Origin of the sequence: Pseudomonas gingeri (assembly GCF_013385425.1) — a bacterium.
GTDB classification, from domain to species: Bacteria; Pseudomonadota; Gammaproteobacteria; order Pseudomonadales; family Pseudomonadaceae; genus Aquipseudomonas; species Aquipseudomonas gingeri_D.
The window spans coordinates 1-57,671 of the sequence record NZ_JACAQA010000031.1; the positions used below are offsets into that span (position 1 = coordinate 1).

Consider the following 57,671-nt stretch of genomic DNA (forward strand, 5'->3'; position numbering starts at 1 on the left):
GCTTATTTTCACTTTTCTGTCACAAAGGTCAAAAGCACCGCAAAAACGACTATGGGAGCCTGCGGCTCCCATAGTCTTGGTTTCTATCTATAAAGCAGCATTACTCGGCCTTGAGGGTAATCCGCGCAAACGCTTTCTTACCGGCCTGGCAAACATGGGTAGCACCGAGCTTGTATATAAAGGCGCGATCGACAACCTCACCATCTATACGCACGCCACCGGAACCCAGCAGATCACGAGCGACCGCCGAGTTCTTCACCAGACCGGCCTTATTGAGGACGGCAGCAATCGGCATGTCTTCAGCCGCACTGATTTCAACTTCAGGCAGATCATCCGGCAACTCGCCTTCCTTCATGCGATTACCTGCCGCACGATGAGCATTGGCCGCAGCCTCCTCACCATGGAAACGCGCGACGATCTCTTCAGCCAGCTTGATCTTGACATCACGCGGGTTGGCACCCGCCTCGACATCCTTGCGCAGCTGATTGATCTCATCCATCGAGCGGAAGCTCAACAACTCGAAGTAACGCCACATCAGCGCATCCGGGATCGATACCAGCTTGCCGTACATGACACCCGGTGCTTCCTGGATCCCGACATAGTTCCCCAAAGACTTGGACATCTTCTTCACGCCATCCAGCCCTTCGAGCAATGGCATGGTGAGAATGCACTGGGCCTCCTGACCGTAGGCGCGTTGCAGCTCACGCCCCATCAGCAGGTTGAACTTCTGGTCGGTACCGCCCAACTCGACATCCGCGCGCAGCGCAACGGAGTCATAGCCCTGTACCAGCGGGTAGAGGAACTCATGGATGGCGATTGGCTGGTTGTTGGTATAGCGCTTGTCGAAGTCGTCGCGCTCGAGCATGCGCGCCACGGTGTACTGCGACGTCAGGCGAATGAAATCCGCCGGCCCCATCTGATCCATCCAGGTGGAGTTGAACGCCACCTCGGTCTTGGCCGGATCAAGGATCTTGAATACCTGGGCCTTGTAGGTCTCGGCATTCTCGAGAACCTGTTCACGGGTCAACGGTGGACGCGTGGCGCTCTTGCCGCTCGGATCACCGATCAAGCCGGTGAAGTCGCCGATCAGAAAGATCACCTGATGCCCCAGATCCTGGAACTGGCGCAGCTTGTTAATAAGGACTGTGTGCCCCAGGTGCAGATCCGGTGCCGTCGGGTCGAAGCCGGCCTTGATACGCAGCGGCTGGCCACGCTTGAGCTTCTCGACCAATTCGGACTCGACCAACACCTCTTCCGCACCACGCTTGATCAGCGCGAGCTGCTCTTCAACCGACTTCATAACCAACCTGCAAGGCTCAGATTCAAAGGGGACCAACCATACAAGATCGCCGCCCAAATACAAGTTTTGCCCGGCATACGGGCACGAAACGCCCGTCCGCACATGACAGACTTGCTTCAGGGATGATTTGGTTATATTTTATACAGTTATTTCATCTTCATCATGTCATTCATCTTTTCCAATTCATCTTCTTCAAAGTCAAATTACCTATGACCACAGAGCCGACTAAAGCGCCCCCGCTTTATCCGAAGACCCACCTGCTGGCCGCAAGTGGGATCGCCGCCCTTCTCAGCCTGGCGCTACTGGTATTTCCTTCCAGTGACGTAGAAGCCAAGAAGACAACGCTGAACCTGGAGCTGGAAACCCCAGCCGATCAACTGACACAAGACAAAGACGCCGTCGAACTCGATCAAGCCACAAATGAAGGCAATCCATCGCCTTTCGCCCAGATCGACAACAGCGCCGAAGACACCCAGGAAACCGCCAAGACCGCCCCGGCCCCGGCCCCCGAGGAAAAAAAGCTCCCCGGCCATAGGGAGGTCACCGTAGCCCGCGGCGACACGCTTTCCACGCTGTTCGAAAAGGTCGGGCTGCCTGCTGCTTCAGTACATGAGGTCTTGGCCAGCGATAAACAAGCCAAGCTGTTTTCCCAGCTCAAGCATGGCCAGGTCCTGCAGTTCGAACTGACTCCCGACGGCCAGTTGACCAACCTGCACAGCCAGGTCAGCGACCTTGAGACCATCACCCTGACCAAGGGCGCGAAAGGCTTCACCTTCAAGCGCGTGATCGCCCAGCCGGTGGTTCGTTCAGCCTACGTGCACGGTGTGATCAACAGCTCGCTGTCGCTCTCTGCCCAACGTGCCGGCATGCCCCACAGCCTGACCCGCGAAATGGCCCATGTATTCGGCTATGACATCGACTTCGCCCAGGACATCCGCCCCGGCGACGAATTCGAAGTGATCTATGAACAGAAAGTGCTCAACGGCAAGACCATCGGCACCGGCAGCATTCTCTCCGCGCGCTTTACCAGCCGCGGCAAGACCTTCACCGCCGTGCGTTATACCAACAAACAAGGCATCAGCAACTACTACACTGCTGACGGCAACAGCATGCGCAAGGCCTTTATCCGCACCCCCGTGGACTTCGCCCGCATCAGCTCGCGCTTCTCCATGGGCCGCAAGCACCCGATCCTGAACAAGATCCGCGCCCACAAAGGCGTCGACTATGCCGCCCCACGCGGTACGCCGATCAAGGCCACTGGCGACGGCAAGGTGATACTGGCCGGCCGTCGCGGCGGTTACGGCAACACCGTGATCATCCAGCACGGCAATACCTACCGGACCCTGTACGGTCATATGCAGGGTTTTGCCAAGGGCATCCAGACCGGCAGCAACGTCAAGCAGGGCCAGGTGATCGGCTATATCGGCACCACCGGCCTGTCGACCGGCCCGCATCTGCATTACGAGTTCCAGGTCAATGGCGTGCACGTCGACCCGCTGGGCCAGAAACTGCCCATGGCCGATCCGATCGCCAAGTCCGAACGCGCCCGCTTCCTGCAACAGAGCCAGCCGTTGATGGCGCGCATGAACCAGGAAAAACCCAGCAAAGTCGCCTCGGCCAAACGGTAAACCACAATGCTCTACATAGGTGTGATGTCCGGAACCAGTCTCGATGGGCTGGACATTGCCCTGGTAGCGCTCGACGGTTCCATCCGGCTGCTGGCCAGCCACTACATTCCCATGCCCGAGGCCTTGCGCGTCGAGTTGCTTGGCCTGTGCGCCAGCGGCCCAGACGAAATTGCCCGCTGCGCCATCGCCGAGCAGAACTGGGTGACCCTCGCCGCCCAGGGCATCAATACCCTGCTGGAGCAACAAGGGCTCGCGCCGGGCGCCATTCGCGCCATCGGCAGTCACGGCCAGACTATCCGCCACGAACCGGCACGCGGCTTTACCGTGCAGATCGGCAACCCGGCCTTATTGGCGGAGCTGACCGGTATTACCGTCGTCGGCGACTTCCGCCGCCGCGATGTGGCCGCCGGCGGTCAGGGCGCGCCACTGGTTCCCGCCTTCCATGAAGCACTTTTCGAAGAACGCGCAGGCCATAGCGCGGTACTGAATATCGGCGGTTTCAGCAATCTGAGCCTGATCGAGCCCAACAAGGCGGTCTCCGGTTTCGACTGCGGCCCTGGCAACGTGCTGCTCGACGCCTGGATTCAGGATCAACGCAACGAACCCTATGACCGTAACGGCCAATGGGCGGCCAGCGGCCAGGTGGAGCCCGCCCTGCTGCAGGCACTGCTCAGCGACCCGTTCTTTCAGGCCAAGGGGCCGAAAAGCACCGGCCGCGAGGTGTTCAACCTGCCCTGGCTGAAACAGCACCTGAGTCACCTGCCGCCCCTCGCGGCCGAAGACATCCAGGCCACCTTGCTCGAACTCAGCGCACGGACCATCGTCGAGTCACTGACTGGCGCCCAGGAGAACACGGAAGAATTGCTGGTGTGTGGCGGCGGCGCCCATAACGCGGCACTTATGGCTCGACTCAGCCAATTGCTGCCGGCCACTCGGGTTGCCAGCACCGCCACCCACGGCGTGGACCCCGACTGGGTCGAAGCCATGGCCTTCGCCTGGCTGGCCCGGTGCTGCCTTGACGGCATCGCCGCCAATCGCCCCAGCGTCACCGGTGCCCGCGGCCTGCGGGTACTGGGCGCGATCTACCCGGCCTGACACACAGCAAAACGCCGCGAAATTCGCGGCGTTTAGGGTAAAGCACAAGCAATGATCAGATCGAGAACGACGACCCGCAACCACAGGTGGTGGTGGCATTCGGGTTCTTGATCACAAACCGCGAGCCTTCCAGGCCTTCCTGGTAATCCACCTCTGCGCCTGCCAGGTACTGGAAGCTCATCGGATCGACCACCAGGCTGACGCCTTCGCGCTCGACGATGGTGTCGTCATCGGCCACTTCTTCATCGAAGGTGAAACCGTACTGAAACCCAGAACAACCGCCGCCCGTAACGAATACGCGCAGCTTCAAGCGATCATTGCCCTCTTCATCGACCAGGCTCTTCACCTTGTGCGCGGCACCGTGGGTGAATTGCAAAGCCGTGGGGGTGAAGGATTCGACGCTCATGCTGACTATCTCCCGGCGTTACGCCGCCATAATGCGTGATGACGGGCATTATCCGCTTCTCCTAGAAAAGCGGTCAACTATTGTTATGGTATATCAATCAACCCGGGCGACCTCACAGAATGCAAGAAGGCCCGTTAAACGGGCCTTCTTGGTGAACGCGAGCGACGCCTTACGGCAGCATGCCGGCATGGGACAGGCCCAGACGCTCGTCCAGACCGAACAGGATGTTCAGGTTCTGCACCGCCTGGCCCGAAGCGCCCTTGACCAGGTTGTCGATCACCGACAACACCACCACCAGGTCACCATCCTGCGGACGGTGCACGGCAATCCGGCAGACGTTGGCGCCACGCACGCTACGGGTTTCCGGATGGCTACCAGCTGGCATCACGTCGACGAACGGCTCGTTGGCATAACGCTCCTCGAACAGCGCCTGCAGATCCACCGAGCGGTCGACCACGGTCGCGTATAGCGTGGAGTGGATACCCCGGATCATCGGCGTGAGGTGCGGCACGAAGGTCAGACCCACATCATGGCCGGCAGCGCGGCGCAGTCCCTGACGAATTTCCGGCAGGTGACGGTGCCCCTTGACCGCATAGGCCTTCATGCTTTCGGAGGTTTCCGAGTACAGCGAACCGACACTGGCACCGCGACCGGCACCGCTGACACCCGACTTGCAGTCAGCGATCAACCGCGTGGTATCCGCCAGTCCCGCCTCAAGCAGCGGCAGGAAACCCAACTGGGTCGCGGTCGGATAGCAACCCGGCACGGCAATCAGACGGGCTTGCTTGATCTTCTCTCGGTTCACTTCCGGCAGACCGTAGACCGCCTCTTCCAGCAACGCCGGGGCACCATGGGGTTGGCCGTACCACTTGGCCCACTCTTCGGCGTCCTGCAGACGGAAGTCGGCGGACAGATCGATCACCTTGGTGCCGGCGGACAACAGCTCACCGGCCAGGGCATGGGCCACACCATGGGGCGTGGCGAAGAACACCACGTCGCAGGCAGCAAGGGCATTGATGTCCGGAACGCTGAACGCCAGGCCGTCGTAGTGGCCACGCAGGTTCGGGTACATATCGGCCACGGCGAGGCCCGCCTCGGATCGCGAAGTGATGACTGCCACTTCTGCCTGCGGATGCTGTGCCAACAGACGCAGCAATTCGACACCGGTGTAACCCGTGCCGCCGACGATACCGACCTTGACCATGACCTACCCTCAACGAAACCACTGGAAAGCCCACGATAATAGGGGCCGCGCGCGCCTGCGACAACCGTCAAGGTGACGTGCGGACGCTCAAGCCTCTACTATTCGACCTACCGTGAACCTGGGAATAACTAAAAATGCTCTATCTGTGGGTCAAAGCCTTTCATATCGTCAGTGTCGTCTGCTGGTTTGCCGGCCTGTTCTATCTACCACGCCTGTTTGTCTACCACGCCCAGAGCGAGGACAGCGTCAGCAAGGAACGCTTCAGCGTCATGGAGCGCAAACTGTATCGCGGGATCATGGGCCCGGCGATGATCGCCACGCTGATCTTCGGCGGCTGGCTGATCGCTCTCAACCCGAGCCTCTTCAGCCAGGGCGGCTGGATCCACGCCAAACTGACCCTGGTGGTGGTGCTGATCGGCTACCACCATATGTGCGGCGCCCAGGTGAAACGTTTTGCCCGTGGCGAAAACACCCGCAGTCATGTCTTTTATCGCTGGTTCAATGAAGTGCCGGTTCTGCTATTGCTGGCTATTGTCATTCTGGTCGTTGTCCGACCGTTCTAGCTACACGTCACTCATCCCTGATCGGAGCACTCTCCATGTCGCTGCCCGCCCTGCTCGAACAACGCCTGCGCTTGCCCGTGGTGGCCGCGCCGATGTTCCTGATTTCCAACCCGCAACTGGTGCTCGCCTGCTGCCGCAATGGGGTGGTGGGCAGTTTCCCGGCCCTGAACCAGCGCGAAAGCAGCGGCTTCAAGGCCTGGCTGGAGGAAATCGAAGCGGGCCTGGCGACCCTGGATAATCCGGCGCCATACGCCGTCAACCTGATCGTGCACAACAGCAACCCACGGCTACAGGCGGATCTGCAGATCTGCATCGAACACAAGGTGCCGATCGTCATCACCAGCCTGGGCGCGGTCAAGGAACTGGTGGACGCCGTACACAGCTACGGTGGCCTGGTGTTCCACGATGTGACTACCCGCCGCCATGCCGAAAAAGCCGCCGAGGCCGGTGTCGACGGACTGATTGCCGTGGCGGCCGGTGCCGGTGGCCATGCCGGCACCTGGAGTCCGTTTGCCCTGATCGCCGAAATCCGCCAGTTCTTCGACAAAACCCTGCTGCTGGCCGGTTGTTTGAACCATGGTCACGAGATTCTCGCCGCGCAGTTGCTTGGCGCGGATCTGGCCTACTTCGGCACGCGATTTATCGGCACTACGGAAAGTCATGCATCCGACGCATATAAAGAGATGCTGCTCACATCCCAGGCAGTCGATATCGTGCACACTGCGGCGGTATCCGGGGTGCCCGCGAGCTTTATGCGCCAGAGCCTGGAAAACGCCGGCTTCGACCTCACCGCGCTGCAAGGCAAGGGCGAAGTCAACTTCGGCTCCAAGCTCAAGCCCATCAGCGACGAGGCCAAGGCCTGGAAAACCGTCTGGTCGGCCGGCCAGGGGGTGGGGGGTATCGATGATTTGCCCAGTGTCGACCAGTTGGTCGCCCGGCTCGAGGCCGAGTACCGCAAGGCCCAGGCGCTGGCAGCAGAGTTGCCCCGGCACTGGCCACGCCCGTAATATCTGTGTTGCAGGCTTGGCCTGCAACGCCAATGACTTGTGACAAGGACGCCCTTCATGAGCGACAACCGCTTCAAAATCGTGTTCGACGGCGCCTTGCAGGCCGGCGTGGACAAAACCACCGCCCAGTTCAACCTGGCCGCGCTGTTCAAGACCGACGTCGCTTCGGTGGAACGTTTGTTCAGCGGCCAGCCGGTCGCCCTTAAGCGCGACCTTTCGGCCGCTGAGGCCGAGTCCTACCTGCAAGCCTTGCGCAAAACCGGTATCGAGGCGCGTCTGGAGGCCGAACCACCTACCGTTGAACTGAGCCTGGCGGATATCGATGACCTGCCGGCCAGCACACCGCCACCGGACACCACGACTTACCAATCCCCCTATGCCCCGCCACAAGCCCGGGTCGGCGACAACCTCCCGGCCTTCGGCCAACTCAAGGCCTTCACCACAAACGGGCGTATCGGTCGGCTGCGCTACCTGGCCTGGAGTGCCGTCCTGATGTTCGCAGCCCTCCCGATCGCCGGCGCCATCTTCGCCGTCGTCATGGGTACCGCGACAGCCTCGCCGAATACGGCGATCACCATCGGCGTTGTCTTCGGTGGCGCGGCCATCATCGCCTTAGTGGTCTTTTCCATCCAGATCGCCGTGCAGCGCCTGCACGATATCGGCTGGTCCGGCTGGCTCTGGCTGTTGACCCTGGTCCCCTTCGTGGGCAGCGTATTCCCTTTCGTGTTGATGCTCTGCCCCGGCAATAGCGGCGCCAACCAGTACGGCGCACCGCCACCGCCTAACAGTACCGCAGTCAAGGTCCTGGCCGTGTTCCCGTTCATTGGCGGGATCATCTTTGGCGTCGTTGCCGCGACCGGCGGCCTGGTCAACCTTGAGAAAGACTACAACAAGGAATCGGCCAGCTATTCCGAAAGCAGCGATGCCGCCGCCACCGATGAGGCCGATGATGCAGCAGCCGAATCCGCTCCGCCCGCTGTAGACTATGACAAAGATGAAAAAGAATAACGGTTTCTGAGCCTGCGACCCTCTGTCCCAAGGCTCGCCGCCGTTGTGATGGAGAACTGCATGACCCGTTACGCCCTGATCACCGGCGCCTCCAGCGGCATCGGCCTGGCACTGGCCGAAGCCCTCGCGCGCCGCGGCCGCAGCCTGATTCTGGTGGCCCGCCAGCGTGATCAGCTGGAAACCATTGCCCTCGAACTGACCCAACGCTTCGGCGTCGAGGTGCTGTTTCGTGCCTGCGACCTGAGCGAGCCGCTGCGCCTTTCCGGTTTTCTGCTGGAACTGGAAGAAGGTGAGCGGCAGATCGACCTGCTGGTCAACTGCGCCGGCCTTGGCACCTGCGGTCCGTTCCTGGCCCAGGATTGGGGGACGGAGCAGGATCTGATCGAGGTCAACATCCTCGCCCTGACCCGACTTTGTCATACCCTGGGTAATCTCATGGCAATACAGGGTGGCGGGCAGATCCTCAACGTCGCCTCCGTCGCGGCGTTTCATCCCGCGCCCTGGATGAGCAGCTATTACGCGAGCAAGGCCTACGTACTGCACTTCTCCGAAGGTCTGCGCGAAGAGCTGAAGAAAACCGGCATCAAGGTGTCGGTACTCTGCCCGGGCCTGACCCGGACCGCGTTCTTTCGCACAGCACAGTTGGCCGTCGAAAAGCTTTCGAACAGCAAGCTGATGATGAGCCCCGAAGAAGTGGCGTTGTACGCCGTGCGCGCGCTGGACAAGAACCGCGCAGTGATCATTCCCGGCTGGCGTAACCGCTGGCTGGCCCGAGCTCCGCGCCTGATGCCGCGCTGGGCGATGCGCAAGCTCGCCGGTGTCGTGACCAAGGCCTATTGTCCGCGCTGAAACTTGAACTCACGGCCCTGTCCGTACAGACTCTGGCCCGACCCACTCAATGGAGAAACAGCTGTGGATACTCTGTTCACCAAGATCATCAACAGAGAAATACCCGCGAAGATCATTTACGAGGATGACCAGGTCCTGGCCTTCCACGATATCGCCCCACAGGCGCCGGTGCATTTCCTGGTCATTCCGAAAAAGCCGGTACGCACGCTCAATGACCTGACCGAAGAGGACAAGGCCCTCGCCGGGCATATCCTCTTCACCGCCCAGCGCCTGGCCCTGGAACTGGGTTGCGAGAAAGGCTTTCGTGTGGTGATGAACTGCAATGAAGAAGGTGGGCAGACCGTCTATCACATTCATATGCATGTGCTGGGTCAGCGCCAGATGCATTGGCCGCCGGGCTGATACCTCCCAAAGAACACACCGTTCTGTAGGAGCCTGGCTTGCCAGCGAAGGGGGCCTTGAGGGCGCTAAAAGCTTCGCGGGCAAGCCCTGCTCCTACAGGGTTAGCGGTGTCTGCAAGATTGTGTATAGCTGTAACATTCCCCGCCCACTGACCCAACTCAAACCTTCCGCTCTCGATTGCGGTAAACTGCAGGCCGAGATTTTTCCCGGAGGTCAGCATGACTACCCAACGTCACTACTCGCCGATTGACCGTCTTCTGCTGCAAGCCGATACCGCCATGCGCACCCTGCTGCCGTTCAGCGGCCAGCCTTACCGTCCGTCGCCGGCCATCGTGCAGCCCGACGCGTCGCTGAGCGAGGACGACAGCCGTCACGTCGCCGGCCTGATGCGCATCAACCATACCGGGGAAGTCTGTGCCCAGGCGCTTTATCAAGGCCAGGCCCTGACCGCCAAGCTGCCCCACGTCCGCGCCGCCATGGAAAAGGCCGCTGAAGAAGAAGTCGATCACCTGGCCTGGTGCGAACAACGCATCCGCCAGCTGGGCAGTCATCCCAGCGTGCTCAACCCGCTGTTCTATGGCTTGTCCTTCGGCATCGGCGCCGCCGCCGGGCTGATCAGCGACAAAGTCAGCCTGGGTTTTGTCGCCGCCACCGAAGACCAGGTGTGCAAGCACCTGAACGAACACCTGGAACAGTTGCCGGCCGAGGACGAAAAGTCCCGGGCGATCCTCGAGCAGATGCGCATCGACGAAGAACATCACGCCGAATCCGCACTGAACGCTGGCGGTTTCCGCTTCCCGGCCCCGGTGAAGTTCGGCATGAGCCTGCTGGCCAAGGTCATGACCAAGAGCACCTACCGCATCTGACCCACAGCGACTCCGCCACGGAGCCGACAAAAAGAAGGGCGCCACAGGGGCGCCCTTCTTTATTTGGCCGAAAAACCTACGTCGGCATATTTCGCGCGTAGAAGATTTCCAGCATTTCGTGTTTCACCCGTTCAGTCACCTGGCTGCGCTGTTCCGCCGAGAGGTTGCTGGTGGCGTCACCGAACAGGTAGTTGTCCAGTTCAAAGTCCTTGAGCAGCATCTTGGTGTGGAACAGGTTTTCCTGGTACACGTTCACATCCGTCATCTGATAGCTCTTGCGGCTGTCTTCCGAGAGATAGTTCTGGATCGAGTTGATCTCGTGGTCGATGAAGTGTTTCCGGCCTTCGACATCACGGGTGAAACCGCGCACGCGATAATCGACGGTGACGATATCCGAGTCGAACTGGTGAATCAGGTAGTTGAGGGCTTTGAGCGGTGAGATGACGCCGCAGGTCGACACATCAATGTCCACACGGAATGTCGCGATACCGTCGACCGGATGGATTTCCGGGTAGGTATGCACCGTGATATGGCTCTTGTCGAGGTGAGCCAGGATGGTCTCGGGCAACGGGCCCGGGGATTCTTCGATCTGGCTGTCGGTTGGCGTCACCGGCTGCTCGGAGATCAGGATAGTGACACTGGCACCTTGAGGGTCGTAGTCCTGACGCGCGATGTTCAGGATATTGGCACCAATGATATCCACCACTTCCGTGAGGATCTGCGTCAGGCGTTCCGCGTCGTATTCCTGGTTGATGTACTCGACGTAGGCCTGCTGGTCCTGCGGGGTTTCCGCATAGCAGATGTCATAGATGTTGAAGCTCAAGGTCTTGGTCAGGTTGTTGAACCCGTGGAGCTTGAGTTTGCTTTTCACCGTTGGAAACTCTCTATGTCGATGCGGCACCGCCGCGTGATCAAGCATGCCCGTCAGTTGTGAACGACACAGCTGCGTAGGACGGTTAACACCTCTTCGCGATGGCGACTCTGGTTGCTGTTCGGATCCGCGGCCGCAGGCGTGCTGCTGGCCGGGCGCCCTGAAAAAAGTGGCGCGCTATGCAGACCTGAACGAGTGCTCGCCAGAGTCTGCATGGACTTTATGATAGTTGAATGTCGACTCAGCCGAGTTCGATGATCTCGTAGTCGTGAGTGATGGCAACGCCAGCAGCACCGAGCATGATCGAAGCCGAGCAGTATTTCTCCGCCGACAGCTCGATCGCCCGCTTGACCTGGGCTTCCTTCAGGCCACGGCCCTTGACCACGAAATGCAGGTGGATCTTGGTGAATACCTTGGGATCTTCAGTCGCGCGCTCGGCTTCGAGAAAGGCTTCGCAGCTTTCAACCGGCTGACGGGCTTTCTTCAAGATGCTGACCACATCGAAGTTGCTGCAACCGCCCAGGCCCAATAACAGCATTTCCATGGGACGAACGCCCAGGTTGCGACCACCGCTTTCCGGCGGACCGTCCATGACCACCACATGCCCGCTACCGGACTCTCCGAGGAACATGGCTTCGCCAGCCCATTGGATGCGTGCCTTCATCACCTAGACTCCACTGCTGAAAAAAGGGAGCCAGCTTAGCACAGCCCCCCGCTCCGACAGGAAGCCGACAACGGGCGACGACCGGTTAGTCAGCCACCTAAATTCCCCATTTCCCACACAATGCCTCTGTTATGCTGGCGCCAAATCGCTGGCGTTCTGCCAGCGTTGCAGCTATGCCTAAAAAAACAAACCACACCGCGCAGTCTTTTCGGGATACCACCATGGTTGCTCTGGCTTCCGCTTCCTCCCCCAAGATCAAGAACCTCGACAAACTGCTGATGCATTGTCAGCGCCGCCGCTACCAGGCCAAGAGCAATATCATTTGTGCCGGTGATCGTTCGCAAACCCTGTCGTTCATCATCAAGGGCTCGGTCACGATCCTGATCGAAGATGACGACGGACGGGAAATGATCATCGCCTACCTCAATGCCGGCGATTTTTTCGGTGAACTGGGTTTGTTCGAGCAGGCCGGCCATGAACAGGAGCGCAGCGCCTGGGTGCGGGCCAAGGTCGAATGCGAAGTGGCGGAGATCAGCTACTGCAAATTCCGCGAACTGGCCCAGCAGGACCCGGATATTCTCTATGCCCTCAGCGGCCAGATTGCCCAACGCCTGCGCAACACCACGCGCAAGGTCGGTGACCTGGCGTTCTTCGACGTCACCGGTCGTGTTGCCCGTTGCCTGCTCGAACTGTGCAAGCAACCCGATGCCATGACCCACCCCGATGGCATGCAGATCAAGATCACCCGTCAGGAAATCGGCCGGATCGTCGGCTGTTCGCGGGAGATGGTCGGACGGGTGCTCAAGGATCTGGAAGAGCAAAACCTGGTGCACGTCAAAGGCAAGACCATGGTGGTATTCGGCACCCGTTAAGGCTGGAAGATATCCTGCAACATCTGTTGGTACAGCTCGCTGAGCCGCTCAAGGAATAGCGGCGCGGCATACACCTCATGCAAGGCGACATGGCTTTGCGCCCTGACCCGGGCATCCAGCTGACAGGCCTGGTTGAAGCGATTGACCGCCGCCACCATCGAATCGCGCTCGTTATCCATCAGCATCGCCCCATGCACCAACCCCACCGGCCGAGTGCCACCCTGGCTCTGGCGCCAGCGCTGGGCGGTGCCGACCATCTTGCGGCCATTGAGGTTGACGTTGAAGCGGCCGTCGCAAAACGCACCGTCGATTTCGCCCAGGGATGACACGCCCCCCAGCTCATCGAGGGCATCGCAGATCGGCTGGCACAGGCGCCGATAACCGGTTTCGATACGATTCTGGTCACCTTCGTGACGGGGCGGAGCATACACCAGGGCAATATTGACCGTGGCGCCGGACTGCGGCACCGGCTCGCCGCCGGTTTCACGCAGCAATACCGGCCAGCCGGTGGCCGCCAGGTCATCGCACGCCGCGTCGAACCCCGGCAAACGATTCAAGCGCCGTGGCATCACCAGGGCACGGTCGCTGGGTTGCCAGAACAACAACCCCCAATCCTGCTCACCGGCACAGACCGAGGCCAGCAAATCCTGCTCGGCGCGCAGTCCGGCTTCTACGGTGAGGGCAACAGCCAGGGGCATCGAGGTCATCCTGATAGCAAGTCCCGGTCAGTCGAGGGTCGAACCGCTGATGGCCGGTGCACCACGCTCGGGGAAAAACAGCCGCTGCAGTTCATCGCCCGGGCTGTCCGCGCGCATGAAGGCCTCGCCTACCAGGAACGAATAGACCTCGCTGATTTCCATCAGCTCGACATCCGCCCGGTTGAGAATACCGCTCTCGGTAATCACCAAACGATCCCGAGGGATGATCGGCAACAGGTCGAGGGTGGTTTCCAGGCTGACCTCAAAGGTGTGCAGGTTGCGGTTGTTGATCCCGATCAGCGGCGTGTCGAGGACCTTCAAGGCCCGCTCCAGTTCGGCGGCGTCATGGGATTCCACCAGCACATCGAGACCGACGCCCTTGGCTACCGCGGCCAGTTCGGCCATCAGCCCGTCGTCCAGCGCCGCGACGATCAGCAGGATGCAATCGGCGCCAAGGGCACGGGCTTCGACGATCTGATACGGGTCGACCATGAAATCCTTGCGGATCACCGGCAACTTGCACGCCGCGCGCGCCTGTTGCAGGTAAAGGTCGGAACCCTGGAAATAGTCGACGTCGGTCAACACCGACAGGCAGGTCGCCCCGCCCTTTTCGTAGCTGCGGGCGATATCGGCCGGAATGAAGTTCTCGCGGATCACACCCTTGCTCGGCGAAGCCTTCTTGATTTCGGCAATCACCGCCGGCTGCTTCTGCTTCGCACGCCCGATCAGCGCCTGGGCGAAACCACGCGGCGCATCGGCGGCCCGTGCCAGCGTCTCAAGCTCGGCCAGACTCACACGGGCGCGGCGCTCAGCCACTTCCTCGGCCTTGCGGGCGAGGATCTTCTCCAGAACGGTTGGCACACTCATCCTTCATTCTCCTGCTTGAATACGGCGGTGAACGCGCCCAGCTCTTCGAGTTTTTCCCGGGCAAGGCCGGTGTGCAGTGCATCGTGAGCCAAGGCTACGCCTTCTTTGAGGCTGCTGGCATGATCGGCGGCATACAGCGCGGCGCCGGCATTGAGCACGATCATTTCGGCGGCCTTCTGGCCGTTCTCGGTCTTGCGACGACCCAGGGCATCGCGGATCAGTTCCAGGGATGCCGCCGGACTCTCGACCACCAAGCCAAATAGACTCTGGCTTTTTATACCCAAGTCTTCCGGCTGAACCCAGTATTCAGTTATTGCACCATCTTTCAGCTCCGCCACAAAGGTCGGCGCGGCAAGGCTGAATTCGTCCAGGCCATCCTGGGAATGCACCACCAATACATGCTTGCTACCCAGGCGGTGCAGCACTTCGGCCAATGGCCGGCACAAGGCCTGGGTGAAGACACCGACCACCTGATGTTTCACGCCGGCCGGATTCGTAAGCGGGCCGAGCATGTTGAACAAGGTGCGCAGGCCGAGATCGCGGCGCGGACCGGCGGCGTACTTCATGGCGCTGTGATGGGTCTGGGCGAACATGAAGCCGATGCCGACATTGTCGATGCAACGCGCCACCTGGACCGGGGTCAGGTTGAGGTAGATACCGGCGGCTTCGAGCAGGTCGGCACTGCCGCTTTTACCCGAGACCGCGCGGTTGCCGTGCTTGGCCACAGTGCAACCGGCAGCGGCCACCACAAAGGCGGAAGCGGTGGACACGTTGAAAATATTCGCCCCGTCACCGCCGGTGCCGACCACATCGACCACGCCGTCGAGGGTCTTGAGTTCGACCTTGTCGGCCAACTCGCGCATCACCGAGACCGCGCCGACGATCTCGTCGATGCTTTCGCTCTTCATGCGCATGGCCATCATAAAGGCGCCGATCTGCGCCTCGGTGCATTGCCCGGTCATGATTTCACGCATGACGTCGCGCATTTCTTCGGTGCTCAGGTCCAGATGGCCGACGATACGGCCCAGGGCTGTCTTGATATCCATGAAAACTCCTTAGCGCGTGCCGCCGGTCTGTTTGAGAAAGTTGGCGAACAGCTCGTGGCCCTGCTCGGAGAGAATCGACTCGGGGTGGAATTGCACCCCTTCAATGTTCAGTGTCTTGTGCCGCAGGCCCATGATCTCGTCGACCGAGCCGTCTTCCAGTTGGGTCCAGGCGGTCAGCTCCAGGCAGTCCGGCAAGGTTTCGCGCTTGACGATCAAGGAGTGATAGCGGGTAACGGTCAGCGGCAGGTTCAAACCGGCGAACACGCCCTTGCCTTCATGGAACAGCGGGCTGGTCTTGCCGTGCATCACCTGGCGGGCCCGCACCACATCGCCGCCAAAGGCCTGGCCGATGGATTGGTGACCGAGGCAGACCCCGAGAATCGGCAGCTTTCCGGCGAAATACTTGATGGCCTCCAGGGAAATGCCAGCCTCGGTCGGCGTGCACGGGCCTGGAGAGACGACAATGCGTTCCGGCTTGAGGGCTTCGATTTCGGCCACAGTCAACTCGTCATTACGCACGACCTTGACGTCCGCGCCCAGCTCACCGAGGTATTGCACGACGTTGTAGGTAAACGAGTCGTAGTTATCGATCATCAGCAACATGACAAAAAGCTCCTCAGGCGTCGGACGCGGGGGTTTGTTCAGCGAGGGCGACAGCACGGAACATCGCGCGACGCTTGTTCAGCGTTTCTTCCCACTCCAGCGCCGGCACCGAGTCGGCGACGATGCCGCCACCGGCCTGCACATGCAGCTCGCCGTCCTTGATCACCGCGGTCCGAATGGCAATGGCGGTGTCCATATTGCCGTTCCAGGCGTAGTAACCGACCGCGCCGCCATACACACCGCGCTTGACCGGCTCCAGTTCATCGATGATTTCCATCGCGCGAATCTTCGGCGCACCGGACAGCGTGCCCGCCGGCAGGATCGCGCGCAGGGCGTCCATGGACGTCAGGCCGCTCTTCAGTTGCCCGGTGACGTTGGACACGATGTGCATCACATTCGAGTAACGCTCGATCACCATCTTCTCGGTCAGCTTCACCGAACCGATCTCGGACACCCGACCGGTGTCGTTGCGGCCCAGGTCGATCAGCATCAGGTGCTCGGCGATTTCCTTGGCGTCGGACAGCAGGTCGTCTTCCAGAGCCAGGTCGGCTTCCTCGGTAGCACCGCGTGGACGGGTACCGGCGATGGGGCGGACGGTGATCAGGTTGTCTTCGACCCGCACCAGCACCTCCGGCGAACTGCCGACCACATGGAAGTCACCGAAGTTGAAGAAGTACATGTACGGCGTCGGGTTGAAGCAGCGCAACGCCCGGTACAGGTCGATGGGCGCGGCCTTGAAATCGATGGACATGCGCTGCGACGGCACGACCTGCATGCAGTCACCGGCAAGGATGTATTCCTTGATGGTGTCGACTGCCCGCTCGTAGTCACCCTGGGTGAAACTCGAACGGAACACCGGGTCGGCGGCCGGTGGCCGGTCGAGTTCCAGGCCGCGACGCGGAATGATCGGCTGGCGCAGTTGTTCCAGCAATTCCTGCAGACGCGCCTGGCCTTGTTCGTAGGCGTTGTCCTGGGACGGATCGGCAAGGACGATGGCGTGCATCTTGCCCGCCAGGTTGTCGAAGACCACCACGGCGTCGGAAACCATCAACAGGATATCGGGTACGCCCAGCGGATCCGGGTTCGGACACTTGCCCAGACGCTTCTCCACATAACGCACGCAGTCATAACCGAAGTAGCCCACCAGCCCGCCGTTGAAACGCGGCAACCCGGCGATGGTCGGCACGTTATAGCGGGCCTTGAAGGTCTCGACGAAGTCCAGCGGATCCTCGGCCTCGCAACGCTCGATCTCGACGCCGTCGTGAGTCACGCTGACCTGGTGGTCGTGCACCCGCAGCACGGTGCGGCACGGCAGGCCGATGATCGAATAACGGCCCCATTTCTCGCCGCCCTGCACCGACTCCAGCAGGTAGGAGTTGGGCTGGTCGGCCAGTTTCAGGTAGATCGACAACGGGGTATCGAAGTCGGCCAGGGTTTCGCAGGCAAGCGGGATGCGGTTGTAGCCGGCAGCGGCCAAACGCAGGAATTCTTCGCGGGTCATCATATGCCTCGTGGCTTGAGGGTCGAACAGTCAGGTATGCAAACGCGCCGCATGAGTCGCGGCCAGGATCAAGTCAGGCGCGCCAACGCCAGCGGGCCAGGGCCTTGATGACTTTCATCCAGAGTTTGCGAGTAACCACCACGATGGCGTTTCCAGGAGGGGATTGAACAGAGTCCACCGACATTAGCTCAGCGCCAGCTTCCAGGCAACCGGGAATCAGCGCCCGCAGATCGTCGATGACCAGTGCGGGCTCTTCTTCGGCGATCGGCCGGCCATGGTTGTAGCCATAGCTGAGGGCCACGCAGGTGACGCCGGCGGCCTTGGCGGCCTGCACATCACTGCGCGAGTCACCGATAAACAGGCACTGCGAGGCCGGGATACCAGTCATTTTCATCACATGGAACAGCGCCGCCGGGTCGGGCTTGCGCTGCGGCAAGGTGTCGCCGCCGATGATCAGGCGGAAAAACCGTCCCAGTTTCATTTCATCCAGCAAGGGCGCGACGAACTGCTCCGGCTTGTTGGTGATCAGGGCCATTTCCATGCCCTGCTTGTGCATCCAGCTCAGGGTTTCGTGCACGCCGGGATAGACCTGGGTCAGCTCATGACCACCGGAATAGGCCTCCATGAAGATCGCCAACGCCTGCTCGGCTTCGCCGTCGTCGACGCCCGAGTGATCGATATGACCGGCCAGCGCCCGACGTACCAGAACCAGCACGCCGTTGCCAACCCACTCGCGCACCGCGTGCAGCCCGGCCACCGGACGCCCGAGGGCGAGCAGCATTTTATCCACCGCCAGGGCCAGGTCGGGCACCGAATCCACCAGCGTCCCATCCAGATCGAACATCACCAGCTTGGGCAAACGGCCCGGAAAAAGCTGCTCGAACACGGTCATGATCGAGCCAGCGCCAGTTCGGCGCGCATTTTCTCGATGACTTCAAGGTAGTTCGGGGCATTGAAGATCGCCGAGCCGGCAACAAAGGTGTCGGCACCGGCCGCGGCGATTTCGCGGATATTGTTGACGTTCACGCCGCCGTCGATTTCCAGGCGGATATCACGGCCAGAGGCATCGATCAGGGCCCGCGCTTCACGCAGCTTGTCGAGGGTGCCGGGAATGAACTTCTGCCCGCCAAAACCCGGGTTGACGCTCATCAGCAGGACCATGTCGACCTTGTCCATCACGTACTTGAGCACATCCAGGGGTGTGGCCGGGTTGAACACCAGGCCGGCCTTGCAACCGCCTTCGCGGATCAGTTGCAGGGAACGGTCGACGTGCAGCGTGGCTTCCGGGTGGAAGGTGATGTAGGTCGCACCGGCTTCGATGAAGTCGCCGACGATGCGGTCCACCGGGCTGACCATCAGGTGTGCGTCGATGGGCGCGGTGATGCCGTACTTGCGCAGTGCCGCGCAGACCATCGGGCCGATGGTCAGGTTGGGCACATAGTGGTTGTCCATGACATCGAAGTGCACGAAGTCGGCTCCGGCAGCGAGCACGTTGTCCACTTCTTCACCCAGGCGGGCGAAATCGGCGGAGAGAATCGACGGAGCAATGACGAAGGGCTGCATGACGCACCTTTTTTGAGCAGAATCACGATGGCGGGCATTGTATACCGCCCGCTTTGCCCCGCCCACCGTGACCGCGACGATTGGCCATGCAAGCCTGGAATGCTTGAGCCAAAGCCCTCAGTAAGCGGCGCGGTAGATCTTTTCGATGTCCACCGCGCTCAGGCGACGGGGATTGTTGCGCATCAAACGCTCGGTAGCGGCCGCCTCCTCGGCCATGGCCGGGATCGCGTCCAGGGGTACGCCGAAGCTTGCGAGACCGGCGGGAATCTCCACCGCGGCGCACAGATCGGTCATGGCGGCGACGGCTTTGTCGGCCGCTTCGATCAGGCTCAGACCCGTGACATTGACGCCCATGGCGATGGCAATGTCCCGCATGCGCTCGACACAGGCGATCTTGTTCCAGCTCATGACATAGGGCAGCAACAGGGCATTGCTGACCCCGTGGGCGATATTGAAGCGTCCACCCAACGGATAGGCCAGGGCATGTACGGCACCGACGCCGGCATTACCGAAAGCCATCCCGGCCATCAGGCTGGCGGTGGCCATTTCCTCACGGGCCTGGAGGTTGGACGGGTTGGCGTAGGCCTTGGGCAGCGCCGTGGCAATCAGCTTGATCGCGCCAATGGCCAGGGCGTCGGTAATCGGCGAGGCATTGAGTGACAGGTAGGCTTCAATCCCGTGGACCATGGCATCGACGCCACTGGCGGCGGTGACGCTGCGCGGGCAGGTCAGGGTCATCTGCGGACTGACCAGTGCCACATCCGGCAGCAGGTAATCGCTGACGATGCCCTTTTTCAGCTGGGCCTGCTTGTCGGAGAGAATGGCGACATTGGTCACCTCGGAGCCGGTGCCGGCGGTGGTGGGGATGGCGATCAGCGGCGGCCCCTTGCGCGGCACCTGATCAATGCCGAACAGATCCTCCAGGGCCCCGTGATAACCGGCGTAGGCGCCCACGCTTTTAGCGATGTCGATGGCGCTGCCACCGCCCAGGCCGATCAGGCCGTCGTGCCCGCCTTCGCGGTAGGCCCGCATGCAGTCCTCGACAATGGCGATTTCCGGGTCGGGCAGCACACGGTCGAAGATTGCATAGGTGCGCCCACCCAGGTGAGCCAGTGCCAGCTCGACGGTCCCTGACTTGACCAGTGCCGCATCGGTCACGATCAACGGATGGTCGACATTCAGCCGGGTCAGCTCATCGGCCAATTGCTCGATGGCGCCACGGCCGGTGATCAGTTTATGGGCGATCTTGAATGAGGAAATGCTCATGCTCGCAGCCTTCTTGTCGTGATGATCAGGGCACGGGCAAGCATAACCGGGATTGGCTTTGCTCTGTCATCCAGAATGATGAATGACAGAGTCGCCAGAGGATGCCTTTATCAGACTTGGGTGGTTCGCAATTTCTCGCTGCGTCCACGCAGCCACTCCAGGGTCAGCAGCAGGATCACCGAGAAGACAATCAGCAAGGTCGCCGCCGCGGCGATGGTCGGGCTGAGGTTCTCGCGAATGCCACTGAACATCTGCCGGGGCAGGGTCGCCTGTTCGGGGCCGGCAAGGAACAGGGTCACCACCACTTCGTCGAACGAGGTCGCAAAGGCAAACAGCGCCCCGGAAATCACCCCCGGCGCGATCAGCGGCAGGGTCACCCGGCGGAACGCCGTCAGTGGCGAGGCCCCCAGGCTGGCCGCGGCACGTACCAGGTTGTGATTGAAACCCTGCAAGGTCGCCGACACGGTGATGATCACAAAGGGCACGCCCAACACCGCATGCACCACGATCAACGAGAAGAAACTGTTACCCAGCCCCAGGGGAGCGAAGAACAGGTAGCTGGCCACACCGATGATCACCACCGGCACCACCATGGGCGAGATCACCAGGGCCATCACCAGCGGCTTGCCCGGGAAATCGCCCCGGGTCAGGCCGATCGCCGCCAGGGTCCCGAAGACCATCGCCAGCGCCGTGGCCGCCGGAGCGACGATGATGCTGTTGCGCAAGGCGCGCATCCATTCCGCCGAGGCGAAGAAGTCCTGGTACCAGTGCAGCGAGAAGCCTTGCAGCGGATAGACGAGGAAACTGCCCGAGTTGAACGACAGCGGGATGATCACCAGCACCGGCAGGATCAGGAACAGCAGGATCAGCCCGCACAGGGTGCGCAAACTGTAGAACCAGACCCGCTCGACGGGCGACATGTAGGGGCTCAGCATTTCTTATTCTCCTTAGCTCAGGCGCAGGCGGCTGGCGCCCACCAACCGGCTGTAAATCAGGTACAGGACCACGGTCGCCAGCAGCAGCAGGCCACCCAGGGCGGTCGCCATGCCCCAGTTGATGCTGGTGTTGGTGTAGAAGGCGACGAAGTAGCTGACCATCTGGTCGTTCGGGCTACCGAGCAGGGCCGGGGTGATGTAGTAACCAATAGCCAGGATGAATACCAGCAGGCAACCCGCGCCCACGCCGGCATAGGTCTGCGGGAAGTACACCCGCCAGAAGCTGGCGAACGGATGACAGCCCAGGGAGATTGCCGCGCGCATATAGGTCGGCGAGATGCCCTTCATCACGCTGTAGATCGGCAGGATCATGAACGGCAGCAGGATGTGCACCATGGAGATGTAGACGCCGGTGCGGTTGAACACCAACTCGAGCGGCTTGTCGATCACCCCCATGGCCATCAACGCGCTATTGATCAGGCCACCGGACTGCAACAGCACGATCCAGGCCGCGACCCGCACCAGGATCGAAGTCCAGAACGGCAGCAGCACGAGGATCATCAACAGGTTGCTCTGCCGCGACGGCAGGTTCGCCAGCAGGTAGGCCAGCGGGTAGGCCAGCACCAGGCAGATGGCGGTGATCACCAGGCCCATCCAGAAGGTGCGGGCAAAGATATCGAGGTAGATCGCCTGGTCCGGGGTGGCCGGGGCCAGTTCGCCGAGGTCGTCGATCCGATGGTCGACGGCCGCCAGCAGGTAATAAGGGGTGATGCTGCTGGTATTGCGCCGGATCGCCTGCCAGTACGCCGGATCACCCCAGCGTTCGTCGAGGGCTTCCAGGGCTTCTTTATAGGAGGCCGGTTCGGTCTTGAACGGCAGGGCGCGCGCGGTCTTGGTCAACAGGCTGCGATAGCCGGCCAGTTCCATGTTCAGGCGCTTGGACAGATCGCCCAGGGTCTGATTCTTGCGGGCGTCGCCGAGGTCTTCGCTCAAGGCCTTGTAGACCGGCTCGCCGGGAAGGCTCTTGCCGTCCCAGGCGGCGGCGGCGACCACGGTGCGCGGCATGGCGCCGACCACTTCCGGGTTACCGACACTTTTATAGAGCAGCGCCACGATGGGCACCAGGAACACCAGTAACAGAAACAGCACCAGCGGTGCAATCAAGGCCTGGGCCTTCCAGCGGTTGACCCGCTCGGCACGCGCCAGGCGCTGCTTCAAGGTGGGACTGGTGACCTCGTTCAGAGGAACGGTGAGGGCCATGGCGAACTCCGGAATTCTTTTATTGTTACAGCGGGCGGTGTCGCGTTGCCGCGCACCGCCCGCTGTTCTTGGGACCTGCTGTGTTACTTGGCAGCCCAGGCGTTGAAGCGCTGTTCCAGCTGCTCACCGTTATCCGCCCAGAAGGCAACGTCGATCTGCACCTGGTTGGCGATGTTTTCCGGGGTGGTCGGCATGTCTTTCAGGATGGCTTTATCGAGCAACGGCACCGCCTGGACGTTGGCCGGGCCGTAGGCGATGTTTTCCGAGTAGACCTTCTGCTGCTGCGGCATCACCGAGAAGGCGATGAATTTCTTCGCCGCTTCAAGACGCTCGCCCTTCAGGCCTTTTGGAATCGCCCAGGCGTCGAAGTCATAGACGCCGCCGTTCCAGACCACTTTCAGGTTGCTTTCTTTCTGTACCGCGGCGATCCGACCGTTGTAGGCCGAGCTCATCACCACGTCGCCGGAGGCGAGGTACTGCGGCGGCTGTGCACCGGCTTCCCACCACTGGATATTCGGCTTCAGCTCGTCGAGCTTCTTGAACGCACGGTCCTGGCCATCCTTGCCGGCCAGTACCTTGTAGACGTCTTTCGGCGCCACGCCGTCAGCCATCAAGGCGAATTCCAGGGTGTACTTGGCGCCCTTGCGCAGGCCACGCTTGCCGGGGAATTTCTTGGTGTCCCAGAAATCGGCCCAGCTGGTCGGTGCACTGCTCACTTTGTCAGCGTTGTAGGCCAGTACCGTCGACCAGACGAAGAAGCCCACGCCGCAAGGCTGGATGGCGCCCTTGACGTAATCTTCGCCCTTGCCGAACAGCGCCGGGTCGAGGGGTTCGAACATGTCTTCGTCGCAACCGCGGGACAGTTCCGGCGACTCGACCTCTACCAGGTCCCAGGACACGCTCTTGGTGTCGACCATGGCCTTGACCTTGGCCATTTCACCGTTGTACTCGCCGGCCACGATCTTGCCCTTGCCCGCCGCCTCCCACGGCGCATAGAACGCCTTGACCTGTGCGGCCTTGTTCGCGCCACCAAAGGACACCACGGTCAGGTCGGGCCCCGCCATGGCATTTGCCGCGCACATCAGCCCAAGGGTCAGGGCGCTGAATTTCAGGGATTTAAGCATTTATTCTTCTCTCCACAGTGCAGGTTGGTGAAGCACGGGGCGATGGATTCGCCTCTTGGGTTACCGCGATCAACTGGCGTCCAGTAACGGATCGAGCGCGCGAACGTGCTCCACTTGCCAGCCGATAGGTACGACGTCGCCGACCGCCAGGGCTGGGTCCAGCTCGGCAATGGGCTGTTTCACGAAAAAGTCGGTCTTGCCGCAGACTTCCAGGCGCACGCGCACGTGGTCGCCCAGATAGATGAACTCGGCCACGCGGCCCGAGAAGCGGTTGACGCAAGACTCGCTGGAGCCATTGAGGCTGATGCGTTCCGGACGGATCGACAGGGTCACCGGCTCGCCGGTCTTGCCGACGTTCACCGCCAGTGCCTCGACCTTCTCACCACGGCCGAGCTCGACCACGCAGCGATCACCGCTGTGACTGTGCAGGCGGCCGTTGAGGCGGTTGTTCTCGCCGATAAAGTTGGCGACGAAGGTGTTCTTCGGTTCTTCGTAGAGGGTGCGCGGCGGCGCGATCTGCTGGATCTCGCCCTGGTGGAACACCGCCACGCGGTCGGACATGGTCAGGGCTTCGCCCTGGTCGTGGGTCACGTAGACCACGGTCACGCCGAGGCGCTGGTGCAGGTGCTTGATTTCCATCTGCATGTGTTCGCGCAACTGTTTGTCCAGTGCACCGAGGGGTTCGTCCATCAGCACCAGTTGGGGCTCGAACACCAGGGCCCGGGCCAACGCCACCCGCTGCTGCTGGCCACCGGACAACTGCGCCGGGTAGCGCTGGGCGAACTTGTCGAGCTGGACCATGCCCAGCACCCGCTTGACCCGCTCGCTGACGTCGGTCTTGCTCAAACCGCGCACGGTCAACGGGAACGCCAGGTTCTCGGCGACGGTCATGTGCGGGAACAGGGCGTAGTTCTGGAACACCATGCCGATGTCGCGTTTGTGCGGCGGGACATTGTTGATGGAGCGGCCGGCCAGCAGGATCTCGCCGGCGGTCGGGGTTTCGAACCCGGCCAGCATCATCAGGCTGGTGGTCTTGCCGGAACCGGAAGGCCCGAGCAGGGTCAGGAATTCGCCCTTGCGAATGTCCAGGTTGAGGTCTTTGACGATCAGGTTCTCACCGTCGTAGCTTTTTTGTACGCCACGAAAGCTGACCAGTACATCGTTCGCCCCAGCGCTTGAATCAACCTCGCTCATACCCTCACCTTTTTGTTTTGGACTGCCGTGGGGCTAAGCCTAGTGAAGGCTGGTGGCAGCGCAAATCGGGGGGCGGGAGAGATTGTCCTCAGCCGTCTGGAAGAATTGGGGTAGGGATTGCCCTACAAGGATGGCGCGATTGGATAAGCCCGCAAGCCGCTGCCGACGGCGAGGCCCGGAACAGCGTCAGACGACCATCCAAGGCTGTCGCAAATGGATATGTGCATACCTGTTTTTGTAGGAGCGAGCTTGCTCGCGATGGTGACCCAGGCTCCGCGGGGCATCAGACTTCCCGCGTTATCGTTAACGTCCATCGCGAGCAAGCTCGCTCCTACAAGGTCAGGGAATTCCGCCTCAGAGCAGCTTGTGCTCCATCGCGTATTTCACCAGTTCGGCCAGGGAGGTGATGTTGAGTTTCTGCATCAGGCGCGCCTTGTGGGTGCTGATGGTCTTGCTGCTCAAGGCCAGTTGCTGGGCGATGTCGTTGACGTTGGCGCCCTGGGCCAGGCGCTCGAATACCGAAAACTCGCGCTCCGAGAGCAAGGCGTGCAGTGGTCGCGAATCGGTCAGGCCGACTTCGAAGACCATGCGGTCGGCCAGGTCCGGGTCAATGTAGCGACCGCCGGCCGCGACCTTGCGGATCGCCGTCAGCAACAGCGCCGGATCGCTGTCCTTGGTCGCATAGCCGGCGGCACCGACCTTGAGCGCCCGAGCCGCCATCTGCGCCTCGTCGTGCATGGACAGCACCAGGATCGCCGGGGGATTGTTCAACGCGCGAATCCGCGGGATGGCCTCCAGGCCGTTGACACCCGGCATCGAGATATCCAGCAGGACCACTTCGCAGGGCGTATGGCGCAGGACTTCGAGCAGTTGTTCGCCATTGCTGGCCTCCCCCACCACGGACAGGTCCTTGGCCAGACCGATCAACTGCTTGATGCCCTCGCGGACAATGGTGTGGTCTTCGGCTACCAGTACGCGGATCAATGTTATCTCCCGGTTGAATCAGTTGAACCGCTATCAAGGCCTACACATCCAACGGCACCCGTGCGCTGAGGGTCGTCCCCTCGCCCACCACGCTCTCCAACCGCAGCGTGCCGCCGAGCATCAGCACCCGCTCACGCATGCCGACCACTCCAAAGGAGGTCGGCCTGCCGCTGGCGGAGACGAATCCTACGCCATCATCACTGATGGTCAGGCATAAATCCTCGCCCTCAACGGTCAGTGTCAGTTCAACAGTATGCGCCTGGGCATGGCGCATGACGTTGGTCAGCGCTTCCTGGAGGATACGGAACAGGCCAATGGCCTTTGCATCACTGAGGGCCGGCAGATGCTCCGGCACTTGCACCAGGCAGGGAATCTGCGTCCGCGCCTCGAACCGTCGGGCCTGCCACTCGATGGCCGAGGCAATACCGGCATCGAGAATCGGTGGGCGCAAGGCCGTCGCCACATCCCGGACCAGTTGGAACAGTTGAGCAATCAGCTTCTTCATGCTGTTGAGCCGATCATTCAGGCCAGGATCGAGCTGAGCATAGGCCAGTTCGCACATGGACGTTTCCAGCTTGAGCACCGTCAACATCTGCCCCAGTTCGTCGTGAACCTCCCGGGCGATACGGGCCTTTTCCTCTTCACGGACGCTTTCCAGGTGGGCCGACAGTTCGCGCAGCTGTTCGCGGGACGCCGCCAGTTCCAGCTCGATGCGCTTGCTCTCGCTGATATCCCAGACGATACCGTCCCAGACCACGCTGCCATCCTCCAGCCGACGGCTGATGGCCTTGATCTCGGCCCAGCGCTGGCGGCCTTCGCGGGTCATGATCCGGCCTTGCCAGGACCAGTCGCTGTCCGCCTCCAGCGCCCGATCCTGGGTCTGGTGGTAACCGGCCTTGTCGTCCGGATGCACCAGGCTGCGCAAGCCGATGTCCTGCTGGCGCAAGGTCGCCGGGGCATAACCCACCAGGTTCTCGCTGCCTTCACTGATGTAGGGGAAATGCAGCTCGCCGGTCAGCGGCACACGCTCCAGTCGGAACACCAGACCCGGCACATTGGCGGCGATTGCCTTCAAACGCGCTTCGCTTTCCTGGGCTGAGGCCAGCGCACGGCGGCGCTCGGTGACGTCGTTGAGGTAGACCACCAGGTATTCGCCCTCGCGAAAACGCAGGAAGCTCAACGACACATCAGCCGGCAGGACGCTGCCATCGGCGCGAACGCATTGGGTTTCCAGGCTTTGCGGGCCTTCCTCGCTAGCCCGGGCACGCTTCCACAGGTTCAGCCAGCGATCCATGTTCAGGTTCGGATCGAAGTCGATCAAGGGGCGGTCGAACACCCCGCCGGGCGGATAACCGAGCATCTCTTCCGCCGCCCGGTTGGCATAACGGACATGGCTGTCCCAGTTGACCCAGAGAATCCCCACCGTGCTCTGGTCGATGGAAAACTGGGTCAGGCGCAGGGCTTCTTCACTCGCCTCACGCCGGGCGAGGGCTTCCCGGGCGGCGAGCAGCTCATGCTCCAGGCTGTGCTGCTGGCGACGCAACCAGAAGATGATGGCCAGGCCCGCGAACAACAACACCGCCAGCAGCAGACAGAGGTTTTGCCAGAAACCCGGTGACTCAGTCAGGCGCGGGTACTTCGGTTGCAGCCAGCGGGCATGCAGTTGCTCCAGATCCCGCGCCGGGATCGCATGCAAAGCCTTCTCCACAACCCCCGCCAGTTCCGGCCAGTCGCGCCGTGTCGCCACTCGCAGTAGCTGCGGCAAGCCGATATCGCCAACCACCGCCAGCCCGGCAAACTCTTCTTCGTTGGACAGGCGACTGAGCTGCGCCTCATCGATCACCGCGTAGCGAGCCTGCTGGCTTGTCAACAATTGCAGGGCCTGGCGCTCCAGCGGCACACCCTGCAGATTGAGATTGGGGTAGGTGTTGCGCAGGTAATCGGCGACCGTACTGGGCATGCGCACGGCCACGCGGGTCTGGCTGTCGAGTTTTTCCAGCTCCACGGCGCCGGCGCCGTTGCGTTCACCCACCACCAGTTGCGGTACACGCATATAAGGATCGGAGAACAGCCACAGGCGCAGCCCCGCCGGGGTCTGGGTCAGCCCCGGTGCGAGGTCGATTTCACCCTCGCGCAGGGCTTTTTCCAGTTGCGTCTGATCGGGAAAGTTACGCCAGGTCAGTTCGACATCGAGGCTCTTGGCCACCCAGGCCATCAGTTCCACATTGGCCCCGGACAAGCGCTGCAGCCGACGGTCGTATTGCGCATACGGCGCCTGCAGGACCAGACCGACCCGCAACTCGTGGTGCTGGTCGAGCCACTCGCGCTGCTCGCCGGACAAGACAACCCCTTGCCCATGGGAAGCAGGCGCCGCCCAGGCAATCAAGGGAAAACACAAACAGCCGATAACCCACAGGCAGCAAAACCGTATCATTCGACGCTCACACACTGACAAATGCTGACCAACCCATTAGGCTGCCAGGATGACTCTGGCCTGGAAAATTCGATGCCTCTTCTCTACCGCCTGGCACTGCCCGCGCTGTGCCTGTCGCTGATACTACCTTGTGCCGCGCCCGTCATGGCCGCCGACCCGGCGCCGGCGCAGAAGCCCGCCGAAAAGCCGGTGGAGCGCCAGCCCCTGCTCGAGCGTAGCCAGGAAGACGCGACCGCGCTGGAACGCCAATTGCCCCAGCAGGAACAACAGCAACTGCAAGCCGGCGGCGACAGTTTCCTGGCCTTGTGGAAACCGGCCAACACGCCTTCGCCCCTGGGCGCGGTGATCCTGATTCCCGGTGCCGGCGAAACCGCTGACTGGCCCCAGGCAATCGGCCCGTTGCGGCGCAAGTTCCCGGATGCGCAGTGGAGCAGCCTGAGCCTGACCCTGCCGGACCTGCAAAGCGACGCGATCCAGCCACGGGTGGACGAAGCGCCCAAGGCACCGGCGGCGACCGCCAGTAACAGCAAGGACGCCAGCACCACGGCCAAGCCCATCGAACAGGCGGCCAGCGCCGAAGCCGAGGTGGTCGACCAGGCCGCCGTGCAAACCGCTGAAGATCAGTTGAAAGCCGACGCAGAGCGGATCTTCGCACGAATCGACGCGGCGATTGCCTATGCCAAGCAGCAAAATGCTCGCAGTGTGGTTCTCCTGGGCCATGGCACCGGCGCTTACTGGGCGGCCCGCTACATGAGCGAAAAGCCTTCGCCACAGATCCAGAAACTGCTCCTGGTGGCCGCGCAGACGCCGACCACTGCGCCACAGAACCTGGCTCAGATCACCCCTGGACTGAAACTGGCGACGGCGGATTTCTTCTACCAGGACCGGCCGCTGGATCGCAAAGCCGCACTGGAGCGGTTGCAGGCCAGCAAGCGGCAGAAAACCACAAGCTACAACCAGATCGCGCTGAAGGCCCTGCCGGGCAATGCCGGGCAGGAACAGTTATTCCGGCGCATCCGTGGCTGGTTGAACCCGCAGGATGTGGGCGGTCTCTGAAACGTAGCGCCTAACGGAAATCCCTGCGCTCGCGAATCAGCACATAGGCATTGTGCAAATCGCGGGTTTTTTCCGTGGCCTCGCGCACTTGTAGAGGCGTCGCGCCACTGCCCGCGATCTTGTCAGGGTGGTGGCGACTGAGCAGGCGCCGATAAGCCCGCTTGATTTGCGCCGGCTCACTGTTGGCCGCCACGCCCAATAACACCAGCGCTTCCTCATAAGTCCCGGTCGTGTTCGACAGCACCTTGCGCCCCGGCTCGTAGTCATGGGCCAGGGCCTGGACCTGATGGCTGGTCCAACCCAGCCATTTGCCCCAGAGCATGATCAACTCACGCTCCGTCGTCCCGACCCGACCGTCGGCCCAGACCATTCGCCAGCACGCCCGCAAAACGCCTTCGGCGGCATGGGGCTGGGCCTTCAGGTGATTCAGGTAGCCGCGCAGTCGATCATTCCCCGACTTGCCCCGGTTGAACGCGGCAATCGCCCGGCGCCGCGCCGCATCAGCCATATCCAGTTGACGCATTTCCTCGCGCGCCTGCTGGATATGTCCGTCGACCACCTGCCCATCGCTCTTGGCCAGTCGCCCCAACAAGACAAACAGCAATTCATCGTTGCGTAACGCCGGCTTGCCCCCCAGGCGCTCGCGCAAATGGGCAAGGCTGTGCAATTGCAGGCGCCGATCCAGCGCCTGCCCGAGTAACGCGCCCAACATGGCCCCCGGAATACTGGCGATCGCAAAACCCGCCCCGGCTCCAATCAGAGTCCCTGGCCACAACATAATCAGTGTCTCTCTTTCAACAATTGCTCGACTTGCGCCAGGCGCTCCACGGTGCCGACATCCACCCAGTGTCCGTGCATGTGCTCTCCACTCACCAGCCCCCGCGCCATCGCCTCGCGCCACAACGGCGCGATCTTGAAGGCGCCGTCCGAGCAGGCGGCAAACAGTTGCGGGTGCAGGACTGAAATACCGCTGTAGGTCAGCTTCTCGCCCAGCGCCCCACCGTCATGCAGTTGGCCGTCGAGCAGGTTGAAGTCGCCCCCGGCCGGGTGGTGTGGCGGATTGTCGACCATGACCAGATGCGCCAGACCGGCAATCGGCCGACGTAGCGAAGCAAAGTCATAGTCAGTCCAGATGTCGCCATTGACCACCAGGAAGGGCTCATCACCCAACAGCGGCAACGCACGGAAGATACCACCACCGGTTTCCAGCGGCTCCCCCTCGGGCGAATAGGCGATGCTCAGGCCATAGCGGGAACCGTCGCCGAGGTAGTCTTCGATCTGCTGTCCCAACCAGGCGTGGTTGATCACCACCTCCTTGAACCCGGCGGCCGCCAGCGCCCGCAGGTGATAGTCGATCAGCGGCGTGCCGTTGGCACGGATCAGCGGCTTGGGGGTGTGCAAGGTCAACGGACGCATCCGCTCGCCTTTGCCGGCAGCCAGGATCATTGCCTTCATACCTCGGCCCCCACCGGCCGACGCAGGCTGGCCAGCAACTCGCCCAGTTCGGCCAGCTCCGGACGGCGCGCTACCACCGCTTCTATATAAGCGAAGAAGCGCGGTACATCGGCCAGGTAACGTGGCTTGCCGTCACGATGGCAGATGCGCGCAAAGATCCCGATCACTTTCAGATGACGTTGCACGCCCATCAGGTCGCTGGCCCGGAGGAATTCCTCGAAATCGGCCTGTACCGCGATACCGGCACCCGTCGCCTTCTGCCAATAATCCTGCAGCCAACCCCGTACCCGGGCCTCGGGCCAACTGAGGAAGGCGTCCTTGAACAGGCAGGTGATGTCGTAGGTCACCGGCCCATAGACCGCATCCTGGAAATCCAGCACACCAGGGTTGGGCTCGCTGGCCATCAGGTTGCGCGGCATATAGTCACGGTGCACCAGCACTTTCGGCTGGGCCAGGGCGCTGTCGATCAGCCGGTCGCTGACCCGTTGCCACATCGCCAACTGCGCGGGATCGAAAGCGCGGCCCAGCTCATGCCCGACGTACCACTCGGGAAACAGCTCCAGCTCACGGCGCAGCAAGGCCACGTCATAACTCGGCAGTTCGCTGTCCATCGGCAGTTGCTGGAAAGCCAGCAAGGCGTCGATGGCATCGGCGAACAACCCATCGGCGTTGTCGCTGTCGATCACGTCCAGATAGGTCTGGTTGCCCAGGTCATTGAGCAAAAGAAAACCGTTTTCCAGATCCTGCGCGTGAATTTTCGGCACGTTGATTCCGGATTTCGCCAGCAAATGGGCGATATCCACGAAGGGTTTGCAGTTTTCCCGGGGTGGTGGGGCATCCATGACGATCAAACTACGGCCCCCGCCCTCCCAGCGGAAGTAGCGTCGAAAACTCGCGTCACTGCTGGCCGCGGTCAACGTAGCCGGGGGGATGGTGCCCCAGCCTTCGCCCAGAAAGAGCGTTTCCAACTGCCGATCCAGCCAAACTTTCAGGTGTTGCAAGCGTACATCTTGGTCAGGCATTACATGGGTCTCCGACGACGCTAGCCGTCAAGCGGGTGTTGCTTTATTATCCAGCATCTTGTGCGACACGCGTAGCGTGCCTCCAGCTTGGCGATGAGGAGTCATCGTCAGGGGTTTCTCTACTGAGAACCAATAGTCCGGCACCCAATCCGGGAAACAAAACCGCCCAAGAGGTCCATCGCTTAAAAGGACTCGTTGACGCTGCGGCGCAATAGCGAAACCCAAAGGCCGCCCAGCACTCGGACGCGCGGCTATGGTCCCTCAAGGACCGGGAGTGCTCTGTCACAGCGCAGGAATCGACATGCATAAGCGTCGAATTCATACAGCAGATGTATCGGCAGGCCAGGCAGATCTCCACAATTGTTTTTCAGGAGTTCTGTCCAGACTGACCGGCAACTTTGGCTTGATGATTGCCGTTTTCACAGCAGTCATGGTTATGGCCATCCATCTCGACAAGTAGCGCTTCACATCGGCCGTTTGGCCTCACCCTGGCGGGAAGAATCCCCGCAGGGGTTCCTCTTGCCTGAAAACAGGAGGAAACATCATCTCGACAGGCCGCTCAAGGTCCCTGTCAATTTCCAACCGGAGACACGAGCGAAAGCTCTGTCTGTCATTGTCCAACCATTGCCTTCATGGAGTGGGAGCGGACTCGTTGTGCGACCAACGATAGCCTAGGAAGACATGCGTCACTGGTAACGGTGAGGTATGAAGCTCTTCCAACAACGTAGCCCCCGCAAGGGCGTGAACTTACCGCGAGGTAAGCCATGGATGCTCGGAGCAGTACCGGGTTGAGGCGCTAGGCTGGCTGGCACGGGTAACGTAAGTGAACTGCTGATAAACGCCGTAAGGATAACCATGCCCAAACTGCTGTCAGGCATGAACCAAAAAGGTGCGGGGCCAGTTATTCCTGTGGGATGTGGGAATACGTCGCTACAAAGGCCCCCGGTGGAAAGGCAGACCCTAAACCAATCGTGTGACAGGCAGGGAACGTGGTAAGCCCGTATGGCTGCCTTCGGGCAGGTGAACCGCAAGGGGATCTGTTGGCTATGCGGGTATGGGATCGCAGAGAAAGCGAACGCCGGACTGTAATCGTTCGGATAGGGGTTGGAACATCACCCCACGGGAAACCGGGCAGACTTCTGCGTGGTCTTTTATCGCATGAATGCTGAGTGAGACTGTCTCAATGAACACGGAGGTCCCGCGGTAGTGGACCTTCTATTAACCCACCCTGACGGGGACGTCCATTCCCGTCAGGGGATGCATACGTCTTCGCTTGGGGAAACTTGAGAGGAAGGCAGCATGTTAGAACACAGCCAAATGGCCGTGTCTGCGCCTTCCGGCGCTCCGCAACAATGGCACGACATCGATTGGTGCCGAGTCCAGCGGAACGTCCGGGCGATGCAGTTACGGATTGCGAAGGCTTGTAGGGAAGGCGACTGGCGCAGAGTGAAAGCCCTGCAACGAATGCTGACCCGCTCACCCTCGGCCAGATATCTGGCCGTACGGCGAGTCACTGAAAACCAGGGCAAGCGTACGGCGGGAGTCGACCGCGTGCTCTGGGATACACCCGACGCCAAATGGAAAGCGGTCGATGGAATGAAGCGGCACGGATACAAGCCCCGGCCCTTAAGGCGGGTATTTATTCCAAAGTCGAATGGAAAGGAACGCCCTCTGGGCATCCCGACCATGGCGGACAGAGCAATGCAAGCGCTGCATCTGCTAGCTCTGGCCCCCATTGCTGAAACTACCGGTGATCCGAACAGCTACGGCTTTAGGATCGAAAGATCCACGGCGGATGCAATGGGACAGCTGTTCGTTTGCCTATCCAAGAAGCTCTCAGCCAAATGGGTTTTGGAAGCGGACATAAAAGGTTGCTTCGACCATATCAACCACGACTGGCTGATCAACAACGTCCCTACGGACAAAGTGATCCTTCGGAAATGGTTAAAAGCTGGAGTGATTCATAAAGGCCAGCTACAGGCAACGGATGCCGGTACGCCACAAGGCGGGATTATCTCGCCGACCTTGGCAAACATGACGTTGGATGGCCTGGAAACACAGCTCAAGCAACATCTGGGCGTGACAAAGGCCAAGAAGCTGAAAATCAACGTGGTGCGGTATGCGGACGATTTCGTCATCACCAGCGACTCGAAAGAGGTACTGGAAAATGAGGTCCGCCCTTGGATAGAGCATTTTCTGGCGGTACGCGGACTACAGCTCTCTCCCGAGAAAACGCACGTCATTCACATTGAGAAGGGCTTTGATTTTCTGGGTTGGAATTTCCGCAAGTACGATGGGAAGCTTCTGATCAAGCCAAGCAAGAAAAACGCGAAAGCGTTCTACCGCAAGGTAAAGGAGGTCATCAGTACCAACAAAGCGGTATCACAGGAGGATCTGATCCACCTGCTGAACCCAATGCTGCGGGGCTGGGCACTGTATCACCAACCCGTAGTAGCCAAGAAAGCGTACAGCCGCATGGATTTCCAAATATTCCAAGCAATATGGCGCTGGGCAAGACGGAGGCACTCGAACAAAAGCCTCGACTGGATCAGAAAGAAATATTTTCAGACCGTCGATGGCCGAAATTGGGTGTTCTGCACCACGTTACTGACAGAGGCAGGTGACAAGAGGGCGATCAGGCTGTACACCCTGGAGGATACGCCGATCGAGAGGCACAGAAAAATCAGCGGGGAATACAACCCGTTTGATCCTGAGATGGAAGAAATGGGCGAGAAGCTTCGGATGTCCCGGATGTTCGGGAAGCTGAAATACCGCAAGCAGGTATCAACCCTGTTTCAATCACAACAAGGGCTCTGTCTACTTTGCAAGAACCCCATAACTAGGGAGACTGGGTGGCATGACCACCACATCATTTATCGCTCACAAGGCGGTGGTGACTCGCTAAACAACCGGGTACTATTGCATCCCATTTGCCACCAGCAGCTTCACGCTCGTGGTTTGACAGTGTGCAAACCGGCTCCCGATTCTGGGGGTTCAATAAAGACTTGAGCCGTATGCGCTGAAAGGCGCACGTACGGTTTTTAGGGGGGAGCAGGCCAGAGATGGTCTGTTCCTACCCAACTTTCTGACCATCGATAGGCGTGTGACCCCCACCGCGGGCAGATGGCACGCAGGAAGCCCGGACTAATAAGATGGCATTGAAATCCCCCGCGTTTCGTAAAAAATTCCCGTTGCTGGTTACCGGCGGTTTGCTGGCTCTGCAACCTCTTGCCACTCCGTTCGCGGTCGCTGCGGAACAGTATGACTGTTCCGTCTCTGCTTCCGGTGCCTGGGACTGTGCGCCCAAAACCACTACGGCCCAGTTGCCACCTCGCCCCGTGCATGACGGTAATGCCGAGGCTTTGGGCACTGCCGCCACGGCGGACAGCGGTTCCAGCAGCGAGAAGGCTGCGGGCCCGGTACTGGTCACCGAGGCCAAGGGTCGTGGTCTGAAGTCGCGCAGTGCCGACTACAGTCACCTCGACTGGGTCCCGCGTGACAAGCTGACGCCTGCCCAGTTGGCCGAAACCGGTCCTTATTGCTCTGGTTCCTATATCGAACCGATTCGTCCTGGCATGAATGACACGACGAATAAAAGTGATGCGCCGACCTTCATCGGGGCCAAGGCCTCGCGTTATGAACAGGACAAGCAGGTCGCGACACTGGCCGGCGACGTGGTCATGCGCCAGGGCAGCATGCAGGTCGAGGCTGATGAAGCCAGCCTGTACCAGGCGGAAAACCGTGGCGAGCTGAACGGCAACGTTCGTGTTCGCGACCAGGGCGCCCTGCTGGTCGGTGACCATGCCGAGGTGCAGCTGGACACGGGTGAATCGCGGGTCGACAACGCCGAATACGTGATGCACAAGTCGCGGGTCCGCGGTAACGCGCTGTACGCCAAGCGCGCCGAGAACTCGATCATTCGCCTCAAGGACGGTACGTACACCACGTGCGAACCGAACAGCAACGCCTGGCAGCTCAAGGGTAATAACATCACCCTGAACCCGGCGACCGGTTTCGGTACGGCGACCAACGTGACCTTGCGGGTCAAGGACATTCCGGTTCTCTACACCCCGTACATCTACTTCCCGATCGACGACCGTCGTCAGTCCGGTTTCCTGCCGCCGAGCTTCTCCAGCGACAGCACCTCAGGCTTCAACCTGACCACGCCTTATTACTTCAACCTGGCACCGAACTACGATGCCACGTTGTATCCGCACTACATGAGCAAGCGCGGCATGTTGACCGAGGGCGAGTTCCGCTACCTGACCAAGTCCACCGAAGGTCAGTTCGGCGGTGCATTCCTGAGTGACGAAAGTAACGACCGTTCCAAGCAGTCGGACGCGACCAAAGATCGCTACATGGTCAACTGGCAGCACAAGGGCGGCTTGGATTCACGTGTACTGACCACGGTCGACTACACCAAGATCAGCGATCCGTATTACTTCCAGGATCTGCAGAGCAACCAGGTCGGTGTCAGAAGCGTCGACTATGTGAACCAGCAGGCCACGGCAAGCTATCGCGGTGACGACTTCACCGCCCAGGTGAACGTGCAGGCCTATGAGCTGGCGAGCGTGGCGGTTATCACACCGTACAACCGCCTGCCACAGATCACCTTCAACGGCAGCCTGCCTTATCATCCGGAAGGCCTCAATTTCACCTATGAAACTGAAGCCGTTCGTTTCGAGCGAAGCCTGGAAAACGGTACCTTCTCTGATAAGGATGGCGTCACCTCGCCACGCCTGGACACCAACGTGACCGGCCTGGCTCGCGCCAACGGCGACCGTTTGAACCTCAAGCCGGGGGTCAACCTGCCGCTGAACTGGACGTATGGCTTTATCACGCCGTCGCTCAAATATCAGTACACCCAATACGATCTGGATCTCAGTTCGCAGGGTCAAGCTCAAATCCTGGCAGCCCAGGCGGCTAATCCGAACTACATCGGCGGAACCTACAGCAGCTCGCAAAGCCGTGGCGTCCCTATCGCCAGCATCGACAGCGGCCTGTACTTCGACCGCAACACCGAACTGTTCGGCACCAACTATCGCCAGACCCTGGAACCGCGCCTGTTCTATCTCTATGTTCCGGAGAAAGACCAGAAAGACATTCCCGTGTTCGATACCGGCGAATACAGCTTCAACTATGCCTCGCTGTTCCGTGAAAACCGTTTCTCCGGCAACGACCGCGTCGGTGACGAGAACAAGCTGTCCCTGGGTGTCACCAGCCGCTGGATCGAAGACAACGGTTTCGAACGTCAGCGCGTGAGTGTCGGCCAGGCTTACTACTTCAAAGATCGAACCGTGCAATTGCCAGGTGTCGACTTCAATACCCGTGCCGACGCCAAGACCAATGTCTCGCCGTACGCCCTGGAATACGCCTACAACTTCAACCGCGACTGGCGCGCCACGGCCGACTACAACTGGGACCCGGAAAGCCACAAACCGCGTTCCGGCAGTGCGATGTTCCACTACCAGCCTGAAGACAACCCGAACAAGGTCATCAACGCCGGCTATCGCTATCGCAACGACCAGGTGATCTACAACCAGAACACTGGCCAATGGCAGTTCGGCGGCGACTACGGCACACCTGGCCAACCCGGCTACGTGAAGGACTACTACAAGATCGAGCAGCACGACTTCTCGGTCATCTGGCCGGTTGTTCCACAGTGGAACGTCATCAGCCGCTGGCAGTACGACTACAACCGCAACCGTACCCTGGAAGCCTTCGGTGGCTTCGAGTACGACAACTGCTGCTGGAAGCTGCGCCTGATCAACCGCTACTGGGTCCAGTATGACGAGTTCAGTCAACAGGCTCCGCAAAACGAACGAGGCGACCACGGTATCTTCCTTCAGTTTGTACTGAAGGGCCTGGGTGGCGTCATGGGCAACAAAGTCGAGAGCTTCCTCGACAAAGGCATCCAAGGTTATCGTGAACGTGAAGATCAAGCTTTCTGATTGTCTGCGCCCGCTGATGCTGGGCGCGCTGGTCCTGAGTGCGGCGGTTCACGCCGCTGTGCAGCCCCTCGACAACGTCGTGGCCATCGTCGACAACGATGTGATCATGCAGAGCCAACTGGACCAGCGTGTCCACGAGGTTCAGCAGACCATCGCCAAACGCGGGGGCGGCGTGCCGCCCACCAGCGTCCTCGACCAACAGGTCCTGGATCGCTTGATCGTCGAAAACCTGCAATTGCAGATCGGCGAGCGCTCGGGTATTCGCATCAGCGATGATGAGTTGAACCAGGCCATCGGCACCATTGCCCAGCGCAACAACATGAGCATCGATCAATTCCGCGCGGCCCTGACCCACGACGGCCTCTCCTATGAGGACGCCCGTGACCAGGTTCGCCGGGAAATGATCATCAGCCGTGTGCGTCAGCGTCGTGTCGCCGAGCGGGTCCAGGTGTCGGAGCAGGAAGTGAAGAACTTCCTCGCCTCGGACCTGGGCAAGATGCAGCTCTCCGAAGAACTGCACCTGGCCAATATCCTCGTGTCGACCCCGGACAGCGCCAACTCGCAAGTCATCCAGGCCGCCGCGACCCAGGCCCAGGACCTCTACCGGCAACTCAAGCAAGGCGCTGACTTCAGTCAGTTGGCCATTGCCCACTCCGGCAGCGATAACGCCCTGGAAGGCGGCGACATGGGCTGGCGCAAGCCGGCTCAATTGCCACCACCGTTCGACCACATGCTCAGCAGCATGGCGGTTGGCGACATCAGCGAACCGACACGCACCCCAGGGGGCTTCATTATCCTGAAGGTCCTGGAGAAGCGCGGTGGCGAAACGCAGATGCGCGACGAAGTGCATGTTCGTCACATCCTGATCAAGCCCAACGCCATTCGCAGCGAAGCCGACACCCAAGCCCTGGCGCAGAAGCTCTACGAGCGGATCTCCAACGGCGAAGACTTCGCTACGCTGGCCAAGAGCTTCTCGGAAGACCCGGGCTCGGCGCTTAACGGCGGCGACCTGAACTGGGTCGACCCGAACGCACTGGTACCGGAATTCCGCGAAGTGATGGCCAAGACCCCGCAAGGTGTCCTGTCCAAGCCGTTCAAGACCCAATACGGCTGGCATGTACTGGAAGTCCTTGGCCGTCGCGCCACCGACAGCACCACCCAGGCACGCGAACAGCAAGCCATGACCGTGCTGCGTAACCGCAAATACGATGAAGAGCTGCAAACCTGGCTGCGTCAGATCCGCGACGAAGCCTACGTTGAAATCAAGCTCCCCGGCGCGGAACAGGCGCCAAAGTGAAACCCCGGCGTTTCGCGTTGACACCCGGCGAGCCGGCGGGCATTGGTCCAGACCTTTGCCTGCTGCTCGCCTCGCAACCCCAGCCTTACCCCCTGATTGCCATTACCAGCCGCGACCTGCTTTCCGAGCGGGCCGCGCAACTGGGCGTGGCTGTCAATCTGCTACCTGTGGCGCCAGGCCAGTGGCCCGACCAACCGGCAGCGGCGGGTAGCTTGTATGTCTGGGATACCCCGCTGGCGAACCCGGTCATCGCCGGGCAACTGGACCAGGCCAATGCCGCCTTTGTCCTGGAAACCCTGACCCGTGCCGGTCAAGGCTGCCTGGACGGCGATTTCGCCGGCATGATCACCGCCCCGGTGCACAAAGGCGTGATCAACGACTCCGGGATCGCCTTTTCCGGCCACACCGAATTCCTCGCCGACCTGACCCACACCCCCCAGGTGGTGATGCTGCTGGCGACCCGGGGACTGCGCGTGGCCCTGGTGACCACCCACCTGCCCCTGCGGCAAGTCGCCGATGCGATTACCCCGGAGCGCCTGGAGCGGGTCACCCGTATCCTGCATTGCGACCTGCGGGAAAAGTTCGGCATTGCCAACCCTCGTATCCTGGTCTGCGGGCTCAACCCCCATGCCGGCGAAGGCGGGCACCTGGGTCACGAAGAAATCGACATCATCGAACCGACATTGGAGCGCTTGCGCGGCGAGGGCATGGACCTGCGTGGCCCGCTGCCTGCCGACACTCTGTTTAACCCCAAATATCTGGAGCACTGCGACGCGGTGCTGGCGATGTACCACGACCAGGGCCTGCCCGTGCTGAAATACAAAGGTTTCGGCGCCGCAGTCAACGTGACCCTGGGCTTGCCGATCATCCGCACGTCGGTCGACCACGGCACCGCCCTGGACCTGGCCGGCAGCGGCAACATCGACACCGGCAGCCTGCAAGTCGCCCTGGAAACCGCCTACCAGATGGCCGAGACCCGTTTATGACCGAGCAATACCAACACCGGGCGCGCAAGCGTTTCGGGCAAAACTTCCTGCACGACGCTGGCGTGATCGACCGCATCCTGCGCGCCATCCATGCCAAACCCGATGACCGCCTGCTGGAAATCGGCCCGGGCCAGGGCGCCCTGACCGAAGGCCTGCTCAACAGCGGTGCACAACTGGATGTCGTCGAGCTGGACAAGGATCTGGTACCGATCCTCAATGAGCAATTCGGCAGCCGAGCCAATTTCAACCTGCACCAGGGCGATGCGCTGAAGTTCGACTTCACCAGCCTGAACCCGGCACCCAACAGCCTGCGGGTGGTCGGCAACCTGCCCTACAACATCTCCACGCCGCTGATCTTCCACCTGCTGCACAACGCCAGCTTGATTCGCGACATGCACTTCATGCTGCAAAAGGAAGTGGTCGAGCGCCTGGCTGCCGGTCCTGGCGGCGGCGACTGGGGACGCCTGTCGATCATGGTCCAGTACCATTGCCGCGTGGAGCATCTGTTCAACGTCGGCCCGGGCGCCTTCAACCCGCCGCCCAAGGTCGACTCGGCCATCGTGCGCCTGGTACCCCACGCCGTCCTGCCCCACCCGGCCAAGGATCATCGCCTGCTGGAGCGCGTCGTGCGCGAAGCCTTCAACCAGCGTCGCAAAACCTTGCGCAATACCCTCAAGGCGCTGCTCAGCAACGCCGAGATCGAAGCCGCCGGCGTCGACGGCAGCCTGCGTCCGGAACAGCTCGACCTGGCCGCCTTCGTGCGCCTGGCCGACAAACTCAGTGAGCAAGCCGTCACAGCCCCCGACGTCGACTGACCCCATCGGTAGCAGGCCAGCGCGCATGTCTGGCCTACTACCCGGGACTTGACCTAGACTGGGCTTCGTCCAGCGTCTCTTGCGCTTCAGCTTCCAAGGCCTCTTGCATGTCCGATCCTCGTTACCAGGTCGACGTCAGCGTCGTCACCCGCTTCCTTGCAGAACAATCGCAACCCGAGCAGAACCGCTTTGCCTTTGCCTACACCATCACGGTGCGGAACAACGGCGAACTGCCCGCCAGGTTGATGTCGCGGCACTGGGTGATCACCGATGGCGACGGTCACGTGGAAGAAGTTCGCGGTGCCGGTGTCGTCGGTCAGCAACCGCTGATCGAGGTCGGCCAGAGCCATACCTACAGCAGCGGCACGGTGATGACGACGAAAGTCGGCAACATGCAGGGCACCTACGAGATGGTGGCCGAGGACGGCAAGCGCTTCAACGCCGTGATCGCCCCCTTCCGCCTTGCCGTACCCGGGGCCCTGCACTGATGGCGGTGTATGCCGTCGGTGACCTGCAAGGCTGTCTGGAACCGCTCAAGTGCCTGCTCGAACGCGTCAAGTTCGACCCTACCCGCGATAAGCTGTGGCTGGTGGGCGACCTGGTCAACCGGGGCCCGCAATCCCTGGAGACCCTGCGCTTTCTCTACGGTATGCGCGAATCGCTGGTCTGTGTGCTGGGCAATCATGACCTGCACCTGCTCGCCGCCGGGCACAATATCGAGCGCCTGAAAAAAAGCGACACGCTGCGTGAGATCCTCGACGCCCCGGATCGGGCCGATCTGCTGGACTGGCTGCGCCGCCAGAAGCTGCTGCACCACGACGCCGAGCGCAACATCGCCCTGGTCCACGCTGGCATCCCCCCCCAGTGGACGCTGAAGAAAGCGCTCAAATACGCCGCCGAAGTGGAAACCGCCTTGCGCGACGACAACCTGCTGACGCTTTTCCTCGACGGCATGTACGGCAATGAGCCGAACAAGTGGGACGGCGATCTGCAGGGCGTGGCCCGCCTGCGGGTGATCACCAACTATTTCACGCGGATGCGCTTCTGCACCGCCGACGGCAAGCTCGACCTCAAGGGCAAGGAAGGCGCCGACACCGCCCCCCGCGGCTACGCCCCCTGGTTCAGCTACAAGGAGCGCAAGACCCAGGGCCTGAAGATCATCTTCGGCCACTGGGCCGCCCTTGAAGGCCGATGCGACGAGCCCGGGATCTTCGCCCTCGACACCGGTTGTGTCTGGGGCGGGGCCATGACCCTGATGAACGTCGATACCGGCGAGCTTCTGACCTGCAAGTGCGATGCCCAGGGTGGCGTTGCTCCGCCACCGACCCTGGCCGAGCGCTTCCGGGCCTGGTTATATCGCTAGACTGTACGACCTACCTGCCCCAGATGGAGCCCATCATGACCGAATTCAAACGTATCCCGCCCGAACAAGCCCAGGCCCTGCGCGAGCAGGGCGCCGTGGTCGTCGACGTCCGCGACCCACAGACCTTTGCCCTGAACCACATCAGTGGCGCCCGTCACCTGGACAACCACAACATCGCCGATTTCATTCGCGCCGCCGACCTCGACGCGCCCACGGTGGTGTGCTGCTACCACGGCAATTCGAGCCAGAGCGCGGCCGCCTACCTGGTCAGCCAGGGCTTCAGTGACGTCTACAGCCTGGACGGTGGCTTTGAGCTGTGGCGCACGACCTATCCGTCAGAAATTGCTCAAGATATTTCCGAATAATTTTTTTCTGCCGCTGGAGCCCGCGGGATTCGCGGGCTAGAGCCTTTCCTGACGAACGGTCAGGCGTAACTAATTGCTCATCTTGACTTGCCCCCGCCGATTCCGAACTATCCTTAAGCGCAGGCCATCCAAATCAGGGGAGAGCCGGTACACCGGCGTACGGGTCATCGGTAGTAATTTTCAAAGTGATCATCGCTTTGAAGGTGTTCTGGGGGGTAAACGGCAACGGCTTTCGCGGTTGCATGCCAGCACTGGACTGACTGATCCGGCACCGGCTCCACGTATCGAGCGAGGTGACGTCATGAGCATTTTCAGCCATTTCCAACAACGCTTCGAATCCACACGGCAAGAAGAACTCACGCTGCAGGAGTACCTTGAGCTGTGCAAAAAGGATCGCAGTGCTTACGCGTCGGCAGCTGAACGGCTGCTACTGGCAATCGGCGAACCCGAACTGCTGGATACGTCCACCAACTCACGGTTGTCGCGCATCTTCTCCAACAAGGTGATCCGGCGCTATCCGGCCTTTGAAGACTTCCACGGGATGGAAGAATGCATCGACCAGATCGTTTCGTATTTCCGCCACGCCGCCCAAGGCCTGGAAGAGAAGAAACAGATCCTTTACCTGCTCGGCCCCGTCGGCGGCGGTAAATCGTCCCTGGCCGAAAAGCTGAAACAGCTGATCGAGAAGGTCCCCTTCTACGCCATCAAGGGCTCGCCGGTCTTCGAGTCGCCCCTGGGGTTGTTCAACGCCACTGAAGACGGCGCGATCCTCGAGGAAGACTTCGGGATTCCACGGCGCTACCTGAACACCATCATGTCGCCCTGGGCGACCAAGCGCCTGGCCGAATTCGGCGGCGACATCAGCCAGTTCCGGGTGGTCAAGCTCTACCCCTCGATCCTCAACCAGATCGGCGTGGCCAAGACCGAACCGGGCGACGAAAACAACCAGGACATCTCGGCCCTCGTGGGCAAGGTCGATATCCGCAAACTGGAAGAGTTTCCACAGAACGACGCCGACGCCTACAGCTACTCGGGCGCCCTGTGCCGGGCCAACCAGGGCCTGATGGAGTTCGTGGAAATGTTCAAGGCACCGATCAAGGTGCTCCATCCATTGCTCACCGCGACCCAGGAAGGCAACTACAACAGCACCGAAGGCCTGGGGGCCATTCCGTTCACCGGGATCCTGCTGGCCCACTCCAACGAATCGGAGTGGCACACCTTCCGTAACAACAAGAACAACGAAGCCTTCATCGACCGGATCTACATCGTCAAGGTCCCGTACTGCCTACGGGTCAGCGACGAAGTGAAGATCTACGACAAACTTCTGTTCAACAGCTCCCTGGCCAAGGCCCACTGCGCGCCCGACACCCTGAAGATGCTCGCCCAGTTCACCGTGCTCTCACGCCTCAAGGAGCCGGAAAACTCGAACATCTACTCGAAAATGCGCGTGTACGACGGCGAAAACCTCAAGGACACCGACCCGAAAGCCAAGTCGATCCAGGAGTACCGCGACAGCGCCGGTGTCGACGAAGGCATGAATGGCCTGTCGACCCGTTTCGCCTTCAAGATCCTCTCGAAAGTCTTCAACTTCGATCCCCACGAGATCGCCGCCAACCCGGTGCATTTGCTTTATGTGCTGGAGCAGCAGATCGAACAGGAACAGTTCCAGGCCGAAACCCGTGAGCGCTACCTGCGCTTCCTCAAGGAATACCTGGCACCACGCTATATCGAGTTCATCGGCAAGGAAATCCAGACCGCGTACCTGGAGTCCTACAGCGAGTACGGCCAGAACATCTTCGACCGCTACGTGCTGTACGCGGACTTCTGGATTCAGGATCAGGAATACCGCGACCCGGAAACCGGCGAAATCCTCAACCGCGTGGCCCTGAACGAAGAGCTGGAGAAAATCGAAAAACCGGCCGGTATCAGCAATCCGAAGGATTTCCGCAACGAGATCGTCAACTTCGTCCTGCGTGCCCGGGCCAACAACAATGGCAAGAATCCGACCTGGCTCAGCTACGAGAAGCTGCGGGTGGTGATCGAGAAGAAAATGTTCTCCAACACCGAGGATCTGCTGCCGGTCATCAGTTTCAACGCCAAAGCCAGCAAAGAGGATCAACAGAAGCACAACGACTTCGTCACCCGCATGGTCGAACGTGGCTACACCGACAAACAGGTACGACTGCTCTCCGAGTGGTACCTGCGGGTCAGAAAATCGCAGTAGTAACGGCAGCTGCAAGCGGCTCGCGACAAGCCGCAGGCACGTTTATCGACGTGCCTGCGGTGCAGGAGCCGACCGCTTGTCTTTAAGCTTCCAGCTTGGCGCTTGAAGCTTGTAACTTGAAGCTGTCCGGAGGGCTCCTCATGAGCTATGTGATCGACCGACGTCTCAATGGCAAGAACAAGAGCACGGTGAACCGTCAGCGCTTCCTGCGGCGTTACCGTGACCATATCAAAAAGGCTGTCGAGGAAGCCGTGAGCCGGCGCTCCATTACCGATATGGAGCATGGCGAGCAAATCAGCATCCCCGGCCGCGATATCGATGAGCCCGTGCTGCACCATGGCCGTGGCGGCAAGCAGACCGTGGTGCATCCCGGCAACAAGGAATTCACCAGCGGCGAGCATATCCCCCGGCCACCCGGCGGCGGTGGCGGCCGTGGCCCGGGCAAGGCCGGCAACTCGGGCGAAGGGATGGACGAGTTCTCCTTCCAGATCACCCAGGAAGAGTTTCTCGAGTTCATGTTCGAGGACCTGGAGCTGCCGAACCTGGTCAAACGCAACCTCACCGGCACCGACACCTTCAAGACCGTTCGCGCCGGGATCAGCAACGAGGGCAACCCCTCGCGCATCAACATCATCCGCACCCTGCGCTCGGCCCACGCGCGGCGGATCGCCCTGTCCGGCAGCAGCCGGGCCAAACTCAAGGAAGCCAAGGCCGAGCTGGAGCGTCTGAGACGCGAAGAGCCGGACAACTTCGGCGATATCCAGGAGATCGAGGCGGAAATCGAGAAACTCAGTGCGCGTATCCATCGCATTCCGTTCCTCGACACCTTCGACCTCAAGTACAACCTGCTGGTCAAGCAACCCAACCCCAGTTCCAAGGCCGTTATGTTCTGCCTGATGGACGTGTCCGGCTCCATGACCCAGGCGACCAAGGACATCGCCAAGCGTTTCTTCATCCTGCTGTACCTGTTTCTCAAGCGGAACTACGACAAGATCGAAGTGGTGTTCATCCGCCATCACACCAGCGCCCGGGAAGTCGACGAGGAGGAGTTCTTCTACTCGCGGGAAACCGGCGGCACCATTGTTTCCAGTGCACTGAAGCTGATGCAGGAGATCATGGCCGAACGCTACCCGACCAATGAATGGAACATCTACGCCGCCCAGGCTTCCGACGGCGACAACTGGAACGATGACTCGCCCATCTGCCGCGACATCCTGATCAACCAGATCATGCCGTTCGTGCAGTACTACACTTACGTAGAGATCACCCCCCGCGAACATCAGGCCCTGTGGTACGAATACGAACGCATCAGCGAGGCGTTCGGCGATACGTTTGCCCAGCAGCAGCTGGTGTCGGCCGGCGATATCTACCCGGTCTTCCGTGAACTCTTCCAGCGCAGGTTAGTGACATGACCGCCAGAGAGCCGAAACAACAGAAACGCCAACCCCTCTCCACCGGTTCGGAGTGGACCTTTGAGCTGATCCAGGCCTACGACCGCGAAATCAGTCGTATCGCCAATCGTTATGCCCTGGATACCTACCCCAACCAGATCGAAGTCATTACCGCCGAACAGATGATGGACGCCTATGCCTCCGTCGGCATGCCCCTGGGTTATCACCATTGGTCCTACGGCAAACACTTTCTAAGTACGGAAAAGTCCTACAGCCGCGGCCAGATGGGCCTGGCCTACGAGATCGTGATCAACTCGGACCCGTGCATTGCCTACCTGATGGAAGAAAACACCATCTGCATGCAGGCACTGGTGGTGGCCCATGCCTGCTATGGCCACAACAGCTTCTTCAAGGGCAACTACCTGTTCCGCACCTGGACCGACGCCAGCTCGATCATCGATTACCTGGTCTTCGCCAAGCAGTACATCATGCAATGCGAGGAGCGCCATGGCATCGACGCGGTCGAAGACCTGCTCGACTCCTGCCACGCCCTGATGAATTACGGCGTCGACCGCTACAAACGCCCCTACCCGATTTCCGCCGAAGAGGAGCGGCGCCGGCAGAAGGACCGCGAAGAGCACCTGCAAAAGCAGATCAACGACCTGTGGCGCACCATTCCCAAGGGCGCGGACAAGTTCAGCGACAAGGACAATGCACGCTTCCCCGCCGAACCCCAGGAAAATATCCTCTATTTCATCGAAAAACACGCGCCGTTGCTGGAGCCCTGGCAGCGGGAAATCGTCCGGATCGTGCGCAAGATCGCGCAGTACTTCTATCCCCAGCGCCAGACCCAGGTGATGAACGAAGGCTGGGCAACCTTCTGGCACTACACCCTGATGAACGATCTCTACGACGAAGGCCTGGTCACCGACGGTTTCATGATGGAGTTCCTCACCTCCCACACCAGCGTGGTCTTCCAACCGGGCTTCGACAGCCCCTACTACAGCGGCATCAACCCCTATGCCCTGGGCTTTGCCATGTACCGCGACATTCGGCGGATGTGTGAGTCCCCCACGGAAGAAGACCGTCGCTGGTTCCCGGAACTGGCCGGCAGCGACTGGCTCTCGAGCATCAAGTTCGCCATGAGCAGTTTCAAGGACGAGAGCTTTATCCTGCAGTACCTGTCACCCAAAGTGATTCGCGACCTCAAGCTGTTCAGCATCCTCGATGACGATCAGCGCGACGACCTGCTGGTGCCGGCCATCCATGACGAAGGCGGCTACCGGATCATCCGTGAAACCCTGGCCGCCCAGTACAACCTGGGCAACCGCGAGCCCAACGTGCAGATCTGGAGCATCGACCGCCGCGGCGACCGCTCACTGACCCTGCGTCACCAGCAACACGACCGCAAACCCCTGGGCGACTCCACCGAGGAAGTGCTCAAGCACCTGCACCGCCTCTGGGGCTTCGATATTCACCTGGAAACCCTGCAAGGCGATCAGGTCATGAAAACCCATCACGTCCCACCCAAGGGCGAGCACGGCGAAGGGGAGTACGGTCGACTGGACCTGGCCGTGATTCATCTCTGAGCAACTCCTCACCTCCGTTGACGCGATTCACGGGTTATCCTGTCGTGCCAACGGAGGTTTTTCATGCAGATTTATAAAGTCGGCGGCGCGGTCCGCGATCGCCTGCTGGGTCAGCCGGTTACCGATATCGACTGGGTGGTGGTGGGTGCCAGCGCCGAAGAGATGCTCGCCAAGGGGTTTCGCCCGGTCGGTGCGGACTTTCCGGTTTTTCTTCATCCATCCAGTGGCGAGGAATATGCCCTGGCCCGAACCGAACGCAAAAGCGGACGCGGTTATGGCGGGTTCACGTTCCACGCCAGCCCCGATGTCACCCTGGAAGAGGACCTGATCCGCCGGGACCTGACCATCAATGCCATGGCTGAAGACGAGCACGGCAAGCTGACCGATCCCTATCACGGCCAGGCGGATCTCGCCGCCCGCCTTCTACGTCATGTTTCCCCCGCATTTGCCGAAGATCCCCTCCGGGTTCTGCGCGTTGCCCGCTTTGCCGCGCGCTATGCCGCCATGGGTTTCAAGGTCGCCCCCGAGACCCTGGCCCTGATGCGCCAACTGGCCGAATCGGGCGAACTGCAGGCCCTGACACCAGAGCGCAGCTGGAAAGAAATCTCCCGGGCCCTGATGGAAGACCAGCCCCAGGTGTTTATCCAGGTGTTGCGCGACTGCGACGCGCTCGCCGTGCTGTTTCCGGAAGTCGACGCGCTGTTCGGGGTGCCGCAACCCGAGGCCCATCACCCGGAAATCGACAGCGGCGTACACACCCTGAGCGTCCTGGAGCAAGCCGCACGCCAGCAGCAACCACTGACCGTGCGCTGGGCCTGCCTGCTGCACGACCTCGGCAAGGGACTGACACCCGAAAGCGAGTGGCCCAAGCATATTGCCCACGAGTTCAAGGGACTTAAGCTGATCAAGGCGGTGAACGAGCGCTACAAGGCGCCACGCGACTGCCAGGAACTGGCCTTGCTGGTGGGCGAATACCACACCCATGGCCATCGTGCCCTGGAGCTCAAGGCCTCGACCTTGCTGGAGTTGTTGCAGAGTTTCGATGTCTATCGACGCCCGCAGCGTTTCGAGGAATTTATCGCCGCGTGCGAGATGGATGCGCGGGGGCGCCTGGGGCTGGAGGAGCGGACTTATCCACAGGCGGACTATTTACGCGGGGCTGCGACGGTCGCCAAGGCAGTCGCGGTTCAACCGCTGCTGGAGCAAGGCTTCAAAGGGCCGGAGTTGGGTGAAGCGCTCAAACGTGAGCGCCTGAAAGCCCTCAAGGCCTACAAGGAGCAGGCCGCAGGCTAGGTGCGCAAAAGATCAGGGGGCGTCAGTTGTCCCCCACGCCATTCAAACGCCACGGGGGCCAGCACCTGATCGATCTGCGCCTCTTCCCACAACATTGCGAAAGACTTCCCCGCCTCTGGATGCAAACGGTCCGGCGCAATCAGCGCCAACGGCCACAACACAAAGGCATTCTTGAGAATTTCCGCCCGCGGCAGGATCAGCCCGTCGAAATTCCCGACCTGCTCACCATACAACAGCACATCGATATCCAGCGGCAGGCCCTTGCGGTCCGGCGCATAACGGCCATTGTCGGCCTCGATGAACTTCAACCGGCGGTCCAGCTCCAGCAACGGCAGGTCGGTAAACGCCGACACCACCAGATTGAAGAACGGCCCGCTCTTGATGCCCACCGGCTGGCTTTCGAACACCGCCGAACAGCGGATATCCACCAGGAACGCGGCCAGTGCGTCCAACCCGGCACACAAGTGGGTTTCGCGCTCGATATTACTGCCGAGCCCGAGATAAACCTGAGTTAGCGACATCCGCGCTCAATCTCCACACCCACGCCCCTGGCCGCCGCAACGGCCCCCGGCTTGGTCAGTTTGAGGTGCAACCAGGGAATCTGGAACTCGCTCATCAGCACCTGGGCCAGACGTTCGGCGAAGGTTTCCACCAGTTGGAACTGCGACTGCTCGGCAAACAGCTGGATGCGCGCAGAAACACTCGCATAATCGAGAGCCAGGCTCAGATCGTCGCCGGCCGCCGCCGGGCGGTTGTCCCAGGCAAAACTGAGATCAAGGCGCAGGCACTGACGGATGCCGCGCTCCCAGTCATAGGCACCGATCACGGTATCGACTTCCAGGCCCTCGATAAACACTCTGTCCAAGCACTTCTCTCCGCAGCACGACAAGGGCGCAATGCGCCGTTAGAATCAGGGCGTCCCCGCCCGGAATAGTTAGCATGTTTTGGTTACTGGCGATCCTCGCCTACCTGCTCGGCTCTCTGTCCTTTGCCATTTTGCTCAGCCGCCTCACGGGAAATCCCGATCCGCGAATGAGTGGCTCGGGCAATGCCGGCGCGACCAACATGCTGCGCCTGGCCGGCAAGAAGCTGGCCATCCTGACCTTGCTCGGCGACCTCTGCAAAGGCCTGCTGCCGGTGCTGATCGCCGGCTACGCCGGGCTGTCGCTCCAACAGCAAGCCTGGGTCGGGCTCTGCGCCGTCCTCGGCCACCTGTTTCCGTTGTACTTCCGCTTTCGCGGCGGCAAAGGCGTCGCCACGGCTGCCGGCATGCTGCTGGGGCTGTATCCCCCCGCTGCCCTGCTGGCCCTGCTGACCTGGCTGCTGACCTTCTACCTCACCCGCACCAGCTCGCTGGCCGCCCTGATCGCCACGCCACTGACCCTGCCGCTGCTGGCCTGGCAGGAACCGGCCGCATTGCTGCCGATGAGCGTGGTGACCGGGCTGATCGTCTGGCGCCATCGCGGCAATCTACGCGACCTTTTCGCAGGGCGCGAACGACATTTCTGATCCTGATCGTGAAGGTGACTCACGCGCCACCTTGCACCGATCCCACTCAAATCGCCGACAACTGCTCCATCGGCCAGCGTGCCTGCACGCTGATCGCCAGGCTTTCCTTCTGTCCGGCCTGCAAGCGCTGGCACCCGGCAAACGCAATCATCGCGCCATTATCGGTGCAGAACTCGGGACGGGCATAGAACACGTCGCCCTTCATCTCACCGAGCATCTTTTCCAACGAAACACGCAGGGCCTTGTTGGCGCTGACGCCCCCGGCGATCACCAGACGCTTCATGCCCGCCTGCTTCAACGCACGCTTGCATTTGATGGTCAAAGTCTCCACCACCGCCTGCTGGAAGGCCAGCGAGATGTCGCAACGGGTTTGCTCGCCGTCGTCTCCAGTGCTCGCGCACTGCTGCCAGGTATTCAGGGCGAAGGTTTTCAAACCACTGAAACTGAAATCCAGCCCCGGGCGATCGCACATCGGCCGCGGGAAGACGAAGCGCCCCGCTACACCCTGCTCGGCCAGGCGGGCGATTTCCGGACCGCCCGGATAATTGAGCCCCATCATCTTCGCGGTCTTGTCGAAAGCTTCGCCGGCCGCGTCATCCAGGCTTTCCCCCAGCAACGCGTATTGGCCGATGCCATCGACCCGAACCAGCTGCGTGTGCCCGCCGGAGACCAACAAAGCGACGAACGGAAACTCCGGCGGTCGCTCCTCCAGCATCGGCGCCAATAAATGGCCTTCCATGTGATGCACACCCAGGGCCGGTATATCCCAGGCAAAAGCCAGGGCCTGGGCGCACGAAGCCCCGACCAGCAAGGCCCCGACCAGACCCGGACCGGCCGTGTAGGCAATCGCGTCGATCTCGGTCGGCGCGCAGTCGGCCTCGGCCAGGACCTGGCGGATCAACGGCAGCATGCGCTTGACGTGATCGCGCGAGGCCAGCTCCGGCACCACGCCACCATAGGCGCGATGCAAGTCGATCTGACTGAACAACGCATCGGCGAGAAGCCCGCGTTCACTGTCATACAGCGCGACGCCGGTTTCGTCGCAGGAGGTTTCTAATCCCAGTACTAGCATGGGTTTGCGCCTTGTAGAGGCTAGATTCGAAGGCGCGCATAATAGTCGTCACTCCAGGCCCCTACCAGCGGTTTTCGATCAGAGGCTTTGCATTCCGCGTCATGAGGGGTTAACATCCGCAACCCTTAAAAACCGACGATCTCCAGTGCGCTTTTGCCTGAGGACGTCGACCCCGGTAATGAATGAAGGTAGCTCTGGATGCCAGCCGTCAAAGTTAAAGAGAACGAACCCTTCGACGTAGCTCTGCGTCGTTTCAAGCGCTCCTGCGAAAAAGCCGGTGTTCTGGCTGAAGTTCGTAGCCGCGAATTTTACGAGAAGCCGACTTCTGAGCGTAAGCGCAAGGCAGCAGCTGCTGTTAAGCGTCACGCCAAGAAAGTTCAGCGCGAACAGCGCCGCGCCGTTCGTCTGTACTAATACACAGACGTTCGTTGCAAGCTTCTGCCAAGCCCGGCCCTCAGCCGGGCTAATGGCATTTGCGGATATCGCTTGATGCTTCACCGTCGAAGCCGCCGATGCGACCCAGACGAACCTGCTTGACCCCGTCAGACCTGGCACTTGCCAGCGGTGCGCGTCTTTCTGACGAGCCTTCCAAGGCTACCGACGAGCACACCCTTTCCGTTCCAGCTATCGAGCACTCTGCGATGATGAGAACGCCATGGCCGGGCTAATTCCCCAAAGCTTTATTGACGACCTTCTCAACCGCACCGACATCGTCGACGTGGTGAGCTCCCGTGTGCAACTGAAAAAAGCCGGCAAGAACTACACCGCCTGCTGCCCGTTCCACAAGGAAAAGACACCGTCCTTCAGCGTCAGCCCGGACAAGCAGTTCTACTACTGCTTTGGCTGCGGCGCTGGCGGCAACGCCCTCGGCTTCCTCATGGACCACGACAACCTGGATTTCCCCCAGGCGATCGAGGACCTGGCCAAAGCCGCCGGCATGGAAGTCCCCCGCGAGGAAAGCGGACATGCGCGCAAACCGCGCCAGCCGACCGATTCGCCGCTCTACCCGCTCCTGACCGCGGCCGCCGACTTCTATCGCCAGGCCCTGAAAAGCCATCCGGCGCGCAAGGCGGCGGTGGACTACCTCAAGGGCCGCGGCCTGACCGGTGAAATCGCCCGGGATTTCGGCCTGGGCTTTGCTCCGCCGGGCTGGGACAACCTGTTCAAGCACCTGTCCAGCGACACCCTGCAGCAGAAAGCCATGATCGACGCCGGCCTGCTGATCGAGAACGCCGAAACCGGCAAGCGTTATGACCGTTTCCGCGACCGCGTGATGTTCCCCATCCGCGACAGCCGCGGCCGGATCATCGCCTTCGGCGGCCGGGTGCTGGGCGACGACAAGCCGAAATACCTGAACTCCCCGGAAACCCCGGTGTTTCACAAGGGCCAGGAACTCTACGGCCTGTTCGAGGCGCGCAAGAACAACCGCAACCTCGACGAAATCATCGTCGTCGAAGGCTACATGGACGTCATCGCCCTGGCCCAGCAAGGCCTGCGCAATGCCGTCGCGACCCTGGGCACCGCCACCAGCGAAGAACACCTCAAGCGCCTGTTCCGCGTGGTGCCCAACGTATTGTTCTGCTTCGACGGCGACCAGGCCGGCCGCAACGCTGCCTGGCGTGCACTGGAAGCGACCCTGGGCAGCCTGCAGGATGGCCGCCGCGCGCGCTTCCTGTTCCTGCCCGAAGGCGAAGACCCGGACACCCTGATTCGCGCCGAAGGCACCGACGCCTTCCGCGCCCGGATCAACCAGCACGCGCAGCCCCTGGCGGATTACTTCTTCCAGCAACTGACCGAAGAAGCCGATCCACGCTCGCTGGAGGGCAAGGCACACATGGCCACCCTCGCCGCGCCGTTGATCGACAAGGTGCCGGGCGCCAACCTGCGCACCCTGATGCGCCAGCGCCTCACCCAGATCACCGGCCTGACCCACGAAACCGTCAGCCAACTAGTGCACAGCGCACCGGCCGACGCGCCGCCGGCTTATGACCCCGGTATCGACTATGACGCCATGCCCGACTATTCGGACTATCATGTTCCCCAGCAGGAGGCTTACGCGCCCCAGCAGGAGTGGACGCCGAAAAAGCCCGGTGCGGGCGGCAAGAAGTGGGACAAGAAGCCCTGGGACAAGAACGGCAAGCGCGGCGGCGACCGCGACGAGCCCCGCGGCCCGCGCATCCCGGCCGCCGTCGAGCCACCGACGCTCACCGCCCTGCGCACCCTGGTCCATCACCCGCAACTGGCCGGCAAGGTCGAGACCGCCGGTCACCTCGCGGACGAAGAAAACACCCATGCACAGCTGCTCGTGGCCTTGCTCGAAGCCGTGCAAAAGAATCCTGGGCTAAGCTCATTTCAACTGATATCGCGTTGGCACGGCACTGACCAGGGTCGATTACTCACCCGTCTGGCGGAAAAGGAGTGGCTGATTGAAGGAGAGAACCTTGAACAACAGTTTTTCGACACCATAACCAGCTTGTCAGCCCGTCAAACCGAGCGAAAGCTGGAACAACTCATCAGGAAGTCGCGACAAGGCGATTTGAGCGCTGAAGACAAAATTCAGCTGCTTGAGCTGCTAAAACGCAATCTTCCTGCATCAAACCCGACCTCAACTGGCGCGTGAGGTCATAGCTCGGGTATAATCCTCGGCTTGTTTTTTGCCCGCCAAGACCTTCAGTGGATAGGGTGTTATGTCCGGAAAAGCGCAACAGCAGTCTCGCCTCAAAGAGTTGATCAGCCGTGGTCGTGAGCAGGGTTACCTGACTTACGCCGAGGTCAACGACCACCTGCCGGAGGATATTTCAGATCCGGAACAGGTGGAAGACATCATCCGCATGATCAACGACATGGGGATCAACGTATTCGAGAGTGCTCCGGATGCGGATGCCCTTTTGTTGGCCGAAGCCGATACCGACGAAGCCGCTGCCGAAGAAGCAGCGGCTGCGTTGGCGGCCGTGGAAACCGACATCGGTCGCACTACTGACCCGGTGCGCATGTACATGCGCGAAATGGGTACGGTAGAGCTGCTCACACGTGAAGGCGAAATCGAAATCGCCAAGCGTATCGAGGAAGGCATCCGTGAAGTGATGGGCGCAATCGCGCACTTCCCTGGCACGGTTGATCACATCCTCAGCGAATACGATCGTGTTACCAGCGAAGGCGGTCGGCTGTCCGACGTCCTGAGCGGCTACATCGACCCGGACGACGGCATTGCGCCGCCGGCCGCCGAAGTACCGCCGCCTGTCGACGCCAAGGCTGTTAAAGCCGACGACGACACGGACGACGAAGAAGCCGAAGCCAGCGACGACGAAGAAGAAGCCGAAAGCGGTCCCGATCCGATCATTGCCGCACAGCGCTTCGGCGCCGTGGCCGAGCAAATGGAGATCACCCGCAAGGCCCTGAAAAAGCACGGTCGCAACAACAAGGCGGCGATAGCCGAACTGTTGGCCCTGGCCGAGCTGTTCATGCCGATCAAACTGGTACCGAAGCAATTCGAAGGCCTGGTCGAGCGTGTTCGTGGTGCCCTGGATCGCCTGCGTCAGCAGGAACGCGCCATCATGCAGCTGTGCGTGCGTGATGCCCGCATGCCGCGTGCCGACTTCCTGCGCCAGTTCCCGGGCAACGAAGTCGACGAAAGCTGGACCGATGCACTGGCCAAGGGCAAGAGCAAATACGCCGAAGCCATTGGTCGCGTACAGGCCGATATCGTTCGCTGCCAGCAGAAGCTGACCGCGCTCGAGACCGAAACCGGCCTGACGATTGCCGAGATCAAGGACATCAACCGTCGCATGTCGATCGGCGAGGCCAAGGCCCGCCGCGCGAAGAAAGAGATGGTTGAAGCGAACTTGCGTCTGGTGATCTCCATCGCCAAGAAGTACACCAACCGCGGTTTGCAGTTCCTCGACCTGATCCAGGAAGGCAACATCGGCCTGATGAAGGCCGTGGACAAATTCGAATACCGTCGCGGCTACAAATTCTCGACTTATGCCACCTGGTGGATCCGTCAGGCGATCACTCGCTCGATCGCCGACCAGGCCCGCACCATCCGTATTCCGGTGCACATGATCGAGACGATCAACAAGCTCAACCGCATTTCCCGGCAGATGTTGCAGGAAATGGGTCGCGAACCGACCCCGGAAGAGCTGGGCGAACGCATGGAAATGCCTGAGGACAAGATCCGCAAGGTATTGAAGATCGCTAAAGAGCCGATCTCCATGGAAACCCCGATCGGTGATGACGAAGACTCCCATCTGGGTGACTTCATCGAAGACTCGACCATGCAGTCGCCAATCGATGTCGCTACCGTTGAGAGCCTTAAAGAAGCGACACGCGAAGTACTCTCCGGCCTCACTGCCCGTGAAGCCAAGGTTCTGCGCATGCGTTTCGGCATCGACATGAATACCGACCACACCCTTGAGGAAGTCGGTAAGCAGTTCGACGTTACCCGTGAGCGGATTCGCCAGATCGAAGCCAAGGCGTTGCGCAAGCTGCGCCACCCGACGCGAAGCGAGCATTTGCGCTCCTTCCTCGACGAGTAAGACCAAAACCCCCGGCTCGCCGGGGGTTTTGCTTTCTGCAGTTTCCCTTCTCTCTGCCCGCCGTCCGTGCGCTGCCCGTCTACACTCGAATCATTCCTCCGAGCCATAACGAGACCGTTATGCCCAGACTGTCGGCCCTGCTTCTGTTTTTGCTGCTTACCTGGACCGCTACGGCTGGCGCGTTGAATCTTACCGATGATGAACGTGACTGGCTGAAAGCCCACCCGCAATTGCGCCTGGGTGTGGATGCCTCATGGCCGCCCTTTGAGTTCAGGGGCGAAAATGGCGCTTACCAGGGACTGACGAGCGATTACGTTCACCTGATCGAAAACCGCCTGAACATCACGCTCAACCCCATCGAGCCGGTGAATTGGACTGAGGTGCTGGAACAGGCGAAGGCCGGCCAGATCGACCTGCTGCCCGGCATCATGTCGACCCCGGAACGACAAGCCTATCTGTCCTTTACCCGCCCTTACCTGGATTTTCCGATTGTCATCCTGGCCCATGAAGGCGGCGCCAACCCCCATGACATGAAAGAACTCTATGGCCTGAAAATCGCCGTGGTGGAGAACTACGCACCCCACGAGCTATTGCGCAGCCATCATCCGGACCTCAACCTCGTCCCCATGCCCAATATCAGCTCGGCCCTGCTGGCCCTGGCCACCGATGAGGTCGATGCGGTCATCGGCGATCTCGCCTCCAGTGTCTGGAGCCTGAACCAGCTCAAGCTCGAAGGGCTCTACGTCAGCGGTGAAACGCCCTATCGCTACCAGTTGGCGATGGCCGTGCCCAAGGAACAGAAAGTCCTCGTGGGGATTCTCGACAAGGTTATGGCCGACATGACCGTCGCCGAAAAGGAGACGATCCAGAACCGCTGGGTGGGCAACGTCCTGACCAGTCGCTCCATCTGGGCCGATCTACTGCTCTACGGCTTGCCCTGTGTCCTGCTGCTGATCGCCATACTGGCCGCGGTCATTCGCATCAACCGCCGCCTGAGCTCGGAAATATCCCAGCGCGTGGCCCTCGAGCAGGAACTACGCAGCAGCGAATACCATTACCGCGGCCTGGTGGAGAGCCTATCGGCCATCGCCTGGGAAGCGCGCATGGACTTCACCTACACCTACGTCTCGCCCCACGCCGAAGCCTTGCTCGGTTATCCGCTGGCCCATTGGCTGATTCCCGGCTTCTGGCGCAGCATCACCCACCCTGCCGACCTGACCCGTGCCCAGACCTTCTGCGACAAGGAGATCATCGAGGGCCGCGACCACACGCTCGACTACCGGGTGATCAGCGCCGACGGTCGCACGCTCTGGGTCCGCGACCTGGTCAGCCTGATCGAACACGACAGTGAGCCGCTTATCCGTGGCCTGATGATCGACATCAGCGAAACCAAACGGACCGAAGAGGCGTTGCGCCTGTCCGAACAGAAATTCGCCTCGGTCTTCCAGCAATGCCCGGACATCCTGGTGATCGCCCGCCTGTCCGACGGCCACCTGCTGGAAGTCAACACCGCCTTCGAGGAACAGATCGGCATGAGC

Annotated in this window: 53 protein-coding genes (1 of these 53 running past the window's edge); 28 read left to right on the forward strand and 25 right to left on the reverse strand. The window is 61.0% G+C overall.

Annotation, left to right across the window (positions count from 1 at the left end; genetic code table 11):
* Positions 1-100: 100 nt before the first annotated feature.
* Complete coding sequence (gene tyrS / locus HX830_RS27215; protein ID WP_177103776.1) at positions 101-1,300, reverse strand: tyrosine--tRNA ligase; 1,200 nt, start codon at positions 1,298-1,300, stop codon at positions 101-103.
* Between the two features lie 209 nt (positions 1,301-1,509).
* Between tyrS and HX830_RS27220 the strand changes: the two genes are divergently transcribed.
* Both HX830_RS27220 and HX830_RS27225 read left to right on the forward strand, forming a co-directional pair.
* Positions 1,510-2,928, forward strand: coding sequence for a peptidoglycan DD-metalloendopeptidase family protein (locus tag HX830_RS27220; RefSeq protein ID WP_177103778.1), 1,419 nt, complete (start codon positions 1,510-1,512; stop codon positions 2,926-2,928).
* A 6-nt stretch (positions 2,929-2,934) separates the two neighbouring features.
* Entirely contained in the window at positions 2,935-4,023 is a 1,089-nt protein-coding gene (locus HX830_RS27225) for an anhydro-N-acetylmuramic acid kinase (protein WP_177103780.1), read from the forward strand.
* 55 nt (positions 4,024-4,078) lie between these two features.
* Here HX830_RS27225 and erpA read toward each other — a convergent pair whose 3' ends face one another.
* The gene (gene erpA / locus HX830_RS27230; protein WP_007906865.1) at positions 4,079-4,429 is read right to left on the reverse strand and encodes an iron-sulfur cluster insertion protein ErpA; all 351 of its coding nucleotides are present in this window, start codon (positions 4,427-4,429) and stop codon (positions 4,079-4,081) included.
* Between the two features lie 169 nt (positions 4,430-4,598).
* On the reverse strand, positions 4,599-5,633 hold the full coding sequence (argC, locus tag HX830_RS27235) for an N-acetyl-gamma-glutamyl-phosphate reductase (protein ID WP_103495742.1): 1,035 nt from the start codon (positions 5,631-5,633) through the stop codon (positions 4,599-4,601).
* A 134-nt stretch (positions 5,634-5,767) separates the two neighbouring features.
* Here argC and hemJ point away from each other — a divergent pair, with 134 nt between their 5' ends.
* The 6 genes from hemJ (at position 5,768) to coq7 (ending at position 10,328) form a co-directional block, all read left to right on the forward strand.
* A complete protein-coding gene (hemJ, locus tag HX830_RS27240; RefSeq protein WP_103495741.1) occupies positions 5,768-6,196 on the forward strand; it encodes a protoporphyrinogen oxidase HemJ in 429 nt (142 codons plus the stop codon).
* 35 nt (positions 6,197-6,231) lie between these two features.
* Entirely contained in the window at positions 6,232-7,203 is a 972-nt protein-coding gene (locus HX830_RS27245) for an NAD(P)H-dependent flavin oxidoreductase (RefSeq protein WP_177103782.1), read from the forward strand.
* Positions 7,204-7,260: 57 nt separating this feature from the next.
* A complete protein-coding gene (locus HX830_RS27250; protein WP_177103784.1) occupies positions 7,261-8,211 on the forward strand; it encodes a DUF805 domain-containing protein in 951 nt (316 codons plus the stop codon).
* Positions 8,212-8,271: 60 nt separating this feature from the next.
* A complete protein-coding gene (locus HX830_RS27255) occupies positions 8,272-9,060 on the forward strand; it encodes an SDR family NAD(P)-dependent oxidoreductase (RefSeq protein ID WP_103495738.1) in 789 nt (262 codons plus the stop codon).
* A 63-nt stretch (positions 9,061-9,123) separates the two neighbouring features.
* The gene (locus HX830_RS27260) at positions 9,124-9,462 is read left to right on the forward strand and encodes a histidine triad nucleotide-binding protein (RefSeq protein ID WP_007947975.1); all 339 of its coding nucleotides are present in this window, start codon (positions 9,124-9,126) and stop codon (positions 9,460-9,462) included.
* 218 nt (positions 9,463-9,680) lie between these two features.
* Complete coding sequence (gene coq7, locus HX830_RS27265; protein ID WP_103495737.1) at positions 9,681-10,328, forward strand: 2-polyprenyl-3-methyl-6-methoxy-1,4-benzoquinone monooxygenase; 648 nt, start codon at positions 9,681-9,683, stop codon at positions 10,326-10,328.
* A gap of 76 nt (positions 10,329-10,404) precedes the next feature.
* Here coq7 and speD read toward each other — a convergent pair whose 3' ends face one another.
* Both speD and HX830_RS27275 read right to left on the reverse strand, forming a co-directional pair.
* Positions 10,405-11,199: an adenosylmethionine decarboxylase gene (gene speD, locus HX830_RS27270; RefSeq protein WP_103495736.1), complete on the reverse strand. Its 795-nt coding sequence runs from the start codon at positions 11,197-11,199 to the stop codon at positions 10,405-10,407.
* A 241-nt stretch (positions 11,200-11,440) separates the two neighbouring features.
* Positions 11,441-11,863, reverse strand: coding sequence for an OsmC family protein (locus tag HX830_RS27275; RefSeq protein ID WP_103495735.1), 423 nt, complete (start codon positions 11,861-11,863; stop codon positions 11,441-11,443).
* A 221-nt stretch (positions 11,864-12,084) separates the two neighbouring features.
* On the opposite strand from HX830_RS27275, the gene crp reads away from it, so the two are divergent.
* Positions 12,085-12,735, forward strand: a complete 651-nt coding sequence (gene crp, locus HX830_RS27280) for a cAMP-activated global transcriptional regulator CRP (protein ID WP_103495734.1) — start codon at positions 12,085-12,087, stop codon at positions 12,733-12,735.
* Here the strand turns inward: crp and HX830_RS27285 are convergent.
* From HX830_RS27285 to HX830_RS27350, 14 genes are all read right to left on the reverse strand, one after another.
* Entirely contained in the window at positions 12,732-13,433 is a 702-nt protein-coding gene (locus HX830_RS27285; protein WP_152741034.1) for a lipoate--protein ligase family protein, read from the reverse strand. The genes crp and HX830_RS27285 overlap by 4 nt on opposite strands.
* 27 nt (positions 13,434-13,460) lie before the next feature.
* On the reverse strand, positions 13,461-14,300 hold the full coding sequence (trpC, locus tag HX830_RS27290) for an indole-3-glycerol phosphate synthase TrpC (RefSeq protein WP_103495732.1): 840 nt from the start codon (positions 14,298-14,300) through the stop codon (positions 13,461-13,463).
* Positions 14,297-15,346: an anthranilate phosphoribosyltransferase gene (trpD, locus tag HX830_RS27295; protein WP_103495731.1), complete on the reverse strand. Its 1,050-nt coding sequence runs from the start codon at positions 15,344-15,346 to the stop codon at positions 14,297-14,299. Before trpD ends, trpC begins: the two co-directional genes overlap by 4 nt.
* Positions 15,347-15,355: 9 nt before the next feature.
* Entirely contained in the window at positions 15,356-15,949 is a 594-nt protein-coding gene (locus HX830_RS27300; protein WP_103495730.1) for an aminodeoxychorismate/anthranilate synthase component II, read from the reverse strand.
* A 13-nt stretch (positions 15,950-15,962) separates the two neighbouring features.
* A complete protein-coding gene (gene trpE / locus HX830_RS27305) occupies positions 15,963-17,450 on the reverse strand; it encodes an anthranilate synthase component I (protein ID WP_103495729.1) in 1,488 nt (495 codons plus the stop codon).
* Between the two features lie 73 nt (positions 17,451-17,523).
* Entirely contained in the window at positions 17,524-18,342 is an 819-nt protein-coding gene (locus HX830_RS27310) for a phosphoglycolate phosphatase (protein ID WP_152741036.1), read from the reverse strand.
* The gene (gene rpe / locus HX830_RS27315) at positions 18,339-19,013 is read right to left on the reverse strand and encodes a ribulose-phosphate 3-epimerase (protein ID WP_103495727.1); all 675 of its coding nucleotides are present in this window, start codon (positions 19,011-19,013) and stop codon (positions 18,339-18,341) included. Before rpe ends, HX830_RS27310 begins: the two co-directional genes overlap by 4 nt.
* A 117-nt stretch (positions 19,014-19,130) precedes the next feature.
* On the reverse strand, positions 19,131-20,279 hold the full coding sequence (locus HX830_RS27320; RefSeq protein ID WP_152741038.1) for an iron-containing alcohol dehydrogenase: 1,149 nt from the start codon (positions 20,277-20,279) through the stop codon (positions 19,131-19,133).
* 110 nt (positions 20,280-20,389) lie between these two features.
* Positions 20,390-21,214: an ABC transporter permease gene (locus HX830_RS27325; RefSeq protein ID WP_103495725.1), complete on the reverse strand. Its 825-nt coding sequence runs from the start codon at positions 21,212-21,214 to the stop codon at positions 20,390-20,392.
* A 12-nt stretch (positions 21,215-21,226) separates the two neighbouring features.
* On the reverse strand, positions 21,227-22,474 hold the full coding sequence (locus tag HX830_RS27330; RefSeq protein ID WP_177103787.1) for an ABC transporter permease: 1,248 nt from the start codon (positions 22,472-22,474) through the stop codon (positions 21,227-21,229).
* 83 nt (positions 22,475-22,557) lie between these two features.
* Positions 22,558-23,598, reverse strand: a complete 1,041-nt coding sequence (locus tag HX830_RS27335; RefSeq protein WP_103495723.1) for an ABC transporter substrate-binding protein — start codon at positions 23,596-23,598, stop codon at positions 22,558-22,560.
* A gap of 69 nt (positions 23,599-23,667) precedes the next feature.
* Positions 23,668-24,792, reverse strand: a complete 1,125-nt coding sequence (locus tag HX830_RS27340; RefSeq protein WP_103495722.1) for an ABC transporter ATP-binding protein — start codon at positions 24,790-24,792, stop codon at positions 23,668-23,670.
* Positions 24,793-25,146: 354 nt separating this feature from the next.
* Positions 25,147-25,776: a response regulator gene (locus tag HX830_RS27345; RefSeq protein ID WP_100940518.1), complete on the reverse strand. Its 630-nt coding sequence runs from the start codon at positions 25,774-25,776 to the stop codon at positions 25,147-25,149.
* Positions 25,777-25,816: 40 nt separating this feature from the next.
* Positions 25,817-28,210 carry a PAS domain-containing sensor histidine kinase gene (locus HX830_RS27350; protein WP_177103788.1) on the reverse strand — a complete coding sequence of 798 codons (2,394 nt, stop codon included), beginning with the start codon at positions 28,208-28,210 and terminating at the stop codon, positions 25,817-25,819.
* Positions 28,211-28,282: 72 nt separating this feature from the next.
* Between HX830_RS27350 and HX830_RS27355 the strand changes: the two genes are divergently transcribed.
* Positions 28,283-29,266 (forward strand): alpha/beta hydrolase family protein, encoded by a 984-nt coding sequence (locus tag HX830_RS27355; RefSeq protein ID WP_177103790.1) that lies wholly within the window; start codon positions 28,283-28,285, stop codon positions 29,264-29,266.
* A gap of 10 nt (positions 29,267-29,276) precedes the next feature.
* Here HX830_RS27355 and HX830_RS27360 read toward each other — a convergent pair whose 3' ends face one another.
* From HX830_RS27360 to HX830_RS27370, 3 genes are read right to left on the reverse strand one after another with little or no spacing between them, the layout of a single operon-like run.
* The gene (locus HX830_RS27360) at positions 29,277-30,044 is read right to left on the reverse strand and encodes a TerB family tellurite resistance protein (RefSeq protein ID WP_152741043.1); all 768 of its coding nucleotides are present in this window, start codon (positions 30,042-30,044) and stop codon (positions 29,277-29,279) included.
* A gap of 2 nt (positions 30,045-30,046) precedes the next feature.
* A complete protein-coding gene (gene murU / locus HX830_RS27365; protein ID WP_103495717.1) occupies positions 30,047-30,721 on the reverse strand; it encodes an N-acetylmuramate alpha-1-phosphate uridylyltransferase MurU in 675 nt (224 codons plus the stop codon).
* Positions 30,718-31,743 carry an aminoglycoside phosphotransferase family protein gene (locus tag HX830_RS27370; protein WP_152741044.1) on the reverse strand — a complete coding sequence of 342 codons (1,026 nt, stop codon included), beginning with the start codon at positions 31,741-31,743 and terminating at the stop codon, positions 30,718-30,720. The genes murU and HX830_RS27370 overlap by 4 nt, the downstream gene beginning before the upstream one ends.
* A gap of 301 nt (positions 31,744-32,044) precedes the next feature.
* Between HX830_RS27370 and HX830_RS27375 the strand changes: the two genes are divergently transcribed.
* The 13 genes from HX830_RS27375 to HX830_RS27435 all read left to right on the forward strand — a co-directional run bounded on the left by HX830_RS27375 (position 32,045) and on the right by HX830_RS27435 (position 49,017).
* Positions 32,045-32,203, forward strand: coding sequence for a hypothetical protein (locus HX830_RS27375; protein ID WP_177103792.1), 159 nt, complete (start codon positions 32,045-32,047; stop codon positions 32,201-32,203).
* A gap of 839 nt (positions 32,204-33,042) precedes the next feature.
* Positions 33,043-34,752 carry a group II intron reverse transcriptase/maturase gene (ltrA, locus tag HX830_RS27380; RefSeq protein WP_152741045.1) on the forward strand — a complete coding sequence of 570 codons (1,710 nt, stop codon included), beginning with the start codon at positions 33,043-33,045 and terminating at the stop codon, positions 34,750-34,752.
* A 143-nt stretch (positions 34,753-34,895) separates the two neighbouring features.
* Complete coding sequence (locus HX830_RS27385; RefSeq protein WP_177103794.1) at positions 34,896-37,694, forward strand: LPS-assembly protein LptD; 2,799 nt, start codon at positions 34,896-34,898, stop codon at positions 37,692-37,694.
* Entirely contained in the window at positions 37,675-38,991 is a 1,317-nt protein-coding gene (locus tag HX830_RS27390; RefSeq protein ID WP_177103796.1) for a peptidylprolyl isomerase, read from the forward strand. The genes HX830_RS27385 and HX830_RS27390 overlap by 20 nt, the downstream gene beginning before the upstream one ends.
* Entirely contained in the window at positions 38,988-39,977 is a 990-nt protein-coding gene (gene pdxA, locus HX830_RS27395) for a 4-hydroxythreonine-4-phosphate dehydrogenase PdxA (protein ID WP_177103799.1), read from the forward strand. Before HX830_RS27390 ends, pdxA begins: the two co-directional genes overlap by 4 nt.
* Positions 39,974-40,792, forward strand: a complete 819-nt coding sequence (gene rsmA, locus HX830_RS27400; protein ID WP_152741047.1) for a 16S rRNA (adenine(1518)-N(6)/adenine(1519)-N(6))-dimethyltransferase RsmA — start codon at positions 39,974-39,976, stop codon at positions 40,790-40,792. Before pdxA ends, rsmA begins: the two co-directional genes overlap by 4 nt.
* A 107-nt stretch (positions 40,793-40,899) precedes the next feature.
* Complete coding sequence (gene apaG / locus HX830_RS27405) at positions 40,900-41,280, forward strand: Co2+/Mg2+ efflux protein ApaG (RefSeq protein WP_103495712.1); 381 nt, start codon at positions 40,900-40,902, stop codon at positions 41,278-41,280.
* A complete protein-coding gene (locus HX830_RS27410) occupies positions 41,280-42,155 on the forward strand; it encodes a symmetrical bis(5'-nucleosyl)-tetraphosphatase (protein WP_177103801.1) in 876 nt (291 codons plus the stop codon). Before apaG ends, HX830_RS27410 begins: the two co-directional genes overlap by 1 nt.
* 35 nt (positions 42,156-42,190) lie before the next feature.
* A complete protein-coding gene (glpE, locus tag HX830_RS27415; protein WP_103495710.1) occupies positions 42,191-42,520 on the forward strand; it encodes a thiosulfate sulfurtransferase GlpE in 330 nt (109 codons plus the stop codon).
* Positions 42,521-42,821: 301 nt separating this feature from the next.
* Positions 42,822-44,744: a PrkA family serine protein kinase gene (locus HX830_RS27420; protein WP_017128689.1), complete on the forward strand. Its 1,923-nt coding sequence runs from the start codon at positions 42,822-42,824 to the stop codon at positions 44,742-44,744.
* A 140-nt stretch (positions 44,745-44,884) separates the two neighbouring features.
* On the forward strand, positions 44,885-46,156 hold the full coding sequence (locus tag HX830_RS27425; protein ID WP_103495709.1) for a YeaH/YhbH family protein: 1,272 nt from the start codon (positions 44,885-44,887) through the stop codon (positions 46,154-46,156).
* On the forward strand, positions 46,153-47,724 hold the full coding sequence (locus HX830_RS27430; RefSeq protein ID WP_177103803.1) for a SpoVR family protein: 1,572 nt from the start codon (positions 46,153-46,155) through the stop codon (positions 47,722-47,724). Before HX830_RS27425 ends, HX830_RS27430 begins: the two co-directional genes overlap by 4 nt.
* A gap of 63 nt (positions 47,725-47,787) precedes the next feature.
* Positions 47,788-49,017 (forward strand): multifunctional CCA addition/repair protein, encoded by a 1,230-nt coding sequence (locus HX830_RS27435; protein ID WP_177103805.1) that lies wholly within the window; start codon positions 47,788-47,790, stop codon positions 49,015-49,017.
* Here HX830_RS27435 and folK read toward each other — a convergent pair.
* Positions 49,014-49,538 carry a 2-amino-4-hydroxy-6-hydroxymethyldihydropteridine diphosphokinase gene (gene folK / locus HX830_RS27440; RefSeq protein WP_103495706.1) on the reverse strand — a complete coding sequence of 175 codons (525 nt, stop codon included), beginning with the start codon at positions 49,536-49,538 and terminating at the stop codon, positions 49,014-49,016. The two genes, HX830_RS27435 and folK, sit on opposite strands and share 4 nt — an antisense overlap.
* Complete coding sequence (gene folB / locus HX830_RS27445; RefSeq protein ID WP_100938508.1) at positions 49,529-49,882, reverse strand: dihydroneopterin aldolase; 354 nt, start codon at positions 49,880-49,882, stop codon at positions 49,529-49,531. Before folB ends, folK begins: the two co-directional genes overlap by 10 nt.
* A gap of 74 nt (positions 49,883-49,956) precedes the next feature.
* On the opposite strand from folB, the gene plsY reads away from it, so the two are divergent.
* Positions 49,957-50,526: a glycerol-3-phosphate 1-O-acyltransferase PlsY gene (plsY, locus tag HX830_RS27450; protein ID WP_100938509.1), complete on the forward strand. Its 570-nt coding sequence runs from the start codon at positions 49,957-49,959 to the stop codon at positions 50,524-50,526.
* Positions 50,527-50,572: 46 nt separating this feature from the next.
* Here plsY and tsaD read toward each other — a convergent pair whose 3' ends face one another.
* On the reverse strand, positions 50,573-51,598 hold the full coding sequence (gene tsaD, locus HX830_RS27455) for a tRNA (adenosine(37)-N6)-threonylcarbamoyltransferase complex transferase subunit TsaD (RefSeq protein ID WP_103495704.1): 1,026 nt from the start codon (positions 51,596-51,598) through the stop codon (positions 50,573-50,575).
* A 198-nt stretch (positions 51,599-51,796) separates the two neighbouring features.
* Between tsaD and rpsU the strand changes: the two genes are divergently transcribed.
* From rpsU to HX830_RS27475, 4 genes are all read left to right on the forward strand, one after another.
* Complete coding sequence (gene rpsU, locus HX830_RS27460) at positions 51,797-52,012, forward strand: 30S ribosomal protein S21 (RefSeq protein ID WP_002551877.1); 216 nt, start codon at positions 51,797-51,799, stop codon at positions 52,010-52,012.
* Positions 52,013-52,253: 241 nt separating this feature from the next.
* Positions 52,254-54,218 (forward strand): DNA primase, encoded by a 1,965-nt coding sequence (gene dnaG / locus HX830_RS27465; RefSeq protein ID WP_177103807.1) that lies wholly within the window; start codon positions 52,254-52,256, stop codon positions 54,216-54,218.
* 67 nt (positions 54,219-54,285) lie between these two features.
* Positions 54,286-56,133: an RNA polymerase sigma factor RpoD gene (gene rpoD / locus HX830_RS27470; RefSeq protein ID WP_177103809.1), complete on the forward strand. Its 1,848-nt coding sequence runs from the start codon at positions 54,286-54,288 to the stop codon at positions 56,131-56,133.
* Positions 56,134-56,252: 119 nt separating this feature from the next.
* On the forward strand, positions 56,253-57,671 hold the start of the coding sequence (locus HX830_RS27475) for a bifunctional diguanylate cyclase/phosphodiesterase (RefSeq protein ID WP_177103811.1). Its footprint extends 2,322 nt past the window's final position; only the first 1,419 of its 3,741 coding nucleotides appear in the window; the start codon lies at positions 56,253-56,255; the stop codon falls past the right edge of the window.

Coding starts and splice junctions, on each gene's coding strand:
- tyrS (WP_177103776.1), bottom strand. CDS start 1,300: ATGAAGTCGGTTGAAGAGCAGCTCGCGCTGATCAAGCGTGGTGCGGAA.
- HX830_RS27220 (WP_177103778.1), top strand. CDS start 1,510: ATGACCACAGAGCCGACTAAAGCGCCCCCGCTTTATCCGAAGACCCAC.
- HX830_RS27225 (WP_177103780.1), top strand. CDS start 2,935: ATGCTCTACATAGGTGTGATGTCCGGAACCAGTCTCGATGGGCTGGAC.
- erpA (WP_007906865.1), bottom strand. CDS start 4,429: ATGAGCGTCGAATCCTTCACCCCCACGGCTTTGCAATTCACCCACGGT.
- argC (WP_103495742.1), bottom strand. CDS start 5,633: ATGGTCAAGGTCGGTATCGTCGGCGGCACGGGTTACACCGGTGTCGAA.
- hemJ (WP_103495741.1), top strand. CDS start 5,768: ATGCTCTATCTGTGGGTCAAAGCCTTTCATATCGTCAGTGTCGTCTGC.
- HX830_RS27245 (WP_177103782.1), top strand. CDS start 6,232: ATGTCGCTGCCCGCCCTGCTCGAACAACGCCTGCGCTTGCCCGTGGTG.
- HX830_RS27250 (WP_177103784.1), top strand. CDS start 7,261: ATGAGCGACAACCGCTTCAAAATCGTGTTCGACGGCGCCTTGCAGGCC.
- HX830_RS27255 (WP_103495738.1), top strand. CDS start 8,272: ATGACCCGTTACGCCCTGATCACCGGCGCCTCCAGCGGCATCGGCCTG.
- coq7 (WP_103495737.1), top strand. CDS start 9,681: ATGACTACCCAACGTCACTACTCGCCGATTGACCGTCTTCTGCTGCAA.
- HX830_RS27275 (WP_103495735.1), bottom strand. CDS start 11,863: ATGAAGGCACGCATCCAATGGGCTGGCGAAGCCATGTTCCTCGGAGAG.
- crp (WP_103495734.1), top strand. CDS start 12,085: ATGGTTGCTCTGGCTTCCGCTTCCTCCCCCAAGATCAAGAACCTCGAC.
- HX830_RS27285 (WP_152741034.1), bottom strand. CDS start 13,433: ATGCCCCTGGCTGTTGCCCTCACCGTAGAAGCCGGACTGCGCGCCGAG.
- trpC (WP_103495732.1), bottom strand. CDS start 14,300: ATGAGTGTGCCAACCGTTCTGGAGAAGATCCTCGCCCGCAAGGCCGAG.
- trpD (WP_103495731.1), bottom strand. CDS start 15,346: ATGGATATCAAGACAGCCCTGGGCCGTATCGTCGGCCATCTGGACCTG.
- HX830_RS27300 (WP_103495730.1), bottom strand. CDS start 15,949: ATGTTGCTGATGATCGATAACTACGACTCGTTTACCTACAACGTCGTG.
- trpE (WP_103495729.1), bottom strand. CDS start 17,450: ATGACCCGCGAAGAATTCCTGCGTTTGGCCGCTGCCGGCTACAACCGC.
- HX830_RS27310 (WP_152741036.1), bottom strand. CDS start 18,342: ATGACCGTGTTCGAGCAGCTTTTTCCGGGCCGTTTGCCCAAGCTGGTG.
- rpe (WP_103495727.1), bottom strand. CDS start 19,013: ATGCAGCCCTTCGTCATTGCTCCGTCGATTCTCTCCGCCGATTTCGCC.
- HX830_RS27320 (WP_152741038.1), bottom strand. CDS start 20,279: ATGAGCATTTCCTCATTCAAGATCGCCCATAAACTGATCACCGGCCGT.
- HX830_RS27325 (WP_103495725.1), bottom strand. CDS start 21,214: ATGCTGAGCCCCTACATGTCGCCCGTCGAGCGGGTCTGGTTCTACAGT.
- HX830_RS27330 (WP_177103787.1), bottom strand. CDS start 22,474: ATGGCCCTCACCGTTCCTCTGAACGAGGTCACCAGTCCCACCTTGAAG.
- HX830_RS27335 (WP_103495723.1), bottom strand. CDS start 23,598: ATGCTTAAATCCCTGAAATTCAGCGCCCTGACCCTTGGGCTGATGTGC.
- HX830_RS27340 (WP_103495722.1), bottom strand. CDS start 24,792: ATGAGCGAGGTTGATTCAAGCGCTGGGGCGAACGATGTACTGGTCAGC.
- HX830_RS27350 (WP_177103788.1), bottom strand. CDS start 28,210: ATGATACGGTTTTGCTGCCTGTGGGTTATCGGCTGTTTGTGTTTTCCC.
- HX830_RS27355 (WP_177103790.1), top strand. CDS start 28,283: ATGCCTCTTCTCTACCGCCTGGCACTGCCCGCGCTGTGCCTGTCGCTG.
- HX830_RS27360 (WP_152741043.1), bottom strand. CDS start 30,044: ATGTTGTGGCCAGGGACTCTGATTGGAGCCGGGGCGGGTTTTGCGATC.
- murU (WP_103495717.1), bottom strand. CDS start 30,721: ATGAAGGCAATGATCCTGGCTGCCGGCAAAGGCGAGCGGATGCGTCCG.
- HX830_RS27370 (WP_152741044.1), bottom strand. CDS start 31,743: ATGCCTGACCAAGATGTACGCTTGCAACACCTGAAAGTTTGGCTGGAT.
- HX830_RS27375 (WP_177103792.1), top strand. CDS start 32,045: ATGCATAAGCGTCGAATTCATACAGCAGATGTATCGGCAGGCCAGGCA.
- ltrA (WP_152741045.1), top strand. CDS start 33,043: ATGTTAGAACACAGCCAAATGGCCGTGTCTGCGCCTTCCGGCGCTCCG.
- HX830_RS27385 (WP_177103794.1), top strand. CDS start 34,896: ATGGCATTGAAATCCCCCGCGTTTCGTAAAAAATTCCCGTTGCTGGTT.
- rsmA (WP_152741047.1), top strand. CDS start 39,974: ATGACCGAGCAATACCAACACCGGGCGCGCAAGCGTTTCGGGCAAAAC.
- apaG (WP_103495712.1), top strand. CDS start 40,900: ATGTCCGATCCTCGTTACCAGGTCGACGTCAGCGTCGTCACCCGCTTC.
- HX830_RS27410 (WP_177103801.1), top strand. CDS start 41,280: ATGGCGGTGTATGCCGTCGGTGACCTGCAAGGCTGTCTGGAACCGCTC.
- glpE (WP_103495710.1), top strand. CDS start 42,191: ATGACCGAATTCAAACGTATCCCGCCCGAACAAGCCCAGGCCCTGCGC.
- HX830_RS27420 (WP_017128689.1), top strand. CDS start 42,822: ATGAGCATTTTCAGCCATTTCCAACAACGCTTCGAATCCACACGGCAA.
- HX830_RS27425 (WP_103495709.1), top strand. CDS start 44,885: ATGAGCTATGTGATCGACCGACGTCTCAATGGCAAGAACAAGAGCACG.
- HX830_RS27430 (WP_177103803.1), top strand. CDS start 46,153: ATGACCGCCAGAGAGCCGAAACAACAGAAACGCCAACCCCTCTCCACC.
- HX830_RS27435 (WP_177103805.1), top strand. CDS start 47,788: ATGCAGATTTATAAAGTCGGCGGCGCGGTCCGCGATCGCCTGCTGGGT.
- folK (WP_103495706.1), bottom strand. CDS start 49,538: ATGTCGCTAACTCAGGTTTATCTCGGGCTCGGCAGTAATATCGAGCGC.
- plsY (WP_100938509.1), top strand. CDS start 49,957: ATGTTTTGGTTACTGGCGATCCTCGCCTACCTGCTCGGCTCTCTGTCC.
- tsaD (WP_103495704.1), bottom strand. CDS start 51,598: ATGCTAGTACTGGGATTAGAAACCTCCTGCGACGAAACCGGCGTCGCG.
- rpsU (WP_002551877.1), top strand. CDS start 51,797: ATGCCAGCCGTCAAAGTTAAAGAGAACGAACCCTTCGACGTAGCTCTG.
- dnaG (WP_177103807.1), top strand. CDS start 52,254: ATGGCCGGGCTAATTCCCCAAAGCTTTATTGACGACCTTCTCAACCGC.
- rpoD (WP_177103809.1), top strand. CDS start 54,286: ATGTCCGGAAAAGCGCAACAGCAGTCTCGCCTCAAAGAGTTGATCAGC.